Annotated in this window: 54 protein-coding genes and 4 pseudogenes (1 of these 58 running past the window's edge); 27 read left to right on the top strand and 31 right to left on the bottom strand. The window is 73.3% G+C overall.

Translation table 11 applies throughout. The annotated features are described in order from the left end of the window. Positions 1-59: the final stretch of a potassium channel family protein gene (locus GA0070610_RS19605; RefSeq protein WP_089001385.1), read on the top strand. The gene continues 631 nt to the left of window position 1, outside the view; only the last 59 of its 690 coding nucleotides appear in the window; its start codon lies off the left edge, out of view; its stop codon occupies positions 57-59. Between the two features lie 9 nt (positions 60-68). Here the strand turns inward: GA0070610_RS19605 and GA0070610_RS19610 are convergent, their stop codons facing one another. The 4 genes from GA0070610_RS19610 to dut all read right to left on the bottom strand — a co-directional run bounded on the left by GA0070610_RS19610 (position 69) and on the right by dut (position 2563). Beyond that, the gene (locus tag GA0070610_RS19610; protein WP_089001386.1) at positions 69-752 is read right to left on the bottom strand and encodes a DUF3159 domain-containing protein; all 684 of its coding nucleotides are present in this window, start codon (positions 750-752) and stop codon (positions 69-71) included. A 31-nt stretch (positions 753-783) separates the two neighbouring features. After that, positions 784-1164 (bottom strand): OB-fold nucleic acid binding domain-containing protein, encoded by a 381-nt coding sequence (locus tag GA0070610_RS19615; protein WP_089001387.1) that lies wholly within the window; start codon positions 1162-1164, stop codon positions 784-786. 126 nt (positions 1165-1290) lie between these two features. Then, the gene (locus GA0070610_RS19620; RefSeq protein WP_089001388.1) at positions 1291-1959 is read right to left on the bottom strand and encodes a DUF3710 domain-containing protein; all 669 of its coding nucleotides are present in this window, start codon (positions 1957-1959) and stop codon (positions 1291-1293) included. A gap of 25 nt (positions 1960-1984) precedes the next feature. Further along, the gene (dut, locus tag GA0070610_RS19625) at positions 1985-2563 is read right to left on the bottom strand and encodes a dUTP diphosphatase (RefSeq protein WP_231925745.1); all 579 of its coding nucleotides are present in this window, start codon (positions 2561-2563) and stop codon (positions 1985-1987) included. Between the two features lie 91 nt (positions 2564-2654). On the opposite strand from dut, the gene GA0070610_RS19630 reads away from it, so the two are divergent. Continuing rightward, entirely contained in the window at positions 2655-3155 is a 501-nt protein-coding gene (locus GA0070610_RS19630) for a DUF3093 domain-containing protein (RefSeq protein ID WP_089003619.1), read from the top strand. 80 nt (positions 3156-3235) lie between these two features. On the opposite strand, the gene GA0070610_RS19635 is transcribed toward GA0070610_RS19630, so the two are convergent. Together GA0070610_RS19635 and GA0070610_RS19640 are read right to left on the bottom strand one after the other, a co-directional pair. Continuing rightward, positions 3236-4195: a hypothetical protein gene (locus tag GA0070610_RS19635; RefSeq protein WP_231925746.1), complete on the bottom strand. Its 960-nt coding sequence runs from the start codon at positions 4193-4195 to the stop codon at positions 3236-3238. 138 nt (positions 4196-4333) lie between these two features. Further along, on the bottom strand, positions 4334-4630 hold the full coding sequence (locus GA0070610_RS19640; RefSeq protein WP_007075406.1) for a DUF4193 domain-containing protein: 297 nt from the start codon (positions 4628-4630) through the stop codon (positions 4334-4336). A 434-nt stretch (positions 4631-5064) separates the two neighbouring features. Here GA0070610_RS19640 and GA0070610_RS19645 point away from each other — a divergent pair, with 434 nt between their 5' ends. After that, positions 5065-5580: a LytR C-terminal domain-containing protein gene (locus tag GA0070610_RS19645; RefSeq protein WP_172896695.1), complete on the top strand. Its 516-nt coding sequence runs from the start codon at positions 5065-5067 to the stop codon at positions 5578-5580. A 44-nt stretch (positions 5581-5624) separates the two neighbouring features. Here the strand turns inward: GA0070610_RS19645 and GA0070610_RS19650 are convergent, their stop codons facing one another. Continuing rightward, positions 5625-6440: an inositol monophosphatase family protein gene (locus tag GA0070610_RS19650; RefSeq protein WP_089001390.1), complete on the bottom strand. Its 816-nt coding sequence runs from the start codon at positions 6438-6440 to the stop codon at positions 5625-5627. Positions 6441-6728: 288 nt separating this feature from the next. Between GA0070610_RS19650 and GA0070610_RS19655 the strand changes: the two genes are divergently transcribed. Beyond that, positions 6729-8336, top strand: a complete 1608-nt coding sequence (locus GA0070610_RS19655; RefSeq protein WP_089001391.1) for an RNA polymerase sigma factor — start codon at positions 6729-6731, stop codon at positions 8334-8336. Positions 8337-8580: 244 nt separating this feature from the next. Next, the gene (locus GA0070610_RS19660; protein WP_074474066.1) at positions 8581-8814 is read left to right on the top strand and encodes a DUF7455 domain-containing protein; all 234 of its coding nucleotides are present in this window, start codon (positions 8581-8583) and stop codon (positions 8812-8814) included. A 264-nt stretch (positions 8815-9078) separates the two neighbouring features. Here GA0070610_RS19660 and GA0070610_RS19665 read toward each other — a convergent pair whose 3' ends face one another. The 3 genes from GA0070610_RS19665 to GA0070610_RS19675 all read right to left on the bottom strand — a co-directional run bounded on the left by GA0070610_RS19665 (position 9079) and on the right by GA0070610_RS19675 (position 11887). After that, positions 9079-10809 carry a DEAD/DEAH box helicase gene (locus GA0070610_RS19665; RefSeq protein ID WP_089001392.1) on the bottom strand — a complete coding sequence of 577 codons (1731 nt, stop codon included), beginning with the start codon at positions 10807-10809 and terminating at the stop codon, positions 9079-9081. 168 nt (positions 10810-10977) lie between these two features. Further along, positions 10978-11628: a trimeric intracellular cation channel family protein gene (locus GA0070610_RS19670; protein ID WP_089001393.1), complete on the bottom strand. Its 651-nt coding sequence runs from the start codon at positions 11626-11628 to the stop codon at positions 10978-10980. Between the two features lie 40 nt (positions 11629-11668). Beyond that, complete coding sequence (locus GA0070610_RS19675; RefSeq protein WP_089001394.1) at positions 11669-11887, bottom strand: DUF3039 domain-containing protein; 219 nt, start codon at positions 11885-11887, stop codon at positions 11669-11671. Positions 11888-11974: 87 nt separating this feature from the next. On the opposite strand from GA0070610_RS19675, the gene GA0070610_RS19680 reads away from it, so the two are divergent. Together GA0070610_RS19680 and GA0070610_RS19685 are read left to right on the top strand one after the other, a co-directional pair. Next, positions 11975-12904: a pseudouridine-5'-phosphate glycosidase gene (locus GA0070610_RS19680; RefSeq protein WP_089001395.1), complete on the top strand. Its 930-nt coding sequence runs from the start codon at positions 11975-11977 to the stop codon at positions 12902-12904. Next, positions 12901-13797: a carbohydrate kinase family protein gene (locus tag GA0070610_RS19685; protein WP_089001396.1), complete on the top strand. Its 897-nt coding sequence runs from the start codon at positions 12901-12903 to the stop codon at positions 13795-13797. The genes GA0070610_RS19680 and GA0070610_RS19685 overlap by 4 nt, the downstream gene beginning before the upstream one ends. Before the next feature lie 57 nt (positions 13798-13854). On the opposite strand, the gene GA0070610_RS19690 is transcribed toward GA0070610_RS19685, so the two are convergent. Then, positions 13855-14214: a DUF3099 domain-containing protein gene (locus GA0070610_RS19690; protein ID WP_172896557.1), complete on the bottom strand. Its 360-nt coding sequence runs from the start codon at positions 14212-14214 to the stop codon at positions 13855-13857. A gap of 103 nt (positions 14215-14317) precedes the next feature. Between GA0070610_RS19690 and GA0070610_RS19695 the strand changes: the two genes are divergently transcribed. Together GA0070610_RS19695 and GA0070610_RS19700 are read left to right on the top strand one after the other, a co-directional pair. Next, positions 14318-14602, top strand: coding sequence for a hypothetical protein (locus GA0070610_RS19695; RefSeq protein WP_231925747.1), 285 nt, complete (start codon positions 14318-14320; stop codon positions 14600-14602). A 13-nt stretch (positions 14603-14615) separates the two neighbouring features. Next, positions 14616-14927, top strand: coding sequence for a hypothetical protein (locus tag GA0070610_RS19700; RefSeq protein ID WP_089003622.1), 312 nt, complete (start codon positions 14616-14618; stop codon positions 14925-14927). Between the two features lie 10 nt (positions 14928-14937). On the opposite strand, the gene GA0070610_RS19705 is transcribed toward GA0070610_RS19700, so the two are convergent. After that, the gene (locus GA0070610_RS19705) at positions 14938-16176 is read right to left on the bottom strand and encodes a low temperature requirement protein A (RefSeq protein WP_089001398.1); all 1239 of its coding nucleotides are present in this window, start codon (positions 16174-16176) and stop codon (positions 14938-14940) included. 56 nt (positions 16177-16232) lie between these two features. Next, positions 16233-16814 carry an HhH-GPD-type base excision DNA repair protein gene (locus GA0070610_RS19710; RefSeq protein WP_172896558.1) on the bottom strand — a complete coding sequence of 194 codons (582 nt, stop codon included), beginning with the start codon at positions 16812-16814 and terminating at the stop codon, positions 16233-16235. 138 nt (positions 16815-16952) lie between these two features. Between GA0070610_RS19710 and GA0070610_RS19715 the strand changes: the two genes are divergently transcribed. Together GA0070610_RS19715 and dtd are read left to right on the top strand one after the other, a co-directional pair. Then, positions 16953-18437: a DUF7782 domain-containing protein gene (locus GA0070610_RS19715; RefSeq protein WP_172896559.1), complete on the top strand. Its 1485-nt coding sequence runs from the start codon at positions 16953-16955 to the stop codon at positions 18435-18437. After that, positions 18437-18859 (top strand): D-aminoacyl-tRNA deacylase, encoded by a 423-nt coding sequence (dtd, locus tag GA0070610_RS19720; protein WP_089001400.1) that lies wholly within the window; start codon positions 18437-18439, stop codon positions 18857-18859. Before GA0070610_RS19715 ends, dtd begins: the two co-directional genes overlap by 1 nt. A gap of 99 nt (positions 18860-18958) precedes the next feature. Here dtd and GA0070610_RS19725 read toward each other — a convergent pair whose 3' ends face one another. Next, positions 18959-19747 carry a sporulation protein gene (locus GA0070610_RS19725; RefSeq protein ID WP_089001401.1) on the bottom strand — a complete coding sequence of 263 codons (789 nt, stop codon included), beginning with the start codon at positions 19745-19747 and terminating at the stop codon, positions 18959-18961. Positions 19748-19995: 248 nt separating this feature from the next. Here GA0070610_RS19725 and sigB point away from each other — a divergent pair, with 248 nt between their 5' ends. From sigB to GA0070610_RS19745, 4 genes and pseudogenes are all read left to right on the top strand, one after another. After that, a complete protein-coding gene (gene sigB / locus GA0070610_RS19730) occupies positions 19996-21012 on the top strand; it encodes an RNA polymerase sigma factor SigB (RefSeq protein ID WP_392567260.1) in 1017 nt (338 codons plus the stop codon). 110 nt (positions 21013-21122) lie between these two features. After that, positions 21123-21533: an ArsR/SmtB family transcription factor gene (locus GA0070610_RS19735; protein ID WP_197697907.1), complete on the top strand. Its 411-nt coding sequence runs from the start codon at positions 21123-21125 to the stop codon at positions 21531-21533. Between the two features lie 119 nt (positions 21534-21652). After that, a pseudogene (locus tag GA0070610_RS19740) lies at positions 21653-22035 on the top strand (SRPBCC domain-containing protein). Further along, entirely contained in the window at positions 22032-22439 is a 408-nt protein-coding gene (locus GA0070610_RS19745) for a VOC family protein (protein ID WP_089001403.1), read from the top strand. The pseudogene GA0070610_RS19740 and the gene GA0070610_RS19745 overlap by 4 nt, the downstream one beginning before the upstream one ends. Before the next feature lie 49 nt (positions 22440-22488). On the opposite strand, the gene GA0070610_RS19750 is transcribed toward GA0070610_RS19745, so the two are convergent. The 3 genes from GA0070610_RS19750 to GA0070610_RS19760 form a co-directional block, all read right to left on the bottom strand. Continuing rightward, positions 22489-25044, bottom strand: coding sequence for a bifunctional acetate--CoA ligase family protein/GNAT family N-acetyltransferase (locus GA0070610_RS19750; RefSeq protein WP_089001404.1), 2556 nt, complete (start codon positions 25042-25044; stop codon positions 22489-22491). A gap of 25 nt (positions 25045-25069) precedes the next feature. Continuing rightward, on the bottom strand, positions 25070-26251 hold the full coding sequence (locus tag GA0070610_RS19755; RefSeq protein ID WP_089001405.1) for an acetoin utilization protein AcuC: 1182 nt from the start codon (positions 26249-26251) through the stop codon (positions 25070-25072). A 118-nt stretch (positions 26252-26369) separates the two neighbouring features. Further along, positions 26370-27227, bottom strand: a complete 858-nt coding sequence (locus GA0070610_RS19760; protein WP_089001406.1) for a sulfurtransferase — start codon at positions 27225-27227, stop codon at positions 26370-26372. 97 nt (positions 27228-27324) lie between these two features. Between GA0070610_RS19760 and GA0070610_RS19765 the strand changes: the two genes are divergently transcribed. After that, positions 27325-28011, top strand: coding sequence for a metal-dependent transcriptional regulator (locus GA0070610_RS19765; RefSeq protein WP_089001407.1), 687 nt, complete (start codon positions 27325-27327; stop codon positions 28009-28011). 94 nt (positions 28012-28105) lie between these two features. On the opposite strand, the gene GA0070610_RS19770 is transcribed toward GA0070610_RS19765, so the two are convergent. Beyond that, positions 28106-28654, bottom strand: a complete 549-nt coding sequence (locus tag GA0070610_RS19770; RefSeq protein WP_089001408.1) for a hypothetical protein — start codon at positions 28652-28654, stop codon at positions 28106-28108. An 86-nt stretch (positions 28655-28740) separates the two neighbouring features. Next, entirely contained in the window at positions 28741-28983 is a 243-nt protein-coding gene (locus GA0070610_RS19775) for a DUF5522 domain-containing protein (protein ID WP_089001409.1), read from the bottom strand. A gap of 272 nt (positions 28984-29255) precedes the next feature. On the opposite strand from GA0070610_RS19775, the gene GA0070610_RS19780 reads away from it, so the two are divergent. Both GA0070610_RS19780 and GA0070610_RS19790 read left to right on the top strand, forming a co-directional pair. Continuing rightward, positions 29256-30527 (top strand): MFS transporter, encoded by a 1272-nt coding sequence (locus GA0070610_RS19780; RefSeq protein ID WP_089001410.1) that lies wholly within the window; start codon positions 29256-29258, stop codon positions 30525-30527. Between the two features lie 381 nt (positions 30528-30908). Further along, complete coding sequence (locus tag GA0070610_RS19790; RefSeq protein ID WP_089001412.1) at positions 30909-31226, top strand: TraR/DksA family transcriptional regulator; 318 nt, start codon at positions 30909-30911, stop codon at positions 31224-31226. A 186-nt stretch (positions 31227-31412) separates the two neighbouring features. Here GA0070610_RS19790 and GA0070610_RS31790 read toward each other — a convergent pair. The 4 genes and pseudogenes from GA0070610_RS31790 to nrdR all read right to left on the bottom strand — a co-directional run. Continuing rightward, positions 31413-33839, bottom strand: a pseudogene (locus tag GA0070610_RS31790) (vitamin B12-dependent ribonucleotide reductase); the annotation flags it as partial. 177 nt (positions 33840-34016) lie between these two features. Continuing rightward, positions 34017-34901, bottom strand: a pseudogene (locus GA0070610_RS31795) (LAGLIDADG family homing endonuclease); the annotation flags it as partial. Next, a pseudogene (locus GA0070610_RS31800) lies at positions 34902-35369 on the bottom strand (vitamin B12-dependent ribonucleotide reductase); the annotation flags it as partial. It lies immediately after the preceding pseudogene. A 70-nt stretch (positions 35370-35439) separates the two neighbouring features. Continuing rightward, on the bottom strand, positions 35440-35940 hold the full coding sequence (nrdR, locus tag GA0070610_RS19800; RefSeq protein ID WP_089001414.1) for a transcriptional regulator NrdR: 501 nt from the start codon (positions 35938-35940) through the stop codon (positions 35440-35442). Positions 35941-36540: 600 nt separating this feature from the next. On the opposite strand from nrdR, the gene lexA reads away from it, so the two are divergent. After that, entirely contained in the window at positions 36541-37323 is a 783-nt protein-coding gene (lexA, locus tag GA0070610_RS19805; protein WP_089001415.1) for a transcriptional repressor LexA, read from the top strand. Positions 37324-37429: 106 nt separating this feature from the next. Here lexA and GA0070610_RS19810 read toward each other — a convergent pair whose 3' ends face one another. Further along, a complete protein-coding gene (locus GA0070610_RS19810) occupies positions 37430-39178 on the bottom strand; it encodes a hypothetical protein (protein WP_089001416.1) in 1749 nt (582 codons plus the stop codon). A gap of 50 nt (positions 39179-39228) precedes the next feature. Beyond that, positions 39229-40680 (bottom strand): GTPase HflX, encoded by a 1452-nt coding sequence (gene hflX / locus GA0070610_RS19815; RefSeq protein WP_089001417.1) that lies wholly within the window; start codon positions 40678-40680, stop codon positions 39229-39231. A gap of 175 nt (positions 40681-40855) precedes the next feature. Between hflX and GA0070610_RS19820 the strand changes: the two genes are divergently transcribed. Then, complete coding sequence (locus GA0070610_RS19820) at positions 40856-42322, top strand: NAD-dependent malic enzyme (RefSeq protein ID WP_089001418.1); 1467 nt, start codon at positions 40856-40858, stop codon at positions 42320-42322. Positions 42323-42354: 32 nt separating this feature from the next. Here the strand turns inward: GA0070610_RS19820 and dapF are convergent, their stop codons facing one another. Genes dapF through GA0070610_RS19835 form a run of 3 tightly spaced genes read right to left on the bottom strand, consistent with a single transcriptional unit; the run spans position 42355 to position 44853 of the window. Continuing rightward, positions 42355-43203 carry a diaminopimelate epimerase gene (gene dapF / locus GA0070610_RS19825; RefSeq protein WP_089001419.1) on the bottom strand — a complete coding sequence of 283 codons (849 nt, stop codon included), beginning with the start codon at positions 43201-43203 and terminating at the stop codon, positions 42355-42357. Between the two features lie 7 nt (positions 43204-43210). After that, positions 43211-44137 (bottom strand): tRNA (adenosine(37)-N6)-dimethylallyltransferase MiaA, encoded by a 927-nt coding sequence (gene miaA / locus GA0070610_RS19830; RefSeq protein WP_157747189.1) that lies wholly within the window; start codon positions 44135-44137, stop codon positions 43211-43213. Further along, the gene (locus GA0070610_RS19835; RefSeq protein ID WP_089001421.1) at positions 44134-44853 is read right to left on the bottom strand and encodes a class III extradiol ring-cleavage dioxygenase family protein; all 720 of its coding nucleotides are present in this window, start codon (positions 44851-44853) and stop codon (positions 44134-44136) included. The genes miaA and GA0070610_RS19835 overlap by 4 nt, the downstream gene beginning before the upstream one ends. Positions 44854-45117: 264 nt before the next feature. On the opposite strand from GA0070610_RS19835, the gene GA0070610_RS19840 reads away from it, so the two are divergent. Together GA0070610_RS19840 and GA0070610_RS19845 are read left to right on the top strand one after the other, a co-directional pair. Then, entirely contained in the window at positions 45118-46326 is a 1209-nt protein-coding gene (locus GA0070610_RS19840; protein ID WP_089001422.1) for a DUF349 domain-containing protein, read from the top strand. A 418-nt stretch (positions 46327-46744) separates the two neighbouring features. Then, positions 46745-48370: a cellulase family glycosylhydrolase gene (locus tag GA0070610_RS19845; RefSeq protein WP_089001423.1), complete on the top strand. Its 1626-nt coding sequence runs from the start codon at positions 46745-46747 to the stop codon at positions 48368-48370. A 79-nt stretch (positions 48371-48449) separates the two neighbouring features. Here GA0070610_RS19845 and miaB read toward each other — a convergent pair whose 3' ends face one another. After that, positions 48450-49955: a tRNA (N6-isopentenyl adenosine(37)-C2)-methylthiotransferase MiaB gene (miaB, locus tag GA0070610_RS19850; protein ID WP_089001424.1), complete on the bottom strand. Its 1506-nt coding sequence runs from the start codon at positions 49953-49955 to the stop codon at positions 48450-48452. Positions 49956-50007: 52 nt separating this feature from the next. Here miaB and GA0070610_RS19855 point away from each other — a divergent pair, with 52 nt between their 5' ends. Beyond that, on the top strand, positions 50008-50238 hold the full coding sequence (locus tag GA0070610_RS19855) for a DUF2277 family protein (protein ID WP_089001425.1): 231 nt from the start codon (positions 50008-50010) through the stop codon (positions 50236-50238). 47 nt (positions 50239-50285) lie between these two features. On the opposite strand, the gene GA0070610_RS19860 is transcribed toward GA0070610_RS19855, so the two are convergent. Then, complete coding sequence (locus tag GA0070610_RS19860; RefSeq protein ID WP_089001426.1) at positions 50286-50765, bottom strand: hypothetical protein; 480 nt, start codon at positions 50763-50765, stop codon at positions 50286-50288. 280 nt (positions 50766-51045) lie between these two features. Then, positions 51046-52041 carry a selenide, water dikinase SelD gene (selD, locus tag GA0070610_RS19865; RefSeq protein ID WP_392567261.1) on the bottom strand — a complete coding sequence of 332 codons (996 nt, stop codon included), beginning with the start codon at positions 52039-52041 and terminating at the stop codon, positions 51046-51048. A gap of 184 nt (positions 52042-52225) precedes the next feature. Here selD and GA0070610_RS19870 point away from each other — a divergent pair, with 184 nt between their 5' ends. From GA0070610_RS19870 to GA0070610_RS19885, 4 genes are read left to right on the top strand one after another with little or no spacing between them, the layout of a single operon-like run. Further along, positions 52226-52981: an amino acid ABC transporter ATP-binding protein gene (locus GA0070610_RS19870; protein ID WP_089001428.1), complete on the top strand. Its 756-nt coding sequence runs from the start codon at positions 52226-52228 to the stop codon at positions 52979-52981. A gap of 57 nt (positions 52982-53038) precedes the next feature. Continuing rightward, positions 53039-53917: a glutamate ABC transporter substrate-binding protein gene (locus GA0070610_RS19875; RefSeq protein ID WP_089001429.1), complete on the top strand. Its 879-nt coding sequence runs from the start codon at positions 53039-53041 to the stop codon at positions 53915-53917. A 41-nt stretch (positions 53918-53958) separates the two neighbouring features. Next, positions 53959-54666, top strand: a complete 708-nt coding sequence (locus GA0070610_RS19880; RefSeq protein ID WP_089001430.1) for an amino acid ABC transporter permease — start codon at positions 53959-53961, stop codon at positions 54664-54666. Then, positions 54663-55628, top strand: coding sequence for an amino acid ABC transporter permease (locus GA0070610_RS19885; protein WP_089001431.1), 966 nt, complete (start codon positions 54663-54665; stop codon positions 55626-55628). Before GA0070610_RS19880 ends, GA0070610_RS19885 begins: the two co-directional genes overlap by 4 nt. Positions 55629-55680: the final 52 nt, after the last annotated feature.

Genomic DNA, 55680 nt, shown 5'->3' on the forward strand with positions numbered 1-55680 from the left:
CCGTCCGCACGGTGATGCTCGGGGCGGACAGCGTCGAGCGCACCCGTGGGCAGCGCTGAGGCGGCGGCTCAGCCGCCGGGCAGCGCCTCCGGCTCCGACTCCCGGGTCACCCGCCGGACCGTCCAGACCGTGATCAGCAGCAGCAGCACGTACGGCGGGTAGCCCAGCACCAGCCGCGCCACGCCGAGGGCCGTGTCCTGGTGGGCGAGGTAGAGCCCGGCCTGCACGCCCACCTTCGCCAGCCACACCACGCCCCAGAGCACGGTGAGCCCCGTGAAGGTCCGGACGAGGCGCGGGTCGTCGCGCCACTCCGAGCGGCCCTTGGCCACCAGCACCGACCAGATCCACCCCACGAGCGGCTGACGGACCGCCGCCGAGACGAGCAGGGCCAGCCCGTAGCCGATGCCGTAGAGGATGCCGGGGAGGTAGAAGTCCCGCTCGTCGCCGGTACGCCAGGCGATCGCGGCGCCGACGGCGATGCCGAAGAGCCCGTTGACCGCGTGCCGCACCGGCCGGCGCTGCGCCAGCCGCAGACCGGCGATCACGAGCGCCACCGCCACCGACGCGATCACGGCGGGCCGCAGCTCGCCGATGATGTTGGCCAGCACGAAGACGACCACCGGGATGCTGGACTCGACCAGCCCCCGCCAGCCGCCGAGCTGGTCGGCCATCTGCTCGGCGAGGGTGGGCAGCGGCTCCTCGCCCTGCGGGTCGCTCTCCGGCTGTGCCGCCCGGTGCTGTCCCGTCGTCATCGCACGCCTTCCGTCCGCCGCGGCCACCGGGTCACTTCGGCGGTTCCAGCTCGTAGTACGGGTTGTAGATCACCTTACGGTCGTCGCGCACGGCCACCCGCCCGCGCGCGGTCAGGTGCCGGCCGGGCTCGATCCCGGCGATGTGCCGCCGGCCCAGCCAGACCAGGGTGACCACGTCGCTGCCGTCGTAGAGGTCCGCCTCCAGCGTGGGCAGGTTGGTCCGCGGGGTGTAGACCACCGTGCGCAGCCGGCCGGCCACGGAGACCACCTGGCCCCGCGTGCACTGCCCGGCCGGGACACCGCCGTGCTCGGCGCTCTCCCGGCGCAGCTCCTGCGCCTCGATCTCCGCCTCGCTCGCGGTGAGCCGTCGCAGCATCCGGCGCAGCGAACCCCGGCCCTCGTCGGTCGACATGACCTCCGCGTCACCCTCTCCACGCTGGCCGACACGTCGCCGGCACCCGGGCGGGCTCCGGCGACGCCGGAACCGTCCCGCCAGCGTACGCCGACGGGGCCGGTCCCGGCGCGTCGTGCCGGACGGTCAGGCCTCGCGGGGCGCGGGCGCGGGGTTGCCGTCGGCCGCCGCCTGCTCACCCGCCTGGTCGGTGACGTCGCGGGGCAGCCGCAGCGGCAGCGGCTCGCGCACCGGCTTGGCCTCCTGGCCCCGGTCGACCACGAGGCCGTCGAGGCACTCCGCGAGCGGGCCGGCGGCGCCCGGATCGGTGGCCGCGTCGCCCTGGTAGACGCCGCGGACCATCCAGCGCGGCCCGTCGATGCCGACGAACCGCAGGTCGGTCAGCCCGTCCGGGGTACGCACCCGGGCGCGCAGCTCGGTGCCGTACTCGCCCTGGACCTCCTGGGCGGCGGCGCCGTCGTTGAACAGTGACTGGCGGATCTCCTCACGCACCTCGTCCCAGATGCCCTCGGAGCGCGGCGCGGCGAAGACGCCGAGCTGGAGCGCGTTCGAGCCGTGCACGAGCACGACCTGCTGGATCACGCCCTCCGGGTCGGCCTGCACCCGCACCTCGACGTCACGCACCGCCGGGATGTGCAGGCTGCCCAGGTCGAGCCGCTGCACCCCCTCGGGCGCCTCCGAGAGGTCGTACGGGCCGCGGGCCGGGGCCGACTCCTCGTGGGAGTCGAGGACCTCGGTCGTCCGCTCGTCGCGGGCGTGCCGTGCGGCACTGTCCCGCTTCCGGGAGAAGATCACTGCGCCAACCCTCCGCTGTTCGTGCTCACCCTGCCACCTCTTCCGTCCGGCCGCCTGCCCGGTCCCGCTCTTCCCGTCGCGCGTCCGGCACGTCCGGCGCCCGCCGTGCGTCCGGGGTCGTGCCCTGCCCGCCACCCGTGGGGGACGACGCCAGGCCGGCGTGGCCGCCCGTGGAGCCGTGCCCGCCGCTGCCGCGCCGGGACTCCGGCAGCTCGGTCGCCGGCCGGAAGTCCGCCCGCGCCACCCGCTGCACGACGAGCTGCGCGATGCGGTCGCCACGGGAGATCTTCGCCGGTGTCTCCCGATCATGGTTGATCAGGTTGACCAGGATCTCACCCCGGTAGCCGGCGTCGACCGTACCGGGCGCGTTGAGCACCGTCACGCCGAGTCTGGTCGCGAGCCCCGAACGGGGGTGGACGAGGCCCACGTACCCCTCCGGCAACGCGATCGCCACGCCGGTCGGGACCAGGGCCCGGCCGCCGGGTGGCAGCTCGACGTCCGCCGCCGCCACCAGGTCTGCCCCGGCGTCACCGGGATGGGCGTACGCCGGCAGCGGCAGCTCGGGGTCGAGCTGCCGTACGGGCACGGGTACGACGTCGGTCACGGTTCCCCTCTTCCGTCCGTCCTGTTGGGGTGTCCCTGCCATCCTGCCGGTTCCGTCGGGCTTCGTGCGCCGTACCCTGGCAGGAGTGAGCCTGTCACCATCCTCGCCCTCCCCGGCGCCGGCCGCCGCGAGCCCCCCGCAGTACGCCGAGCGGCTCACTCTGCCCTGGTGGCTGTGGCTGGGCGGGCTGGGCGCGGCGGCGCTGCTCGCCCTGGAGGTCTGGATGGGCGCGCCCGGCGTGCGCGCCTGGCTGCCGTTCGTGGTGCTGCTGCCGGCGACCGTCGCCGGCCTGGTCTGGCTCGGCCGGATCAGGATCGCCGTACGCGACGGCGAACTGCGGGTGGACGACGCCCGGCTGCCGGTCCGGTTCGTCGCCGACGTCGTCCCGTTGGACGCCGCCGGCCGGCGTGAGGTGCTCGGGGTCGGCGCCGACCCGCTGGCGTTCGTGGTGCAGCGGCCGTGGGTCCCCGGCGCCGTCCAGGTGGTCCTCGACGACCCGGCCGACCCCACCCCGTTCTGGGTGGTCAGCACCCGCCGCCCGGTCGAGCTGGCCGAGGCGCTCCTCGCCGCCCGCGACGCCGCCCGGCCCTGAACCCGCCGCGACGCCTCGGTGGTGCCGGGGCCGCCCGTGCCTGAGTCGTCCCGGCCGCTGTCGGACCTGCTCCCGGCCGGTCAGTCGGCGCCGGGGAGGGCCGGCGGGCCGCCCGGCAGGGCCTTGGACCGGCGACGCAGGTCGCTGCGGAGCTGGTCCGCCATCGTCCGGGTGGCCCGGCGGTTGAGGTAGCTGGCCACCGCCGCCCCGGTGAGGAAGGGGCCGAGGGTGGTCAGGTTGCGGCCGAAGCGCTTGAGCAGGGTGTCGCGCAGTTCCTTGCGCGCGGCGGTACCCAGCACGGCGCCCACCCCGACGCCGGGCATCATCGGGTTGATCCCCCGCTGCCCGGCCCAGGACTGCACCAGCGCGACCGCCCGCTGGGTGCCGCCGGTCGGCACCGGCGCCCCGTAGACCTCGTGCAGTTCGCCGATCAGCTTCAGCTCCACGGCCACCACGGCGACCGTCTCGGCCGCCAGCAGGACCGGAGCGGAGAGCAGGGTCGGGGCGACCGCCCACTCGACCGCCGCCACTCCTCCGCCGGCGGCGCCGATCCCGGCGGTCGTCCGCGCGGCGTTGCGCACCAGCCGCTCGGCCAGCTCCTCGCCGTCCAGGCCGTCGAAGTGCCGACGCAGGGTGGCCAGGTCGCGTACGGGCACGTGGGGGGCGATCTCGGCGACCGTGTCGACCATCCAGCGCACCGCGCTCTTCGGCTTGAACAGATCGGTCAGCCCACGCGCGCGCGCCTGTCCGACGAGTCGGCCGAGCAGTTGCCGCCGGCGGGCCGGCTCGACGTCGTCGGCGGTCAGCGCCGCGACGGTGGCGCCCAGCTCGTCCGCGCCGGACGCGGACGCGACGTCGGCGTGGTCACCGCCTGCGGGCGCGGTATCGGCGTGGTCACCGCCTGCGGGCACGGTGTCGGCGTGGTCACCGCGTGCGGGCACGGTGTCGGCGTGGTCGCCCCGCGCACCGGGGTCGCCCACGACGCCGGCGCGGGGCGGGTCGGTGCCCCGCACGCCGCCGGACTCGCTCCGCTCGCTCATGCCCGACCTCCCGAATGGACCGACGTCGACCTGACGGTCACCCGTCAACGAGTCAAGCAGGTCCCCGGGAGTACCGCACGGCGACTCGATCAGCGGCGGCCCCGGCGAGGGAGCCGCCGCTGGTGCGGACGCACGATGTCAGACGCACTCGCGGCAGATGAGCTCGCCGTTGCGTTCCACCGCCAACTGGCTGCGGTGGTGCACGAGGAAGCAGCGGGCGCACCGGAACTCGTCCTGCTGCATCGGCAGCACCTTGACCGTCAGTTCCTCGTCCGCCAGGTCGGCGCCGGGCAGCTCGAAGCTCTCGGCCACCTCGGCCTCGTCGACGTCCACGGCGCCCGACTGTGAGTCGACGCGTCGGGCCTTGAGCTCTTCCAGGCTGTCCTCGCCGAGGTCGACCTCGTCGCGACGCGGGGCGTCGTAGTCGGTGGCCATCGGTTTCACTCTCCCATATCGATGTTGTCGCTTCCGGTTGTAACGCCGGACGACGCTGTTTCGGTTCCGCTGGCCGGCCACCACTTGTGTCGGTCACCCGACCCGAAGACAGCACGGACGGAGGCATCCCCAAGGAACACCCGGCGAGCGCGGAACATACCCCCCCTTTGGGCGAGGCATGTATACCGCCCTCGTGGCTGAGATGTACGCCCCCGCACGCGAAGTTGTTCCCAATGTGACTCAGGCGACACGAAGATAGGGGTAGTACTACCCGGTTCCCGGATGGCGCGCCGGCATGTCCGGCTGTTTCCACGCGACGGCCGGACAACCGTTAACCTCAGCGGCGTACTCGACGGCCGGCGGGGCGGCCCGTCCACCCGGCGGCCGCCACCACCCACCACTGTCCGGGGAGCACCCTGATGAGCTTTGCGCGAGTGCGAGCACTCGTTGTCGTCGGCCTGCTGGCGGTGCTGGCCCTCGTCTTCGTGGTCGTCGCGCTGGTCCGCGACACCCAGAGCAGCGCCGGCCTCGCCGGCGGCTGCCCCGAGGGCTGGCCGCTGGCCGACGTGACCCTGCGGGAACCCAAGGACGTCAAGATCAACGTGCTGAACGGCACGGACCGGATCGGCCTGGCCACGTCCATCGCCGACGACTTCCGCAACCGGAAGTTCCAGGTGAAGAAGTTCGGCGACGAGAAGAAGCAGATCGACGACATCGCGGTCCTGCGCTACGGCCCCAAGGGGGTGGGCTCGGCGCACCTGCTGCGGGCCTACTTCCTCGACAACGCCGAGTACGACTACGACGCCAAGCGCACCGACGACGTCGTCGACGTGGTGCTCGGCAGCGGCTTCCAGCAGCTCGCCACCACCACCGAGGTCAACCAGTCCCTGGGCGACCTCGGCGCGCCGGTCGCGCCGGCCGGCTCCTGCCCGATGCCGCAGGACGACTGACCGCGCCGCGCCCCCGGTTCCCGCCGGGGGCGCGGCACCGGCCGTCAGGGACCGCCCGAGGCGTCCAGGTCGGCGAGGCGGTCGTGCAGCGGCTTGAACAGCGCCGACGGCGCGGCGATCACCAGGTCCGGGCCGGCCGGCAGTCCGCCCAGCCCGGCGACCAGCAGCCCGGCCTCGGTCGCGACCAGGGCGCCGGCGGCCTGGTCCCAGGCGGCGAGCCCCTTCTCGTAGTAGGCGTCCACCCGCCCCTCCGCCGCGAGGCAGAGGTCCAGCGCGGCGGCGCCGAAGCGGCGGATGTCGCGAATGTGCGGGATCAGCTCGGCGACCACCCGGGCCTGGTGGGCCCGGCGCCCGGGGTCGTAGCCGAACCCCGTGGCGACCAGCGCCTGGCCGAGGTCGGTCTCCGTGGAGCAGCGCAGCCGCTCGCCGGCACGCCAGGCGCCCCCGCCGACGGTGGCCGTCCACTCCTCGCCGGTGCTGACGTTGCGCACCACCCCGGCGACCACCTGGCCGTCGACCTCGGCGGCGAGCGACACCGCGCAGTGCGGGATCCCGTAGAGGTAGTTGACGGTGCCGTCGATGGGGTCCACGATCCAGCGGACCCCGCCCGGGCCGACCGGGCCGGTCTCGCCCGCCCCGTACTCCTCGCCGAGGACGGCGTCGCCCGGCCGCAGCCGGCGCAGCGCGTCGATCACCTGCCGCTCGACCGCCCGGTCGGCGGCGGTCACCACGTCCGTGACCGTGCTCTTGGTGGCGGCCACCGAGACGCCCTCGACCCGCATCCGGTGCGCGGTCGCGGCCGCGTCGCGGGCCACGTCGACCGCAATCTCCAGCAGTTCCGACGGCGTCGAGCGATCCATCGTTCGTCCCCTTCCCACACGGCCGGGGTGTTCCGGGCCACGCGCGGTACCATCCTTACAAAGTCCACATCTGCGTCGAATCGGCGGCCCCCGCCGCCGGTCCGCCGTGCGGCGACGGATGATCGCCGCAGACGGCGTTACAATTCACCCCTGCCCACGCTGCGACGGACCGCCAACGACCGGCCGGCCCGGGACACGGGGGTCCCTCAACCACATCGCCCGGCAAGGTGCCCCGCTCTGCGTCGGACGACCCGGCCGTGCTCGCTCTTCGCCTCCGGAAGGTCATTCGTGACAGAACCCCGCCAGACCGGCGCCGACGTTCGCTCGCTCACCGACACTCTGATCGCCCACGCGCAGAGCGCCGGTGGTCAGCTCACGTCGGCTCAGCTCGCGCGCACCGTCGAGTCCGCCGAGGTGACTCCGGCCCAGGCCAAGAAGATCCTGCGGGCGCTCTCCGAGGCGGGAGTGACCGTGGTGGTGGACGGCTCGGCGAGCACCCGCCGCCGCGTCGCCGCCGCTCGATCGGCCACCCCGGCGTCCCGGGCCACCACCGCCAAGACCACCAAGAAGGCCGTCGCGCCCGCCCCGAAGCAGGCGCCCGCCGCCGCCGAGGCCCCGGCGCCCGCCCCACGCAAGGCCGCCCCCCGCAAGGCCGCCGGCACCACCGCCGAGGTGGCCGCCAAGGCCGCCGCGCCGGCGAAGGCGACCAAGTCGACCCGGGCCACCAAGGCGACGGTCGCGGCTGCCGGCGCCAAGCCGACCAAGGCCGGCGGCAAGGCCAAGGGCGAGGGCGAAGGCGACATCGACCCGGAGGAGCTGGCCGCCGAGATCGAGGACGTGGTCGTCGAGGAGCCCGCGGAGCTGACCCGGGCCGCCGAGACCGACGCCGCCAACTCGGCCAGCGACAACGACTTCGAGTGGGACGACGAGGAGTCGGAGGCGCTCAAGCAGGCCCGCCGCGACGCGGAGCTGACCGCCTCCGCCGACTCCGTCCGGGCGTACCTCAAGCAGATCGGCAAGGTCCCGCTACTCAACGCCGAGCAGGAGGTGGAGCTGGCCAAGCGGATCGAGGCCGGGCTCTACGCCGCCGAGCGGCTGCGCGCGTCCGAGGAGGGCGAGGAGAAGCTCACCCGCGAGATGCAGCGGGACCTGGGCTGGATCTCGCGCGACGGCGAGCGCGCCAAGAACCACCTGCTGGAGGCCAACCTCCGGCTGGTCGTCTCGCTGGCCAAGCGCTACACCGGCCGCGGCATGGCCTTCCTCGACCTGATCCAGGAGGGCAACCTCGGCCTGATCCGCGCGGTCGAGAAGTTCGACTACACCAAGGGCTACAAGTTCTCCACGTACGCCACCTGGTGGATCCGGCAGGCGATCACCCGCGCGATGGCCGACCAGGCCCGCACCATCCGCATCCCGGTGCACATGGTCGAGGTCATCAACAAGCTCGGCCGCATCCAGCGCGAGCTGCTCCAGGACCTGGGCCGCGAGCCCACCCCGGAGGAGCTCGCCAAGGAGATGGACATCACACCGGAGAAGGTGCTGGAGATCCAGCAGTACGCCCGGGAGCCCATCTCGCTGGACCAGACCATCGGTGACGAGGGCGACAGCCAGCTCGGCGACTTCATCGAGGACTCGGAGGCCGTGGTCGCGGTCGACGCGGTCTCGTTCTCGCTCCTGCAGGACCAGCTCCAGCAGGTGCTCCAGACGTTGTCCGAGCGTGAGGCGGGCGTGGTACGCCTGCGCTTCGGCCTGACCGACGGCCAGCCGCGCACGCTGGACGAGATCGGCCAGGTCTACGGGGTGACCCGGGAGCGCATCCGGCAGATCGAGTCCAAGACGATGTCCAAGCTGCGCCACCCGTCGCGTTCGCAGGTGCTGCGCGACTACCTGGACTGATCGCGATCGTCAACCGAACGTGTCGTTTTGATCACCTGGCGTGCAACGTCGGAAGGTGACCGTCCGGTTGCACGATTGTGATCGTTGACGTGGCACCCTTGGTGCACGGCACACTGTCCGTGCCATGTGTGACCTCGGTCCCCCGCGGGCACACAGGGAAGGCAGCGCCGGGACAGGGTGTTGCACGATAGGTGAGCAACGACCGAAGAGATTGTTCATCGGTGACGACCAGAGGAGGAAGGCGATGACCCCGACCCTCACGCCGCCGCCCGAGACGGTGGCTCCCCCAGCCGCCGATGAACGGTGCGACCGCTGCAATGCTGCCGGCAAGCTCCGGATCACTCTGGCGGGTGGGAGCGAGTTGGTGTTCTGTGGGCACCACGCGAACAAGTACGCGGAGGATCTCGTGAAGATCACCGTACGATTCGCGACGGACCCGGAGTTCAGCTGGCGTGGCGCCGATCTGATGGCGAACTGAGAGATTCCGCGGATCCACGACATAGCCGGCCGGAGGCCCCCGCAAGGGGCCTCCGGCCGGCTTTTCGCGTCCTTCGGGCCGATGGCGTCCCTACGAGCTGGCAGCGTCCCTAGGACCGGGCGGCGTCCCGTCGACCGGCGGCCTCCCCGGGGCCGAACGCGTTCCTGGCCGTTGGCCCCCTCAGGCCGGACGGCGGCCCTCCGACCGGAGGCGGCGCTCTCACGGAAGGCGTCCGACGTGCCGGCGGCGGTGATCCGGCCGCCGTCAGAGGGTCTGGACGGTGGCGATGCGTTCCTCGAGCTGCTCGATGGTGGCCTGGGCGCTCGGCGGGCCGCCGCAGAGGCGGCGCAGCTCCGCGTGGATCTTCCCGTGCGGCTGCCCCGTGCGGTGGTGCCGGGCGGCCACGAGGGCGTTCAGCTGGCGGCGTAGGGCGACCCGACGCTGGGCGGCACTCATCGGTACCGGCGGCGCCGTGGGGGCCTCAGCGGCCGCCTCAGCGGGCCGGGTGGCCCGGCGCCGCTGGGCGGCGAGCTGCTCCTGCTGGCGCTTGGTGAGCAGCAGGGCCACCTGGTCGGCGGTGAGCAGCCCGGGCAGGCCGAGGTATTCCTCCTCCTCGGGGGTGCCGGCCTGGGCGGCGGTGCCGAACGAGGCGCCGTCGAAGATCACCTGGTCCAGCTCGGCCGTCGCGGAGAGCGCGGCGAACCGCTTCTCCAGCTCGCCGCTGGCCTGGTCGTCGCGCTGGGCGCGCTCCAGCAGGTCGTCGTCGAAGCCCTCACGGTCCTTGGGCTTGCCGAGGACGTGGTCCCGCTCGGCCTCCATCTCGCTGGCCAGCCCGAGCAGGTGCGGCACGCTGGGCAGGAAGACCGAGGCGGTCTCGCCGGGGCGGCGGGCGCGGACGAACCGGCCGATCGCCTGCGCGAAGTAGAGCGGGGTGCTGGCGCTGGTCGCGTAGACGCCGACGGCCAGCCGGGGGATGTCCACGCCCTCGGAGACCATCCGGACCGCCACCAGCCAGCGCTGCTCGGACGCCGCGAACGTCGCGATCCGCGCCGAGGCGCCCACGTCGTCGGAGAGCACCACCGCCGCGCGCTCGCCCGTGACCTGCTCGATGAGCTTCGCGTACGAGCGGGCGGTCTGCTGGTCGCTGGCGATGATCAGCCCGCCGGCGTCGGGCATCCCCGCGTTGCGCAGGACGGTCAGCCGGGCGTCGGCGGCCCGCAGCACCTGCGGCATCCAGTCGCCCGCCGGGTCCAGGGCCGTACGCCACGCCTGCGCCACGAGGTCCTGGGTCATCGGCTCGCCGAGGCGCGCCGCCAGCTCGTCCCCGGCGTTGGTGCGCCACCGGGTCTCCCCCGAGTACGCCAGGAAGAGCACGGGCCGTACGACGCCGTCGCGCAGCGCGTCGGCGTAGCCGTAGACCGAGTCGGCGCGCGAGCGCAGCAGGCCGTCGCCGCCCCGCTCGTAGCTGACGAACGGGATCGGGTTGTCGTCGGAGCGGAACGGCGTCCCGGTCAGCATCAACCGGCGCTCGGCGCCCTCGAAGGCCGCCTTCACCCCGTCGCCCCAGGAGCGGCTGTCCCCCGCGTGGTGGATCTCGTCGAGGACGACCAGGGTGCGCCGGGTGAGGGTGCGCCGCTTGTGCACCTGGGGTGCCATGCCGACCTGCGCGTACGTGACGACGGCGCCGTGGAAGTCGGCGGAGGAGTGCAGGTCGGCGTTGCGGAACGCGGCGTCGAGCTGGATGCCGACCCGGGCCGCCGCCTGTGCCCACTGGGTCTTCAGGTGCTCGGTCGGCGCCACCACGGTCACCGCCTCGACGGTGCCGTCGGCGAGCAGCTCGGCGGCGATCCGCAGGGCGAAGGTGGTCTTTCCGGCGCCCGGGGTGGCGACCGCCGTGAAGTCGGGGTCCCGCCGGCGCAGGTACTCCACGAGTGCCTTGCGCTGCCACGCACGCAGTGCCGGAAACGTCTCGATCGCCGGCATCCGGGCCGCCACGGGAAGCTCCTCTCCGACCGCCTGACGGCGGACCCCGGGCGAGGGCCACGGGTACCGCCGCCCATGAAAACGCCTCCGCGCAGGTGGTGCCGCGAAGGCCGACTCAGCATAACCAGCGCGGCCCGCCCGACCCAGCCGACACCACGCTGGTCACATCCGTCACCGGAGTCAGGGGCGGTTGCCGGGGGTCCCCGTACGCGGGGGACGCAGGGTGGCCACCGGCGCCGACCAGCGCCGTCGCAGCGCCACCAGGCGCAGCAGGAAGACCACGACCGCCGCCGCGGTCAGCCAGACGGCGTTGGCGTGCCCGAGCGCGTCCAGCAGGGCCACGAGGATCGAGCCGACGAGCGCGGCGACGGCGTAGATCTCCCGCCGCAGCACCACCGGGATCTCGGCGGTGAGCAGGTCGCGGCCGAGGCCGCCGCCGATCGCGGTGAGCATGCCGATCACGCAGGCCCCCACCGCCGGCACCTGGGCGTCGAGGGCCTTGACCGTGCCGGTGACGGTGAACAGCGCCAGCCCGGCCGCGTCGAGCACCAGCACGGTGGTGCGCAGCCGGGCGAACTGGGGATGCAGCCAGAAGACGGCGGCGGCGGTGACGGCGGCCGTCGCGGCGTACCGCCAGTCGCCGAAGGCCAGCGGCGGCGCCTCGTCGATCGCCAGGTCACGGAAGATCCCGCCGCCGAGCGCGGCCACGAAGCCGACGAAGACGACGCCGAAGAGGTCGAGCCGTTTGGCCACCGCCGCGGAGGCCCCGGAGGCGGCAAAGACCGCCACCCCGGTGAGGTCGGCGAGGAGCAGGGCGGTGGAGGTGGTCACCGGCGAAGGTTACGTGCGCGACCCGGAGGGTCGCCCACGTTCACTCGCCCCAGGAGTCGTAGATCTCCTTGCACTTCGGGCAGACCGGCGAGCCGGGCTTGGCGGCCTTGGTGACCGGGAAGGTCTCCCCGCACAGCGCGACGACGAACGTGCCCATGACGGCACTCTCGGCGATCTTCTCCTTGCGCACGTAGTGGAACATCTCGGGACCGGTGTCGGCGTCCTTCAGCTCCGGACGCTCGAGAACCTCTGTGCTCACTTCTGCACCTCCGACCGTCAAGTCTGGCAGGTCACCCCCGCTCCGGTCCACTACAGGTCGCCCGGACGAGGGCCGTACGGTGGTGACGTGACCGACTTTCACATCCGCTACGGCAGCGAGGTTGCCGACGCCCTGCGCGACGGGCGTCCCGTCGTCGCCCTGGAGAGCACCATCGTCTCGCACGGGCTGCCCCGGCCGGACAACCTGCGGGTGGCCCGCGAGATCGAGCAGGCCGTCCGGGACGCGGGCGCGGTACCGGCGACCATCGGCATGGTCGGCGGGCGGCTCGTGGTGGGCCTCGACGACGCGGAGCTGACCCGGCTCGCCACCGTCGACGGGGTCGCCAAGCTCTCCGTACGCGATCTCGCCCTCGCCGCCGCGACCGGCGCGGACGGCGCCACGACCGTGGCCGCGACCAGCGCGGTGGCCGCCGCCGCCGGGATCGCCGTGTTCGCCACCGGCGGCCTCGGCGGGGTGCACCGGGAGGCGGCGCAGACCTTCGACGAGTCGGCCGACCTGGTCACCCTGGCCCGTACGCCGATCGCGGTGGTCTGCGCCGGGGTCAAGTCGATCCTCGACGTGGGCGCCACCCTGGAGCGGCTGGAGACCCTCGGCGTGGGCGTCGTCGGCTTCGGGACGCGGCGCTTCCCCGGCTTCTTCATCACCGACGGCGGCTTCGACCTGGACTGGTCGCTGGAGTCGGCCGAGCAGGTGGCGGACGTGCTGGTGGCCCGGGAACAGCAGCGCGTGCACCACGGCGGCCTGATCGTGGCCAACCCGCTGCCGACCGACGAGCAGCTCGACCCGCAGCTGCACGACCGGACCCTCGCCGACGGGCTGGCCCTGCTGGAGCGCGACGGGGTGACCGGCAAGGCCGTGACGCCCTACCTGCTCGCGCACTTCCACTCGGCGACCGAGGGGGCGAGCCTGGCGGTCAACGTCCGGATCATCCTGCGCAACGCCGACCTCGCCGCCCGGATCGCCGTCGCCGCGGCCGCCCGGCGCGCCGGGGCATGAGCGCAGGCCGCGTCCTCGTCGTCGGTGACCTGATCACCGACGTGGTGGCGGTGCTGGCCGGGCCCCTGGCCACCGGGTCGGACACCCCTGCGGCGATCCGGTTCAGCGGCGGCGGGCAGGCCGCCAACACGGCGGCCTGGCTCGCCGCCCAGGGCGTACCGGTCACGCTGGTCGGTGCCGTCGGCGACGACGACGCCGGCCGGGACCGGGTGGCCGAGCTGGAGCGCGCCGGGGTCGACTGCGCGACGACCGTGTGCCCCGACCGCGCCACCGGGACGGTCATCGTGCTGGCCACGGCCGGGGAGCGGTCGATGGTCACCGAGCGGGGCGCGAACCTGCGGTTGGCCCCGCGCGACGTCGACGCGGCGCTGGCCGCGGTGCCGGACGCGCGGCACCTGCACCTGTCCGGGTACACCCTGCTGGACGACGAGTCCCGACCGGCGGGACTGCGGGCGCTGGCCGCCGCCCGCGAGCGTGGTCTCAGCACCAGCGTCGACGCGGCCTCCGCCGCCCCGCTGCGGCGGGTCGGCGCGGCGGCCTTCCTGTCCTGGGTACGCGGGGTCGACCTGCTCCTGGTCAACGCCGACGAGGCGACGGTGCTGGCCGGCGGGCTGGACCCGGCGGCGCAGGGGCGGGTCCTGTCGGCCACCGCCCGGCGGATCGTCGTGAAGCAGGGCGCCGCCGGGGCGGTCTGGGTGGACCGGGCAGCCTCGGTCGCCGTCGCGCCGGCCCGCCGGGTGGCGGTGGTCGACGTCACCGGCGCCGGGGACGCGTTCGCGGCCGGGCTGCTGGCCGCCTGGCTCGACGGCGCCAAGCCGACGGTGGCGCTGGGCCGCGCCGGCGACCTCGGCGCCCTCGCGGTCTCGCAGATCGGCGCCCGCCCCGCTCCGTGACCTGCTGGCCTGCCGGGCAGGTGCGGGCGCCGGGCCTCCCCCGGCGGGGCGGGTGGGTCAGGGCTCGGCGTCGATGATCTTGTGGGGGCGCTCCTGGGCGGTGAGGCTCATCGGCGGGGTCTCGTCGCGGTGCCGCGGCTGGAACCGGTTGGCCAGCCGGTGCTGCTCCTTGGGCGGGCGGTCGTTGGCCAGCAGGACCGCCAGCCACGGGATGAGCACCATGCCCAGGGCCACCATCGGCAGCCAGAGCCAGAGCAGTGGGGCCTGCACGCCGACCAGGACGGCACCGACGATCACGCAGGCCACCCGGATGCCCATCATCAGCACGTAGCGCTTCTGACGGCTGGTGAGCTGGTCGTCCTGGCTGCGCGAGGCGTCGGTGATCAGGATCGGCTGGTACGCCTGACGCTTCACCATGGACCTCCTCGAGGGGGTTACGCCCCATCCTGACACCTCCGGCGCGTGATCAGCGAGAATCGCTCGACCCGGCCTCGTGTTACCTGCGTGGTACGCTCGCGCCGTGGGCAGCAGGTTCAGCTTCACCGACGAGGCGTTGGCCAACCTGAGGGTCTACGACGTCACGCCCGGGGAAGTCTGGGAGGCGCTGCACAGCACCCGCCGGGTGATCCGGCACCTCGGCGACGACGTGATGGTCGTCTACGCCGCCGCCCGCCGGGGGCGCCGACTGGCCGTGCTGCTCGCCGAGGCCGACGGCACCGACAACGACTGGGACATCCTCTCCGCCCGCGAGCTGAGCGACGTCGAGGCGAAGCGCTACGACGAGGCCGTGCGGAGATCTCGATGAGGAGGCGGTGACGATGAACCGTAACGACGCGACCAAGCAGTTCCACAGCGGCGGTGGCCGGCTCGCGGAGCTGATCGACGGGAGCCCACAGGTGGAGCTGCCCGCCCCCGACACCGACACCCCCATGGTCAGCCGCTCGGTGCGCCTGCCGCTGGAGACGTACGAGCGGGTCCGCGCCGCCGCCGACGCGCGCGGCATCGGGGTCACCACGCTCATGCGGCAGTGGATCGAGGCCGGCCTGGCCGACCTGGACGACTCCGCCACGGTCTCCCTCGCCGACGTCCGGCGGGCCCTGGCCGCCCTCTCCCGACCGACCGCCGCCTGACCCCACCGGATCACGGCGCGGGAAACTCACCCCCGCCGGTCCCGCCGTGTCCGAGCGGCGACGCGGCCATCTCGGACGGGCGGCCCCTGCTGCGCCGCGCGTCGGCGAACGCCACCGCCGCCAGCACCACGGCGGCCCCCGCCAGCGCCATCGTGGGTGGCCCCAGGGTGAACGCCGGTGACAGCAGGAGCAGCACCAGCAGGCCGCCCACCCGCGACCACGACACCCGGCCGAAGATCTCGTACTCGAAGCGGGACCGGGCCGCCAGGAAGATGGCCGGGCCGCCGACGATGAAGACCAACCAGGTGGGGTCGGTCCGTCCGTGCGGATACGCGATCACCAGTTCGTAGCCGACGGCGGTGCTCAGCACGCCGGTCACGATGATCAGGTGGGTGCTGCTGGCGGAGGCGCCGAGCCGCCCGGGCGACCGGGCCACCCGCAGCGCCTCGCCGAGCAGGTGACCCGCCCGGTGGAAGTAGATCCGCCAGAGCAGGGCCGTGGTGACGAAGGCGACCGTGAAGGCGCCGGCCCGGTCGGCGGTGAACTCCGCGCCGCTGTACGTCAGCCCGATCACCAGGATGGTCTCCCCCAGCGAGATGAGGAAGATCTGCTGGTACCGGTCGGCCAGGTGCTCACCGGCGATGAGCCAGCCGGCCGTGCGCGCCGGACCCAACCGGGGCAACGGCCAGCCGAGCAGCAGCCCGGTGTAGTCGACGGCGACGGCGAGCACCCAGACCGGCAGGCGCAGGTGCTCCGGCCCGAACGCCCCGACCAGCCACGGCACGGCACCCAGGACCGCCCAGGCAAGCAGTCGCAGCGGCACCGCGCGGCGGGGGTGACCGCGCAGCGCCGTACCGATGATCAGCGGCCGGACGACCATCACCGCCAGGTAGGCCAGCACGAACGCCAGGGCCCGGTCCTCGAACGCCCGGGGCAGCGCCACGGCCATCACCATCGCGCCGAACATCGACCCGACCACCACGAACTGGATCACCGGTCGCTCCGGCTCGTACCGGCTGGTGACCCAGGTGGTGATCGACCAGAGCAGCCACAGGGCGAGGAAGAGCACGCCCGTACGCGCGATCTCGGCGAGCAGCGTCCCGACGGAGCCACCGGTGCCGTCGATCAGGCGCATCGAGACCCGGGTCAACGCGAAGACGAAGACCAGGTCGAAGAAGAGTTCGAGGAAGGTGGCCCGGGGCGAACTCTCCTCCGGCCGCAGCAGCCGCCCGGCGCGTTCGTCCGTCATCGGCTGCCCGTCGTCACCATCCTGGCTACAACGACCGGCCCTACCTGACGGTTGCGTCAGCCCCCGACGGTCTTCGCCTTCGCCGCCGCCTTCATCTGCTGCTTGTACTCGCGCACCCGACGCAGCGAGTCGGCGTCGGTCACGTCGGCCACCGACCGGTGGGCGTCCGCGTCGCCGTATCCGCCGGCCGCCTCCCGCCAGCCCGCCGGCGTGACCCCGAACCGCTTGCCGAGCAGCGCGAGGAAGATCTGCGCCTTCTGCGCGCCGAAGCCGGGCAGGTCGGCGATGCGGCGCAGCAGCTCCCGGCCGTCGGCGGCGTCGGACCAGAGCCGGGCGGCGTCGCCGTCGTACCGGTCGACGAGGACCCGGCACACCTCCTGCACCCGGGCCGCCATGGCCTTCGGGAACCGGTGCAGCGCCGGCGGCTGGGCGAAGAGGGCGACCAGCGCCTCCGGGTCGTACCCGGCCAGCTCCCGGGCGTCCAGCTCGCGCCCGAGGCGCTGCGCCAGCAAGTACGGCGAGGAGAACGCCTTCTCCATCGGCACCTGCTGGTCGAGGACCATGCCGAGCAGCAGCGCCAGCGGGCTGCGCTCCAGCAGCCGGTTGGCCTCCGGGTCGATGGGCAGTGCGAGCGTCATGGCGTCAATGCTGTCACCACGCCGACCGGCCGGTGCCCGGACACGCGCGTTCGCGTACCGCCCACGGGTCGCGGGAGGTGGACCGGAGGATCGCCGGGTGGCCGCGTGCCCGCGCCGCGCACCAGGCAGGATGGCGACGTGGACGGACACGACATGTTGCTCTCCCCCGCCGGCGTCGAGGCGCTGCGGACCGCGCTGACCCGGGCGGCATTCACCTCGAACGGCATCGCCAGCCGGCTCGGCGCGCAGGCCACCGGCGGGGTCGCCCGCAACGACTTCCGGGCGGCGCTGCGCGCCACCGAGGACCGCGACCCGCTCGGCACCCTGATCCGCGTGTTCATCTGCGAGCAGACCGAGCCGGAGGCCGCCGTGGCCGCCGCGCTGGCGCCGCTGTCGCTGGACGAGGCGCTCGCCGGGGGCCTGGTCGAGCGGCACGGCGACGGCCTGCGCATGGGCGTGGACCTGGAGCCGTACGGGGACGACTGGTGGGTCCTCGCCGACGTGCCCGCCAGCGCCCGGCCCGGTCGCCCGCTGCACGCCGAGCACGTCCTCGGCATCGGCGGGGCGACGCAGACGCTGATCGGCGCGACCGTACGCCGGCCCGTCGAGACCGCGCTGGACCTGGGCACCGGGTCCGGCGTGCAGGCCCTGCACCTGGCCACCCACGCGGGGCGGGTCACCGCCACGGACCTCTCGGCGCGGGCGCTGCGCTTCGCCGCCACCACGGCCGCGCTCAACGGCCAGGACTGGGAGCTGCTCCGCGGCGACCTGGTGGCCCCCGTCGCCGGGCGGCGCTTCGACCTGGTGGTGAGCAACCCGCCGTTCGTGGTGGGCCCCGGCACCACGACGCACGTCTACCGCGACTCGGGGCGGGTCGGCGACGCGATCGGCGCCGAGCTGGCCGCCGCCGCGCCCGGCCTGCTGACCGAGGGCGGCACCATGCAGTACCTGGCCAACTGGGTGCACGTCGCCGGGGAGGACTGGGCCGAGCGGGTGACCGGCTGGTTCGCCGGCACGGGGCTGGACGCCTGGGTCATCCAGCGTGAGGTGGCCGACCCGATGGCGTACGTCAACCTGTGGCTCACCGACGTGGGCGAGGCGGCCGACCCGCGCCGGATGGCGGACTGGCTGGACTGGTTCGACGCGCACAAGGTGGAGGCGGTCGGCTTCGGCATCGTCTCGCTGCGCCGCTCCGGCCACGACGACCCGGTCCTGCGGGTGGAGGACCTGCGCCAGCGGGTGCAGGCGCCGCTCGGCGACCGGGTCGGCGCGTGGTTCGACCGCCAGGACTGGCTGCGCGACCGCGACATTGACGGGCTGCTCGCCGCCCGGTTCCGGGCCGCCGACGGGCTCCAGCTGCGGCAGGAGGCCACGATGGGCGACGAGGGCTGGGCGGTGGACCGGCAGGTGCTGGCCATGCCGCACGGCCTGCGCTGGACCGAGGAGATCGACCCACTGGTCCTGGCCCTGGTCGGCGGGGCCGACGGGCGGCTGCCGCTGCGCGACCAGCTCGCCCTGCTCGCCGCCGCGCACGACGTGGCCCCCGGGGAGCTGGCCGAGGCGGCCGGGCCGATCGTCGCGCACCTCGTCGAGCGCGGCTTCATCGAGCCGGTGGCCGACTGATGCGGGCCGTGGTGCAGACCGTCGGCCGCGCCGGCGTGACGGTCGACGGCGAGGTGGTCGGCGCGATCGACGACGGGCTGCTGGTGCTGCTCGGGGTGACCCACACCGACACCGTCGAGACCGCCCGCACGATGGCCCGCAAGGTGCACGAGCTGCGGATCCTCGACGAGGAGCGGTCCGCGGCGGACACCGGCGCGCCGATCCTGGTGGTCAGCCAGTTCACCCTCTACGGCGACGCCCGCAAGGGCCGCCGTCCGAGCTGGACGGCGGCCGCCCCGGCGGAGGTCGCGGAGCCCCTGGTGACGGCGGTCGTGGAGGCGCTGCGCGCCCGGGGCGCGAAGGTGCAGACCGGCCGCTTCCGCGCCCACATGCTGGTCGAGAGCGTCAACGTCGGCCCCCGTACGGTGCTGCTCGACCTCTGAGCGCCCGCACTCCCGCCCCTCCTCGCCGGTCACGGGGACGACGGCCGCGAGGGCCCCGTCCCGTCGCCCTCGTGCGCGGCGGAGAGGTCGGGGCAGGGGTCAGGAGAAGAGACCGCGGCGCTGGAGCGACTGGCGGATCCAGCCGTCGAGCTGGGCGGCCCAGTCGGTGCGCTCGGCGGCGGCGTGGTCGATGGTGAAGCGGCCGAACGCGTCGCGTCCCTCGGTGAACAGCCCGCCGCGCTTGTCGAGCTCCAGCACCACCTGGATCTGCTGCGGGTCGGTGACGAAGGTGACCTCCAGCTGGTTGATCGCCCCGGCGTACTGCGGCGCCGGGTAGAACTCGATCTCCTGGTAGAAGGGCAGGCTCTGCCGTACGCCGTAGATGTGGCCCCGCTCCACGTCGGCGCGGGCGAACCGGAAGCCCAGCCGCAGGAACGCCTCCAGGATCTTCTGCTGCGACGGCAGCGGGTGCACCGCCACCGCGTCCAGGTCGCCCTTGTCGACCGCGCGGGCCACCTCCAGCTCCGTACGCAGCCCCATCGTCATGCCGTGCAGGTGCTGCCCGTACAGCTCGGTGAGCGGCGTCTCCCACGGCACGGGGAAGCGGAACGGGATGTCGTGGCGCTGCCCCGCGTCGAGCCGGAACGCGCCGGTCACGGCCTGCCGGTGGAACTCCTGCGTGGTCTCGTAGTCGTTGTCGCCGCTCTCCACCTCGACCCGGGTGACCAGGCCCAGGGCGACGTACTCCACGTCGACGGGGTGGTCGCCGCCGGCCACGTGGACGACGCCCTCCAACTGCCCGCCGGGGCGGCAGTTCGGGTTCGCCAGCACGGTTTCCACCGACGGGCCACCCACACCCATCGCCTGCATGAGCCGCTTGAAGACCACACCAACCTCCTTGACCAGTTCGCTGCGCCGTGTCGCCGGCGACGCCGGCCGACCGCTGGCACGGTAACCGCCTGCGGCAACATCCGCTCGGCGACGAGCCGCGTACGCTGAGCAGGCCATCGACGCGTTCATTGTCGGGTCCCCGATCGCCTCACTCCCGTTTCACGCCCCGCCCGCCAAGCTGTGTGTCACACCGGCACCACTGGGCCGGAACCAACGGCACAGACGTGGACACGGGGAGAACTGAGATGGCCCAACAGATGACGGAGCACCGGACGCGCCCGGCCGGCACCACCGAGGCCGCGAGCGCCACCGACACCCTGACCGACCTCGACGCCACCGACGAGCGCGGCGTCTCCACGGATCTGGTCCGGGCATACCTGAACGGGATCGGTCGCACGAAGCTGCTGACCGCCGCCCAGGAGGTCGACCTCGCCAAGCGGATCGAGGCCGGTCTGTTCGCCGAGGAGAAACTGGCGACCTGCACCCCCGTCTCGACGGAGCTGCGGGCCGACCTGGAGCTGATCGTCGCGCAGGGTCGGGCCGCGAAGGACCACCTGCTGGAGGCCAACCTGCGCCTGGTGGTCAGCATCGCCAAGCGCTACACCGGCCGCGGCATGGCCTTCCTCGACCTGATCCAGGAGGGCAACCTCGGCCTGATCCGCGCGGTCGAGAAGTTCGACTACGCCAAGGGCTACAAGTTCTCCACGTACGCCACCTGGTGGATCCGGCAGGCGATCACCCGCGCGATGGCCGACCAGGCCCGCACGATCCGCATCCCGGTGCACATGGTCGAGCAGGTCAACCGCATGGTCCGGGCCCGTCGCGAGCTCTCCGTCTCGCTGGGCCGCGAGCCCACCGTCGCCGAGGTCGCCCGGGCCATGGACATCCCGGAGTTCCAGGTGATCGAGCTGATCTCGTACGACCGGGAGCCGGTGAGCCTCGACCAGGCGGTCGGTGAGGACGGCGAGAGCGCGCTCGGCGACTTCGTGGCCGCCGTCGACCCGAGCGCCGAGCCGGGCGACGCCGCCGCGCAGGGTGAGCTGCGCAACGAGGTGAGCATCGTGCTGTCCACCCTCTCCCAGCGGGAGCAGGCCGTGATCCGGCTCCGCTTCGGCCTCGACGACGGCCGGCAGCGCACCCTCGACGAGGTGGGTCGGGAGTTCGGCCTGTCGCGGGAGCGGATCCGGCAGATCGAGAAGGTGACCCTGCTGAAGCTGCGCGACCCGGAGCGGGCGCAGCGCCTGGAGGCGTACGCCTGCTGACGTTCCCTGCGCCACGCGAGGCCCCGGCGGTTCGCCGGGGCCTCGCGTTCGTCCGGCGCGGGGACGGTGCTTGCCCCGGCGGCGCCGCCGGGATATAAAACCATCTGGTTATTGAACCGGGAGGTTATCGAATCGTGCGCGCCGACCTGCTGGACGCGACCTTCGCGGCCCTGGCCGACCCGACCAGGCGGGCCATCCTGGCCCGCCTGGCGGCCGGCGAGGCCACCGTGACCGAGCTGGCGGCGCCCTTCGCGATGAGCCAGCCGGCAGTCTCCAAGCACCTCAGGGTGCTGGAGCGCGCCGGGCTGGTCAGCCGGGGCCGCGACGGCCAGCGTCGCCCGTGCCGCCTGGAGGCCGGCCCGTTGCGGGAGGCCACCGCCTGGCTGGCCGGCTACCGGGGCTACTGGGCGGAGAGCTACCAGCGCCTCGACGCCCTGCTCGACGACCTCCAGCCCACCGACCGGAGGGCCGGCGACCCCGCCGGCACCGGGCGCGACGACACCCCGGACGCCACCCGGTGACCGGCGACGGCGACCCACTGGTGGTCCACGCGCCGGGCGACCGGGAGATCGTGTTGAGCCGGCTGTTCGACGCGCCCGCGCCCCTGGTCTTCGCCGCCTTCACCCGCCCGGAGCTGCTCGTGCGCTGGTACGGCGCGCGCGGCTGGCGGCTGGTCGAGTGCGAGGTGGACCTGCGCGTGGGCGGACGGTGGCGCTTCGTCTCGCAGGGCCCGGGCGGGGAGCGGATGGGCCAGAGCGGGTGTACCGGCGGATCGACCCGCCCCGGCGACTGGTCCTCACCGAACTCTTCGACGACCAGTCCTATCCGGGCGAGACCCTGATCACCCACGAGTTCGCCGAACTCGTCGGGCGCACCACCGTCACCAGCACGCTGCGCTACGCCACCCCCTCGGGCCGCGACAGGGTGCTGCGCTACCCGATGGCCCGGGGCGTCGGCGAGAGCTTCACCCGCCTCGCCGACCTGCTGGGCCGGCCAACGACGACAGGAGGAGCGACAGCATGAACTGGACCCTGGAAGTGGTGATCGTGCCGGTCTCCGACGTGGACCGCGCCAAGGCGTTCTACGCCGACCGGCTCGGCTTCGCCGTCGACCACGACACGGTGATCGACGACGACGCGCGGATCGTGCAGCTGACCCCGCCGGGCTCCGGCTGCTCCATCGTGATCGGCAAGGGGGTGGTGCCGGAGATGCCCCCCGGCTCGCTCAAGGGCCTCCAGCTCGTCGTGCCTGACCTGCGAAAAGCGCGGGCCGAGCTGGTCGAGCGCGGCGTCGAGGTCAGTGAGATCCAGGTCGTCGGCGAGAACCCCCGCCCGGTGCCCGACCCGCTGGACAACGTCGGCTTCATCCACTTCGCCGACCCCGACGACAACGCCTGGGCGGTGCAGCAGATCTCCGAGCGGGCCTGAGCGCCGCACCGCCGGAGGGCGCCCTGCGCACGCGGCGCAGGGGCCCTCCTCACAGGCGACGGGGGCCGGTGTCGGGGCGGGCCACGGCGGAGCCGACCCGGACGGTGGCGTGCAGCACCGAGAAGCCGTCGGGGCGGGCGAGCACCGGATTGAGCGTCAGCGCGCGCACCCGGGGTTGCTCGTCGGCGAGGCGGCCGACCCGCAGCAACAGCTCCGCCAGCGCCGCCCGGTCCACCGGCGCCGCGCCCCGGTGCCCGCGCAGCAGCGGCGCCGCCCGGGGCTCGTCGACCAGCTCGGCGGCGTCCAGGTCGGTCAGCGGCACCGACCGCCAGGCCCGGTCGCCGAGCAGCTCGGTGGCGACGCCGCCCAGCCCGAAGCCGACCACCGGGCCGAACGCCGGGTCCTCCACCAGCTCGACCACGCAGGCCACGCCGGGCGGGACCATCGGCTGCACCAGGACGTCCGCGCCGAACAGCGCCGACATCTCCGCGTACGCGCGGTGGACCGTGGCCGCGTCGGGCAGGTCGAGCCGGACCGCGCCGAGGTCGAGGCGGTGCCGCAGGCCGGGGGCGGCGGCCTTGAGGGCCACCGGGAAACCCAGCCGCCCCGCCGCCTCGGCGGCCTCCCCGGCCGAGCGCGCCGGCACCGACTCGACCACGTCGATCCCGTACGCCGCGAGCAGCCTTGCCGGATCGAGGGCCTCCGGGCGCAGGGCGGCGTGCGCCGCCGAACGGTCCACCCGGGTCAGCTCCGGCGGCACCCCGGCGGACCGGCGCAGCCAGTCGGCGTACGCGCCGACCCGGGCGAGGGCACGCACGGCCTCCTCCACGCTCGGGTACGCGGGCACCCCGGCGGGCGCCCGGCCGGCCAGGAACGTCGCCACGGCCGGCTTGCCGGCGGCGAACGCGCTCGGCAGCGCGGCCGTGAAGTCGGCTTCGGTGTCGGTGAGCTGGCCGGGCAGCGGCGGGGCGAACACCACCACCAGGGCGTCCACCTCGTCGTCGGCGCCCGCCTCGGCGAGCGCGGCGGCGAACTCGGCGGCGCCGGCGCGCGGGCCGACGTCGCGCGGGTAGCCGGTGGCGACGGTGAGCCCCTGCGCGGCGCAGGCGGTGGCGGCCAACCCCGTCAGCGCCGAGGAGTTGCCGACCACGCCGACGCGCGGCCCGGCGGGCAGCGGCTGATGGGCCAGCAGCACCCCGACGTCGAGCAGCTCGGCGACGGTGTCCACCCGGATCACGCCCGAGTGGGCGAACAGCGCGGCGACCGCCACCTCGTCCGGGCCTGCCGAGTCGCCCACCCCCGGCGGCCGGGCCGGCGACGCCAGCGCCACGACGGGCTTGTCCCGGCCGATGCGGCGGGCCAGCCGGGCGAACTTGCGCGGGTTGCCGAAGGTCTCCAGGTACAACATGATCACGTCGGTGCCGGGGTCGTCCTGCCAGTACTGGAGCAGGTCGTTGCCCGAGACGTCGGCCCGGTTGCCGGCCGAGACGAAACTCGACAGCCCCAGCCCGCGCCGGTCCGCCTCGGCCAGCAGCGCCACCCCGAACGCGCCGGACTGGCTGAAGATGCCCACCCGACCGGGCACCGGCAGCCGGGGGGCGAGCGTGGCGTTGAGGCGTACGGCCGGGTCGGTGTTGGCCACCCCCAGGCAGTTCGGGCCGACCACGCGCATGCCCGCCGCGTGCGCCGCGCGGACCAGCGCGCGCTGCGCGGCCGCGCCCTCCCCGCCGGCCTCGGCGAAGCCCGCCGAGATGACCACCAGGCCGTGCGCGCCCGCGGCGGCCGCGTCGGCGACCACCTTCGTCGCCGCCTCCGGCGGAACCGCCACCACCGCCAGGTCGACCGGCACGCCGGCATCGGCCGCCGAGGGGTACGCGGGCAGCCCGGCGACCGACGCCGCGCTCGGATGCACCGGAACCACCGCGCCGGTGTAGCCGCCGTCGCGCAGGTGCCCGAGCACCGCGGCGCCGACGCCCTGCCCCGTGGCGCTGGCGCCGTAGACGGCGACGCCACGAGGGGCGAGCAGGCGGGCGACGGAGCGGGCCTCGGTGCGGTGCTCCCGGCCGCGCTGCACCTCCAGCGTCGCGTCGGTGGGGGCGATCGGGAAGGTCAGATGGACCACGCCGTCGGCGAACTGCCGCTGGACCTGGTAGCCGAAGTCGGAGAAGACCCGCAGCATCGCGCCGTTGGCCGGCAGCACCTCGGCCACGAAGTTGGCGATGTCGTTGCGGCGGGCCGCGTCGGCCAGGTGCTCCAGCAGCACCGAGCCGATGCCCCGGCCCTGGTAGGCGTCCTCCACCACGAACGCCACCTCGGCCTCGGGCGCCTCCGGGCCGAGCCGCTCGTAGCGGCCCACGGCGACGATCCGGTCGCCGACCAGCACCACGAACGCCTCCCGGTCGCGGTGGTCGACGTTGACGAAGCGTTGCAGGTCCCGCTCCGGGATGCGCGGGTACGGCGAGAAGTAGCGCAGGTAGCGGGTGCGCTCCGAGAAGCGGGAGTGCATCGCCACGACGCCCGGCCCGTCCGACGGGCGGATCGGGCGCAGCTGCACGGTGGTGCCGTCGCTGAGCAGCACGTCCGCCGGTTGTTCCACCGTGGTCACCTGTGCGGTCCCTTCCGGCACCGGTTCAGTCGCGTGGGTCGTGCGGGTCGAGCCCGAACAGCGGGAAGGCGGTCTTGCGGGCCGCCGCGATCGCCCGGTCCACCGCGCTCGGCTCCCCCGTCGGCTGCCACGGCTCGTACGCCGGGTCGACGTCGTCGGTCATCCGCAACGGGATCTGCCGGCCCGGCCGGCGCGCGGCGGCCAACTCCCGCCACGCCGGCGGGGTCAGCGTCGCCGGATCGACCGGGTCACCGGCGGCCACCGCGAGCAGGTGCGTCCAGGCCCGGGGCACCACCTCCACCAGCGCGTACCCGCCACCGCCGGTGGCCACCCAGCGACCCTCGCACAACTCGTCGGCGAGCGCCCGCAGGGCCAGGTAGGTGGCGCGCTGCCCGTCCACGGAGAGGTTCAGGTCGGCGAGCGGGTCGAGGCGGTGCCCGTCCGCGCCGCACTGGGTCACCAGCACCTGCGGCCGGAACGCGCGCAGCACCGACGGCACCACCGCGTGGAAGGCGCGCTGCCAGCCGGCGTCGTCCACGCCCGGCGGCAGCGGGAGGTTGACGGCGCTGCCCTGGGCGCCAGGCCCGCCCGTCTCGTCGGGGAAGCCGGTGCCCGGGAAGAGCGCCAGCGGTGTCTCGTGCACGCTGACCGTGAGCACCCGCGGGTCGTTCCAGAAGACCTGCTGCACCCCGTCGCCGTGGTGCACGTCCACGTCCACGTACGCGACCCGCTCGGCGCCCAGGTCGAGCAGGCGGGCGATCGCCACCGCCGGGTCGTTGTAGACGCAGAACCCGGCGGCGCGGGCCGGCATGGCGTGGTGCAGGCCGCCGGCCACGTTGACCGCCCGCCGGGCCTCGCCCCGCCAGACCGCCTCGGCCGCCGCCACCGTGGCGCCGGCCACGAGCGCGCTGGACTCGTGCATCCCCTCGAAGACCGGGTTGTCGGAGGTGCCCAGGCCGAAACCGGCGAAGAGCGGGTCGCGGGGGGCGACCTTCACCGCGGCGAGGTAGCGCGGGTCGTGCACCCGGCTCAGCAGCGCGTCGTCGGCCGGCTCCGGCTTGACCAGCCGCACCCCGGGACGGGCGAGGACGCCCAACTCCCGGGCCAGGGCGAAGGTCAACTCCACCCGTACCGGGTCGAGGGGATGATCACCCATGTCGTAGGCGAGCAGGGACTCGTCCCACACCACCACCGTGTCGTCGGACATGGCCCCATCGTCGCACGCGCAGCCGGGCGGGCCCGCACACGCGCTGCCCAGCCCCCGGGTGTCGCCCGACGCAGTTCCCCGCTCAGTCGCCGGGTGCCGTCGGTGCCCCGCTCCCCGCTCAGCCGGTCGGGCCCGGCCCCGTCGCCACCGGGCGGTCCGGGTCGGCGACCCAGTTGCTCCACGACCCGACGTAGAGGGCGGCGTCCGGGCGGCCGGCCAGGTGCAGCGCGAACACGGCCTGCGCCGCCGTCACCCCCGACCCGCAGTACGCCCCCACCGGCCGGTCCTCGCCCACCCCGGCGGCGGCGAACCGCTCGCGCAGCGCCTCGACGGCCGGGAACCGGCCCTCGGCGACGTACTCGCCGGCGGGCAGGTTCACCGCGCCGGGCACGTGCCCGGCGACCGGGTCGATCGGCTCGGTCTCGCCCCGGTAGCGGGGCGCGGCGCGCACGTCGAGCAGGACACCGTCGTCGGCCGCGGCCAGCCGGGCGGCCTCCGCCGCGTCGAGCACCGGCAGCGCGCCGGGACGCACCTCGACGTCGCCCGGCTGCGGGGTCGGCACCGTCGTGCTGACGGGCAGCCCGGCGGCCTGCCACGCCGGGAAGCCGCCGTGCAGCAGCCGTACCGGCCGGTGGCCCGCCCAGCGCAGGGTCCACCAGGCACGGGCGGCGGCCATGCCGTCGCCGCCGTCGTACACCACCACAGGGTGACCGGCGCGGACGCCGGCGGCCCGCAGCGCCGCCTGGAGGGCTGCGGGGTCGGGCAGCGGGTGGCGGCCGGCGGCGCCGGGCGGGCCGCAGAGCGCGGTGTCCAGGTCGACGAAGACCGCGCCGGGCAGGTGACCGGCGGCGTAGTCCTCCCGACCCGGCGGGCCGACGAGCCGCCAGCGGACGTCGAGCAGCGTGGGCGGGTCTGCCTGGCCGAGTTCGACCGCGAGCCGACCGGCCTCGACAATGAGATCATCGGAGGCGGGCATGGCGTCCAGTCAACACCATCCCGGCGCGGACCTGGCGGTTCGCCGTGGGTCGTTCGGTGAACGCCGAGGTAGCATCGTTGGCCGGAGGTCCGCTGACGTGAAGCATGATCTGGTCGACACGACCGAGATGTACCTCAAGACCATCCTCGAGCTGGAGGAGGAGGGGGTTCCGCCGCTGCGTGCCCGCATCGCCGAGCGGCTGGGGCAGAGCGGGCCGACCGTCAGCCAGACCGTCGCCCGGATGGAGCGCGACGGCCTGCTGACCGTCGAGGGCGACCGCCACCTGGCGCTGACCCCGCACGGCCGCAGCAACGCGGTCTCCGTGATGCGCAAGCACCGCCTCGCCGAGCTGCTGCTGGTCAACGTGATCGGGATGCCCTACGAGGAGGCCCACGAGGAGGCCTGCCGGTGGGAGCACGTGATGAGCGACGCCGTCGAGAAGCGGGTCTACGACCTGCTCAACCGGCCGACCCGCTCCCCCTACGGCAACCCGATCCCGGGGCTGGACCAGCTGGGCACGCCGGAGCAGACGACCGCCGCCCCGATCGAGGGCGAGCGCAACCTGGCGTTCCCGGGGCTGTCGGGGCCCGTCGTGGTGCGACGCATCTGCGAGAGCGTGCAGACCGACGCGGACGTGCTCCGGCAGCTGCACGCCGCCGGCGTCGACCCGGGCGCGACCGTCACGGTGGCGCAGGAACGCGACGGGGTGTCGATCGACCGCTCCGGTGACCGCATCAGGTTGCCGCGCGAGATCGCCTCCCGCGTCTTCGTCGCCGCGCACTGATCCGTCCCGGGCACGTCGCGTCCTCGGCCGGCTCGGGCCGGACGGAGAGCGCACCCGCACCGGTCGACGCGCGGGCGGCGGCCCCGGGCCGGAGTCAGAGCGCCCGGATGTCGAGTTGCCCGGCCAGCGTGACGAGCGCCTCCGTGAGCCGCTCGGCGTCGGCCTTGGCCGTGTCGCGCCCGGTGGCATAGCGCAGGGTGACGAGGCGGGCCTCGGCGGCCAGCCAACCCACCTCCGCGACCGGCCCGGCGCCGCCCTTGGCCGAGACGGTCCGCCGGTACGCCCGCTGGCCGAGCCCGGGCACCTTGGCCGCCTTCTCCGGCACCACGTCGGCGGTGAAGGTCGCCGCGTCGATCGACGTCCGCGTGACGGTCAGCGTCAGCTCCGGCAGGGCGTCCTGACCCGCGCGCACCACGCAGGTGTGGCTGTCGCCGGTCGCGCTCGCCGCTGCGACGTCGAAGCGGACGCCAACGTGCTGCTCGATCACGCCGAAGTCCAACAGCCGGCACGCCCCGCCGGAGGAGGCGGCGGCCACGTCGACCGCGACCGGTGCGGGAGGCGGTAGGGCCACCGGCTCCGCCTCCGCGCCGCAGCCGGCCACCAACAGCACCGCCACCCCGGCGCCCAGCATCCGCCCGCGCACGCTCACTCCTCCGCTGTCCACTCCGACGCGCCCGCCGGAAACCGTACGATGTGGCCCGGCCGGGCGGTAGCCCTCAACCGGACTCCTCAGTCGTCGACGTACGGGCAGTGTCGGCAGCCGCGCCCGCAGCAGGTGCCGCGCCGGGCCAGGAAACCCGCGCTGAGCACGAAGAGACCGGTGGCCGGGTCGAGGTAGCCCGCCTCGCCGGCGGTCAGGGCGGCGGCGTGCGCGGCGAGGATCCGCTCCCGGTCCGGATGCTGCGGCGGCAGGCGGGACGGGTGCGGCTCGGTCAGCGGCCGGTCCGCCAGCGGTCGTCGCTCTCCGGTCACCGGCGCAGTCTAGAGACGTGCTCGGCGGCGCCTGCCCCGGGCGGGGCGCCGGGCCACCGCCGGATCCCGCAGGTCGCGGCACTGCGGATGGCCGACCAGGGCACGCGCGCGCCGCCCGTACGGGGATCGGATAACCAGTGGCGTCGATCCGGGCGGGGCCGGCAGGCTGACCGGATGGACCAGGGACGGGCCGGGCGCCCGCGAGCCGCGCCGAATCCCGCGAGGTCGGCAACCTCCCCACACCGGTCACCGGCCCACACCGGCAGCCCGGCGTGACGCAGCAGGCGGCCAGACCCGCCGCAGGTGCCGCCCCGAAACGACCCTCGCTGCTGCGCAGCCGCAACTTCGGGCTGCTCCTGGCCGGGCAGACGGTCAGCGAACTGGGCACCCGGGTCTCCAACGTGGCGGTGCCGCTGCTCGCCGTCGGCACACTCGACGCCAGCGTCTTCCAGGTGGCGCTGCTGACGGCGCTCGCCTGGCTGCCGTACCTCATCTTCTCCCTGCCCGCGGGCGTCCTCGCCGACCGCGTCGACCAGCGGAGGCTGATGATCGCCTGCGACCTGGGCCGGGCCGGGCTGCTGCTGTCGGTGCCGGTGGTCGCCCTGGTCGGCCAGCTCACCCTCGGCTTCCTGTACGCGGTGGTCGGGCTCTCCGGCGTGCTCACCGTCCTGTTCACGGTGGCCCACAAGAGCATGCTGCCGAGACTGGTGCCGCCGGAGCGCCTCGTGGACGCCAACGCGAAGCTCACCGTCGGCCAGGACTCCGCCGAACTCGTCGGCCCGGCGATCGGCGGCGTGCTGGTCGGGCTGGTCGGCGCCGCGAGGACGCTCGTCGTCACCGCCGTCGCCTTCGCCGTGAGCGGGTTGACCCTGCTGCTGATCCGGGAGGCGCCGACCGGGCCCGCGCCCCGCCGCGAGCGGGTGCCGCTGCGGGTGGAGATGACCGAAGGGCTGGGATTCATCCGCCACCAGCCGATCCTGCGCAGCATCCTCGCCTGCACCACCACCTCGAACTTCTTCGTCACGGCGTCCGGCTCGATCGAGGTGGTCTTCCTGCTCAAGGAGCTGCACGCCACGCCGGCGCTGGTCGGGCTGGTCTTCTCGGTGAGCGCCGTGGGCGGCCTGGTCGTCGGCGCGTTCGCCGACCGGTTGACCGCGTGGCTCGGCTCGGCCCGGGTGATCTGGGTGGCGATGGTCACCCCGGGCCCGCTCTACCTGCTGATGCCCCTGGCGCAGCCCGGTTGGGGCGTACTGCTCTACGGCGTCGGCCTGGCCGCGTTCTCCGCCAACGCGGTGCTCTACAACGTGGCCGCCATGACGTACCGGCAGCGGATCACGCCGCCGGCCCTGCTGGGCCGGGTGAACGCGGCGTTCCTCTGGGTCTGCTTCGGGGTGATCCCGCTCGGCGCGCTCACCGGCGGCACCCTCGCCAGCCAGTTCGGGTTGCGACCGGCGCTGTGGATCTGTGTGTTCGGCACGTGGAGCGCCGCGCTCTTCGTCGTCTTCTCGCCGCTGCGGCGGATGCGGGACATGCCGGCGGCGTGACCGCTCGATGTCACAGGTCACACGCTCCGGCCGGAGGGTGAGCCGGGGCACCGGCCGGCCCGCGTGCGCACGGAAGCACGTTGGCTTTCCGATCCGCCCGGCCTATGGTGGCTGCATGTGTTCGACCGGTCAGCGCAGCAGCACCGCCGTCATGGTGACGGCGGCGTCCGCTGCTGCCTGCCGGTGTGCCCTGCGGGTGACCGTGGCGACCCGGGTGGTGCGATCCGCGGTCGCACCGTCGTGCGCCGGCTCGGTCGCCTCCCGACTGCCGAGCCCCGCCGGACGTAGCCCTCCGTGGACCGGTCGCAACTCTCGCGAACGGCCACCAGGGCGAAGCTATCCAGCTTCGGCCCTTTTTCTTTTTCCCGAAGGAGCTACGCCATGACCACGCCCACCCAGTCCAGCGAGCAGAAGTGGCTCGACGACCTGCGTACGACACTGACCAACGACTTCGAGGCGCAGACCGTCCGGCTGACGCAGCTCACCGCCGACACCGGCGACCCGGGCGAGGCGCACACCCAGAGCGCGCTGATCGCCGCCACCCGGCAGAGCATCGAGCAGATCAGCGGGGCGCTGCGTCGCCTCGCCGAGGGCCGCTACGGCATCTGCGAGCGATGCTCCGCCGCGATCCCCCGGGAGCGCCTGGAGGTGCTGCCGCACGCCCGCTTCTGCGTGCCCTGCCAGCAGAAGCAGCACTGACGTACGCGGGGCTGCCGTGCCGGAAGACGGCACGGCAGCCCTGTCGGTTCAGGCGAACACCGACAGGGCTACGGCACACCCCCGGGCTCGTTCGTGGCGTCGTACGGGTGCGCAGGTGTCAGGTGTCCACAGACGAGCGGGGCGGGCCGGCAGGTGCTCGCCGGTCCGCCCCGCTCTCTTCGTACGTCAGCTGCAGCCGCTGGTGGAGCCGCAGCCCTCGCAGACGTAGCAGCTACCGGCCGGGCGCATCTTCGTACCGCAGGTGAAGCAGAGCGGCGCGTCGGCGGCCTTGCCGATCACGGCCTCCAGCAGCTCGGTGCTGGAGCCCACGGGCGGCGCCGGCTTGGCGGCGGCGACGTCGGCGGTCTCCTGCGCCGGCTGGGCGATCGGGCCGGTCTTCGGCTCGGCCGGCGCTTCGACCGGGGCGGAGGCGGCCATCGCGGTGAGGTCCGCACCGCTCGCCTCCGCCTCCGCCTCGGCCCGGAGCTGGGCGGCCCGCTCGCTGGCGGTGAAGATGCCCAGTTCCGCGCGGCGCTCGTACGGCAGGAAGTCCAGCGCCAGGCGACGGAAGATGTAGTCCATCACCGAGGCGGCCATCCGCACGTCCGGGTCGTCGGTCATGCCGGCCGGCTCGAAGCGCATGTTGGTGAACTTGCTGACGTACGTCTCCAGCGGGACGCCGTACTGGAGACCGATGGAGATGGCCACCGAGAAGGCGTCCATCACACCGGCCAGGGTCGAGCCCTGCTTCGACATCTTGAGGAAGACCTCGCCCAGGCCGTCGTCCGGGTAGGACGAGGCGGTGAGGTAGCCCTCGGCGCCGCCGACGGAGAAGCTGACCGTCTGGGACGGGCGCTTCTTCGGCAGCCGCTTGCGCACCGGGCGGTACTCGACGACCTTCTCGACGACCTTCTCCACCTCGGCCGGGGCCTCGGTGGTCGCGGCGGCCTTGTTGGGCTTGGCGACCGACAGCGGCTGGCCGACCTTGCAGTTGTCGCGGTAGATCGCCAGCGCCTTGAGGCCGAGCTTCCAGCCCTCGAAGTAGATCTTCTCGACGTCCTCGACGGTTGCCTGCTCCGGCATGTTGACCGTCTTGGAGATGGCGCCGGAGATGAACGGCTGGACGGCCGCCATCATCCGTACGTGGCCCATGGGGGCGATCGAGCGCTCCCCCATCGCGCAGTCGAAGACCGGGTAGTGCTCCGGCTTCAGGCCGGGGGCGTCGACCACGTGGCCGTGGTCGGCGATGTGCTCCACGATCGCCTCGACCTGCTCCTCGGGGTAGCCGAGGCTGCGCAGGGCGCGCGGCACGGTCTGGTTGACGATCTGCATCGAGCCGCCGCCGACCAGCTTCTTGAACTTGACCAGCGCCAGGTCCGGCTCGACGCCGGTGGTGTCGCAGTCCATCATCAGGCCGATGGTGCCGGTCGGCGCGAGCACGCTGGCCTGCGAGTTGCGCCAGCCGAACTTGTCACCGATCTTGTTGCCCTGGGTCCACTGCTTCGTCGCCTCGCGGACGATCGCGGTGGCCACGGTGCCCGACGGCTTGATCTCGTCGTTGGCGGCGGCGTGCTTGCGCATGACCCGCTTGTGCGGCTCGGCGTTGCGGGCGTAGCCGTCGTACGCGCCGACGACGCCGGCCAGCTCGGCGGAGCGGCGGTACGCGGTGCCGGTCATCAGCGAGGTGATCGCCGCGGCGACCGAGCGGCCCTGCTCCGAGTCGTACGGCAGGCCGGAGGCCATCAGCAGGGCGCCCAGGTTGGCGTAGCCGATGCCGAGCTGCCGGTAGGCGCGGGTGGTCTCGCCGATCTTCTCGGTCGGGAAGTCGGCGAAGCAGATCGAGATGTCCATCGCGGTGATGACGAACTCGACGGAGCGGACGAACTTCTCCACCTCGAAGCCGCCGTCGGCGCGGAGGAACTTCATCAGGTTGAGCGAGGCCAGGTTGCACGAGGAGTTGTCCAGGTGCAGGTACTCCGAGCACGGGTTCGACGCGGTGATCCGCCCGGTCTCCGGGCAGGTGTGCCAGTCGTTGATCGTGTCGTCGTACTGCAGGCCGGGGTCGGCACACTCCCACGCGGCGTGGGAGATGGTGCGGAACAGGTTCTTGGCGTCGATGGTCTCGATCACCGAGCCGTCGAGCCGGCCGCGCAGGTCGAAGCCGCCGCCGTTCTCCACGGCGGTCATGAACTCGTCGGAGACCCGGACGGAGTTGTTGGCGTTCTGGTACTGCACGCTGACGATGTCGGCGCCGCCGAGGTCCATGTCGAACCCGGCGTCGCGCAGCGCGCGGATCTTGTCCTCCTCGCGCGCCTTGGTGACCACGAACTCCTGGATGTCCGGGTGGTCCACGTCGAGGATGACCATCTTCGCCGCGCGCCGGGTGGCGCCGCCGGACTTGATGGTGCCGGCGGAGGCATCGGCGCCGCGCATGAAGCTGACCGGGCCGGAGGCGTTGCCGCCGGAGGAGAGCAGCTCGCGGGAGGAGCGGATCCGGGACAGGTTGACGCCGGAGCCGGAGCCACCCTTGAAGATCAGCCCTTCCTCCTTGTACCAGTCGAGGATGGAGTCCATCGAGTCGTCGACGGCCAGGATGAAGCAGTTGTGCACCCGGAGATTGCCGGCCAGGAACTCGCCGCTCTCCGTCTGGATGTCGTAGACCTCCATCGTGCCGAGCGGCTCGACGTGGTCGATCTCCAGCCGCTTGACGTCGCCGGCCGAGCGGCCGGGCTTGGCGAAGCTCGCCTCGAGCTTGACCATCTTCTCCGCGCCCACGAACCCGATGTGCGTGGCGAAGAGGTCGCGGTCGCCGTCGTTCTGGATCCGGACCGACCAGCAGTCCTTGCGGTCCGGGCGCGGGTCCGCCTTGCGCCCCACGCGGGAGAAGATCCCGAACCGCAGCAGCAGGCTCTGCACGCCACGGATCAGCTTCTCCGAGATCATGTCCGCCGCGACGAGCGTCGAGTGCTCGCGCGCCGAGACGTAGCCCTCGGCCTGGAAGATGCTGCGCAGGTACGCCGCGACGACCGGCAGCGGCGCGGTGAAGAGCCGCTGCGGCACCTCCATGTCGACGCCGCGCGTCAGCAGGTCCCACTTCTCCACAAACGGACGCAGGTGCTCGCCGTAGAGTCGGGTACGCCGGCAGTCCAACTCGTCGCTCTGCGTCGTCACCGCGCGCTCGTGCCGGTGCGCGGTGCCGAAGACCTCGTCGAGCGCGACGGTGACCCAGTCCGACTCGTCGTCGTTGACCGTCATCGCCTCGATCGTCAGGGACCGGTTCGTGCCCTGGTCGTATTGGCCCACGAACCCGTCGGACTGCAACCAGCCGGCGAGGGCGGCCTCGCGGATGTCCCGCAGGTCGATCTCGCTCTCGCCGAAGGCGTACGTGCGGTGCCACTCGAGCTGGTCGCCAACCTGGAGGGTGCCGGCCTCGACCCAGCTGCCCGTGCCCTGGCCCGTGCTCTTCCACACCACGTGGTCCGGCGTGACGTCGAGCTGGTAGCCGGCCTTGGTGTGCAGCCGGATGACCTCACGCACCCCGTTGGCCTTGACGGCGACGATGCTGGTCAGGCCGCCGTTGCCGTCGTACACCTTGGTGCCGACGGCGTTCTCCTCGACCAGCTTGCCGATCGGCACCAGGCCGGCGGGCGTGCTGACCAGCGAGTCGTACGGCAGGCAGGCGCTGACCTGCTGCGGCGAGGGCGTGCCGACGTTGAACCAGACCGGCGAGTTGAAGCTGAACACCTGGTGCAGCAGCATCCAGGTCAGCTCGTGGGCGAAGACCTCGGCGTCGGCCGGGCCGGCGAAGTAGCCGTACTCCTCACCCGCGGTGCGGTAGGTGGTGACCACCCGGTCGATGAGCTGCCGCAGCGACCACTCCCGCTCGGGGGTGCCGACGGCGCCCCGGAAGTACTTGGTGGTCACGATGTTCGCCGCGTTGACGCTCCACGACTCGGGGAACTCGACGCCACGCTGCTCGAAGTTGACCGAGCCGTCCCGCCAGTTCGTCATGACGATGTCGCGACGCTCCCAGGCGACCTCGTCGTAGGGGTGCACCCCCTCGGTGGTCCAGACCCGCTCGATCTTGAGTCCCGCGCCGGCCTTGTTCCGTGCCCTGCTGGTTGTCACACCGTCCCCCGACATCTCATCCGCCCCCTCGTCCGCACGGCCACCCGCCGCCCGATCCGACTTGTCGTCATCTGCAAAGAAAAAATCAACTGGTACGGCCGGCGGCCTCGGCCGCCTCGGCCCCGGCGCCCTCCCGGGCGCGCGCGGCGGCCCGCAGCGTCTCGATCTCCCGCTCGAAGTCGGCGAGCGAGTCGAACGACCGGTAGACGCTGGCGAACCGCATGTAGGCCACCTCGTCCAGGTCCCGCAGCGGGCCCAGGATGGCCAGCCCCACCTCGTGGCTGGGGATCTCGGCGGCCCCCTTGGCCCGGACGGTCTCCTCGACCTTCTGCGCGAGCAGCGCGATCGAGTCGTCGTCCACGGGCCGGCCCTGGCACGCCTTGCGCACCCCGCCGACGATCTTCGTACGGCTGAACGGCTCGGTGACCCCGCTGCGCTTGACGACCGCGAGGACCGCCTCCTCCACCGTGGTGAACCGCTTGCCGCACTCCGGGCAGGACCGCCGCCGGCGGATCAACTGGCCGTCGTCGGCCTCCCGCGAGTCGACGACCCGGGAGTCTGCGTGCCGGCAGTACGGACACCGCATCGCACCCGACCTCCTTCGTCGATCGCGGGCCCGCCGACCGCTTCCCGGGCACGCGTGAGCGCGACGGAGCCATCTGTCGATGGTCTTCGCCGTGTCGACGGTGCCGGAGTGCGGTGGGTAGTCGAACCCAACCTGTAGGCGACTTACGCCCGTGTGACTACTACATCTAGGGGTCGACCGTAGGCCGCTGCGGATCGGAGGTCAAGTTGGCCGGCGTGTCCGGCGCGTCACCCGGACTGCGTGGCCGACCAGCACGCCGCCCGCCCCAGGACCAACCGTGCGGCGCTCCCGGGAGTTACCGGTCCGACCGTCGCGAAACGGCCGACGATCGGACGAAAGTCGAACACCCGTTCGATCCGACGTACCATTTATCAGAACACGAGTACGAGCGGACCGGTTTTTCACACCGACACGCCGAGCAAGGTCGTACAGATGTTTGAAAATGACCGATCTCACCTATACGGTCTTGAACAACCGGGCGCGGAATCCTCCGTCCACCGGTCACCTCGCACCACCGCACGCACCAGCATCACCGCACACCAGCACCCCGCACGCACCACGAGCCGCCAAGGCACCCAGCGCCGACCAGGGAGGACGGACGTGACCGAGGATCGGGCCAGCCGGCCGAAGAGCCCGCAGCAGATCACCGAGGCGGGACCGCCGGCCACCCGACGCCGGGGCGCCGCGCGCAGCCGGACCGGGCAGCCCGCCGTGCGCGCGGTCACCCCGGTGGTCAGTGCCTTCCCCGACCCCGCGACGGTGGATCTCACCGCCCGGCAGCGCCGGATCCTGGAGTTCATCCGCAGCTGGGTCGAGCGGCACGGCTACCCGCCGAGCGTGCGCGAGATCGGCGAGGCCGTCGGCTTGGTCTCGCCGTCCAGCGTCGCCTACCAGCTCAAGGAGCTGGAGAAGAAGGGCTTCCTGCGCCGCGACCCCAACCGGCCGCGCGCCGTGGACGTCCGGGCGCCCGCCGAGGTCGACGACGAGCTGGCCCGCTCGCAGCGTCCCACCCCGGCCTACGTGCCGATGCTGGGCCGGATCGCGGCTGGTGGCCCGATCCTGGCCGAGCAGGCCGTGGAGGACATCTTCCCCCTCCCCCGCGAGCTGGTGGGTGAGGGGGAGGTCTTCATGCTCCAGGTCAAGGGCGACTCGATGCTGGACGCGGCGATCTGCGACGGCGACTGGGTCGTGGTCCGGCAGCAGCCGACCGCCGAGGCCGGCGACATCGTCGCCGCCATGCTCGACGGCGAGGCGACCGTGAAGACCTACCGCCGCCGCGACGGGCACGTCTGGCTCATGCCGCAGAACCCGGCCTTCGACCCGATCCCCGGCGACGACGCCACGATCATGGGCCGGGTCGTCGCGGTGCTGCGCCGCATCTGATCCGCCACCGCGTCGGGTGACCGCCGTCGGCGGTCACCCGACGGTCCCTGACCGCCGACGGTCCCTGACCGCCGACGGTCCCTCAGGACCGTCGGTCCAGCGGAGTTCAGTAGCGATCGCCCCGGTAGCCCCGGCCGCCTCCGGGCACGTGCCCGTAGCCGCGACCGTCCTCGGGGCCGTCGTCGCGCCGGCGGAGCGGCCGCTCACGGGGATCCGGCTCGCCGCCCCGACGCGGCGGCTCCGCCCGGCCACCGCCGTAGACACCAGCGCCCGGCTGGCCCCCGCCACCGTAGACACCGCCACCTGGGCGACCGCCCCCCTGGCGTCCGCCGCCGCTACCGCCACCCTGCCGGTCACCGCCGCCCTGTCGGTCACCCACGCCACCGCCCTGGCGTCCGCCGCCCTGGCGGCGACCACCGGGTGGCGGCCCGCCCAGGCCGGGCGGCGGCCCGTCGACGGGCGGACGACCGCCGCCGTAGACACCGCCGCCGGCAGCCGGACGGGCTCCGCCGTAGACGCCGCCACCAGCCGGACGGGCACCGCCGTGCCCCCCGCCGCCGGCCGGCGGACGGCCGCCGCGCCCACCGGCAGGGCCGCCGTAGACCGCCCCCGCCGGCGCACCGCCGTAGACGCCGCGCCCCCGGTCGCCCGGCGCGACGAAGTCGTCGTCCGCCAGAGCACGCCGGTCGTCGCCGAGGGCGTCGTCGCGGTCCGGACCGTCGTCGCCGCGGACGGGCGCCGGCCTGCGCCGGGCCCGGAGGATGCCGAAGACACCGGCCGCCACCATCAGCGCGCCGATCACCCCCACTGCCGCGATCAGGTACGTGATGTCGCTCAGGCTCAGGCCGTCGACCCACGACTGGCCGGCCTTCTTCGGCGTCTCACCCCCGCCGGCCACCGGCTTCGCGCCCTCCGTGGAGGGGCTGTAGCCGAGGATGTCGATCGGGGCGTCCTCGTCGAGCTGACCGCCGTCGGAGACGGTGAGGAAGGTCTTGCCGTCGGGGCTGTAGGTGATCGCCTCACCGAACGGGTCGGCGAGCGCCGTCACCCGGGGCTTGCCGCCGGTGAGGGCGGCCAGCACGTTGCCGTCGGTGACGTCGTACTCGAAGGCGTCGGCGTAGGTGCGCACCACGACCCGGGAGCCGTCCGGTGAGCGGGCCGCACCCGTGATCGCCACGCGGCCGGGGGCGCCGAGCCGGTTGTCCGTGTCGGTCTCCGGCAGGCTGATCTCGCCGACCTTCTTCATCGGTACGGCCGGGGTGTCCCCGCTCTTCATCTTCTCGGCGGGGGTGAAGATCTGGGCCTTGCCGGACATCACCTTGGTGATGATCAACGGGTTGCCGTCGTCGCCGATCAGCAGCGCCTCGGCGTCGTGCGGCTTGCCCTCCGGGTAGGAGAGGCGGTGCAGCACCGGCCGCTTCGACCCGTTGACCGGCATGCTCCACAGCGCCACCCGCTCGCGACGCTGTCGGCTGGTGACGTTGTCACCGGTGTCGGCGATCCAGACCGTCGTGCCGTCCGGGGAGAGCGCCAGGTCCTCGGTGTCGAACGGCCCCTCACCCGAGTAGCGGACCGGCTCCTTCGAGATCCCGCACTTGGCGTCGAGGAAGAAGACCCGCTTGCGGCTCTCCACCTCGGTGCCGTCGTTGATCACGATGTAGCCGCTCTTGGTGGCCACCAGGCCCGACAGCTCCCGCAGCCGCTCGTCGGTGACCGTGCACCGCTTCTTGCCGGGAGCGGCCGCGAGCGGGGACGCGGCCGAGGCCGGTGCCGCAGCCAGGGCGACTCCGGTACACGCCACGGTCGCCCCCAGCAAGCCGAGGACGACCGTGACCGAAGAAACAGCGCGGCGCATTCAGTCAGTGTCGCACGCCGGGAGTTTCCGGCGCGTGACGCCGGGAGCCGTCACCGCGCGCCCGCGACCGCCGGATCCTCCTCCGCCCGGAACGGCGCCAACTCGGCAGCGAGCGCCTCGCCGACCCGGACGTGCACCAGGGTGCCCTCCGGCAGGTGGGAGGTGCTCAGCACCTCGCCCTGACGGTGCACCCGGGCCACCAGGTCGCCCCGGTCGTACGGCAGCACCGCGCGGACCTCCACGGCCGGGCGGGGCAGCCGCGCCTCGACGGCCTCGCGCAGCCCGTCGATCCCGCGACCCGAGTGCGCGGAGACGAAGACCGCCTCCGGCCAGAGCCGCTTGAGCCGCAGCAGCGTCTCCTCGTCGGCCGCGTCGGTCTTGTTGACCACCAGCAGCTCGGGCAGCCGGTCGGCGCCCACCTCGGCGAGCACCTCGTGGACCGCCCGGACCTGCTCCTCCGGGTCCGGGTGGGTGCCGTCGACGACGTGCACCACCAGGTCGGCCTCGGCGACCTCCTCCAGGGTCGAGCGGAACGCCTCGACGATCTGGTGGGGCAGGTGCCGGACGAACCCGACCGTGTCGGAGAGGGTGTAGAGCCGTCCGTCGGCCGTGGTGGCCTTGCGGGTGGTCGGGTCGAGGGTGGCGAAGAGCGCGTTCTCCACCAGCACGCCCGCCCCGGTCAGCCGGTTGAGCAGGCTCGACTTGCCGGCGTTGGTGTAGCCGGCGATGGCCACGGCCGGCACGGCGTTGCGGGAACGCCGGGCGCGCTTGGTCTGGCGTACCGTCTTCATGCCCTTGATCTCCCGGCGCAGCCGGGCGATGCGGTGGCGGATCCGGCGCCGGTCGGTCTCCAGCTTCGTCTCACCGGGGCCGCGCAGACCCACGCCGCCGCCGGCGCCTCCGCCGCGACCGCTACCACCGGTCTGCCGCGAGAGGGTCTCACCCCAACCGCGCAGGCGCGGCAGCAGGTATTCGAGCTGGGCGAGCTCGACCTGCGCCTTGCCCTCCTTGCTCTTGGCATGCTGGGCGAAGATGTCGAGGATCAGCGCGGTGCGGTCGACCACCTTGACCTTGGTGCGCTGCTCCAGGTTGCGCAGCTGCGACGGCGACAGCTCACCGTCGCAGATCACCGTGTCGGCGCCGGTGGAGAGCACCACCGAGCCGAGGTCGTCGACCTTGCCCCGGCCGACGTAGGTGGCGGGGTCCGGGCGGTTGCGCCGCTGGATCAGCCCTTCGAGCACCTGCGAGCCGGCGGTCTCCGCCAGCGCGGCCAGCTCGGTGAGGGAGTTCTCGGCGTCGCTCTGCGAGCCCTCGGTCCAGACGCCGACGAGGACCACGCGCTCCAGGCGCAGCTGGCGGTATTCGACCTCGGTGATGTCCGCGAGCTCGGTGGAGAGGCCGGGGACCCGCCGCAGCGCCTGCCGCTCCGACAGCTCGAACTCACCGGTGGTGGTGTCGAGCTCGTCGTCCTCGTAGGGAAGTAGGGTCTCCTGGTTGTGCAAGCCGGTCTCCTGTCCGTTCTGTCACGTACCGAGCAATCCTGACATGTGCCAACGCGGAACGCACCCGCTATATGCCCGCTCGAACGGGCCACAAAAGTGGGGGCGGATGCCGGAGGGGCCCGCCGGGGCGAGTAGAAATGCGGGGCGAGCCGTTCAGCGTCGACGGAGGGATCCCGTGGCCATCACCCGACTTCCAAGTGCCGGATTCTCGATCACGATTCGGATCGCCGTGCCGGCGGACGCGTCCTCGATCGGCCGGCTGACCACCTCCGTGGGTGAGGCCGGGGCGATCGTCACCGCGCTCGACGTGGTGGACTCCGACCCGACCCACGTGCTCGTCGACCTGACCTGCGACACCGCCGACGCCAGCCACGCCGACCAGGTGGTCGACGCGTTGACCGCGCTGGACGGCGTGGACGTGCGCAAGGTGTCCGACCGGACCTTCCTGCTGCACCTCGGCGGCAAGATCGAGGTCAGCTCGAAGGTCGCGCTGCGCAACCGTGACGAGCTGTCCCGGGCGTACACCCCGGGGGTGGCGCGGGTCTGCATGGCGATCGCGGAGAACCCGGCCGACGCCCGCCGGCTGACCATAAAGCGCAACACCGTCGCCGTGGTCAGCGACGGCTCCGCCGTGCTGGGCCTGGGCAACCTCGGGCCGGCGGCGTCGCTGCCCGTGATGGAGGGCAAGGCGGCGCTGTTCAAGCGCTTCGGTGGGGTGGACGCCTGGCCGGTCGTGCTCGACACCCAGGACACCGACGAGATCGTGCAGATCGTCAAGGCCATCGCCCCGGCGTACGGCGGGATCAACCTGGAGGACATCGCGGCGCCGCGCTGCTTCGAGATCGAGGCGCGGCTGCGCGAGGCGCTGGACATCCCGGTGTTCCACGACGACCAGCACGGCACCGCGATCTGCGTGCTGGCCGCGCTGACCAACGCGCTGCGCGTCGTGGGCAAGCAGCTCGCGGACGTCCGGGTCGTGGTCTCGGGCGCGGGCGCGGCCGGCACCGCGATCATGAAGCTGCTGCTGCGCCAGGGCGTCGGCGACATCATCGCGTACGACCGCCAGGGCGCCCTGCACCGCGGCCAGAGCGGGCTCAACCCGGCGTGGCAGTGGCTGGCCGAGAACACCAACAAGGAGAACTACTCCGGCGACCTGGCCGGGGCGGTACGCGGCGCGGACGTCTTCATCGGGGTCAGCGCGCCGAACCTGCTCACCGGCGACGACATCGCCACGATGGCCAAGGACTCGATCGTCTTCGCGCTGGCCAACCCGGACCCGGAGGTCGACCCGCGGGAGGCGCGCAAGTACGCCGCCGTGGTCGCCACCGGCCGCTCCGACCAGCCGAACCAGATCAACAACGTGCTCGCCTTCCCGGGCGTCTTCCGCGGCATGCTGGACGCGCACGCCGAGGAGTTCACCGAGGAGATGGCGATCGCGGCGGCCCGGGCCATCGCGGACGTGGTCGGCGAAGACAAGATCAACCCGACGGTGATCGTGCCCAGCGTCTTCGACTCCCGGGTCTCCCCGGCGGTCGCCGCTGCGGTCCGCGCCGCCGCCCAGAACCCGGCCCCGGCCCCCGCCGCCGACCCGGGCCCCGCCGACCTCCCCGAGATCGCCGCCGAAGCCAGCGCCACCCCCTGACGGACGACCGGGTCAGAGCCGGGCGGGGTGGGTCAGGGGGTCGTCAGGGTGGTGGGGTCCAGGGTGCCGGTGGCCACCAGGGTGGCCGGGCCGGCCAGCCAGCAGGAGTCCTCCGTCACCGTGACCGAGAGGCGTCCGCCCGGGACGTCCACCGCCAGTACGCCGGTGTCCCGCCCGGCGTCGCGCAGGGCCACCGCGGCCACCGCGCAGGCGCCCGTACCGCAGGAGAGGGTCTCGGCGGAGCCGCGCTCGTACACGCGCATGAGCACGTGACCGTCGGTGTCGTCGACGGGCTCGCCGGGCGCCGTGAACTCTACGTTCACCCCGGCGGGGAAGACCGTCGCGTCGACCTCGGGGGCCCGGGTGAGGTCGAGCGCGGTCAGTTCCAGCCCGGCCGGCAGCGCGCAGACCAGGTGCGGGTTGCCCACGTCCACCGCCGTACCGGGCAGCGTCAGCCCGCCGAGGGTGGCCGTCGCCGTGTCGTACAGCCGGGGGCGGGCCATCTCGACGGCGATGGCGTCGGCCGTGACCAGCGCGCGCACGACGCCGGCCCGGGTGGCCACGGGCAGCGCCCCCTCCGCCGGCTCGGCCAGCCCGGAGGCGACCAGGTAGCGGACGAAGACCCGGGCGCCGTTGCCGCACATCTCCGCGAACGACCCGTCGGCGTTCCAGTAGTCCATGAACCACTCGGCCTCGCCCGCCGTCGCGGCGCCCTCCGGGTGCGCGGCCGCCCGGACCACCCGCAGCACGCCGTCACCGCCCAGCCCGCGCCGGCGGTCGCAGAGGGCCGCGACAAGCCCGGGTGTCAGGTCGAGCCGGTTGTCCGGATCGGGAAGGATGACGAAGTCGTTGCCGGTGCCGTGGCCCTTGGTGAACTGCACGCCCCCATCATTGCGCAGGAGCGGGCAGCAGGCGCAGGGCGGCGGGGACCAGGTCCGGCGCGGCGGAGTCCAGCCAGTGGATCCGCGGGTCGCGGCGGAACCAGGAGCGCTGCCGTCGCACGAAGCGCCGGGTGGCCCGCACGGTCTCGTCGTGCGCCTCGGCCTCCGTCAGCTCCCCGGTGAGGAGACGCAGCACCTGCTGGTAGCCGAGCGCACGGCTGGCCGTACGCCCCGCCGGCAGGCCCCGCCCGACGAGGTCCCGGGTCTCGGCGACCAGCCCGTCGGCCCACATCCGGTCCACCCGCAGGGCGATCCGCTCGTCCAGCAGCGCGGTGTCCAGGTCCACCCCGAGCTGCACGGACGGGTAGTACGGGGTCGGTTCGGGCAGCGCGGCCGTGAACGGCGCCCCGGTCAGCTCGATGACCTCCAGGGCCCGCACGATCCGCCGCCCGTTGCCGGGCAGGATCCCCGTCGCGGCGGCCGGGTCGGCCTCGCGCAGCCGGGCGTACAGGGGCGCGGGGCCGGCCTCGGCGAGTTCCCGTTCCAGCCGCTCGCGCACCGCCGGGTCGGTGGCGGGGAACTCGAAGCGCTCCAGCACCGCACGCACGTAGAGCCCGGAGCCGCCGACCAGCAGCGGCACCCGGCCCCGGGCCAGGACGTCGTCGACGGCGGCGCGGGCCAGCCGCTGGTACTCCGCGACGCTCGCCGGCTCGGTGACGTCCCAGATGTCCAGCAGGTGGTGCGGCACCCCCTCGCGCTCGGCCGGGGTGAGTTTGGCGGTGCCGATGTCCATGCCCCGGTAGAGCTGCATCGAGTCGGCGTTGACGACCTCGCCGTCGAGGGCGTGCGCGAGCGCGATGCTCAGCGCCGACTTGCCGGCCGCCGTCGGCCCGACCACGGCGACGACCGTCCCGGCGGGCGGGCGGGCGGTCACGCCGGCGCCCAGGAGGAGACGAGGTAGGCGACGCCGTAGGGCGCCGAGTAGTGGCGCAGCTCGCCGCGCCAGTCGCCGCCGGTCGCGCGGACCGCGCCGGCCAGCACCTGCCAGGGCGCGCGCCCGGCGACCTTCAGCTGCGCCGACAGGGCCGGGTCAAGGTCGAGCAGGGCCTCGGCGTCCGCGTCGGCCAGGGCGCGGGCGACCCCGTCGTCGTACGCCTCGGCACGCGGGTCGTCGTAGCCGGGCGACTTCGGGCCCCGGCAGGCCGACCCGTCCCCCGTCACCAGCAGCGCGGTGCGCGGCTCCGTCGCCGCGCCGAGCGCCGCACCAAGCTCGGCGCACTGCGCCGGAGAGGCGTCGGCCGCGACGGACCGGGCCAGCCGGGGCGTCTCGGTGCGGGAGCGCCCGAGCAGCCACGCGCCGATGGTCAGGCTCAGCGGCAGCCGCTCGCCGCCGGCGCAGTTCACCTTCCACAGCCGCACCTGCCGGTCGAGGCCGTACGACCGCAGCGAGCCGTGGTCGGCCGCGTTGAAGCGGGTGGTCTCCGGCCCGCCGCCGACGAGGACGACCACCTCGGGCTCGGCGGCGAGCAGCCCGGCGACCGCGGCGTCGCAGGCGGCACGGAGCTCGTCCAGCTCGGGCGCGGCGGCGCCGGCCAGCTCGGGGACGATCAGCGGCGGATGGGGGCAGACGGCGGCGGCGACCAGGGGCACCAGGCAACGGTATCGGCACGACGGCGCCCACCACCCCGCACCCGCCCCGGGAACGCCCGGCACGTCGCAAACGCCGCATGGCGGATTGCGACACTCCCCCCAGGGAGCCCGTCCGCGGGCGGTAGGACACCGTATGGTCACGGTCGGCGATAGGCGCTCGACGGGAACGGGGTCGCACCTGTGACAATGCCGGGGGAAACTTTGCTGCGCCGTGGCGGCGATCGCGGGACTGCTCCCCGACGCCGGGAGAACGAGGATGGGCACATGAGCGACTGGACTGCCTTCGGACGGGTGGACGCGGACGGCACCGTGTACGTCAAGACCGCCGACGGCGAGCGGGTGGTCGGATCCTGGCAGGCGGGAGCGCCCGAGGAGGGGCTGGCCCACTTCGCCCGCCGCTTCGACGACCTGGTGACCGAGGTCAACCTGACGGAGGCCCGGCTCAACTCGGGTGCCGCGGACGCCGGCCATTCACTGACCACCATCCGGCGGATCCGCGCGTCGCTGGCCGAGGCGCACGTCGTCGGCGACATCGACGCGCTGGCGGCCCGGCTGGACCGGCTCGCCACGGTCGCCGAGGAGAAGGCCGGCGAGGCCAAGGCCGCCCGGGAGGCCGCCCGTGGCGAGGCGCTCGCGCGCAAGCAGGCCCTCGTGGAGGAGGCGGAGAAGCTCGCCGCCGAGTCGACCGGCTGGAAGACCGCCGGGGACCGGCTCAAGGAGATCCTCGACGAGTGGAAGACCATCCGCGGGGTCGACAAGAAGACCGACGGCGAGCTGTGGAAGCGCTTCGCCGCCGCGCGGGACGGCTTCACCCGCCGCCGGGGCGCCCACTTCGCCTCCCTCGATGCGCAGCGCAAGCAGGCGCAGACGGTCAAGGAGGAGCTGGTCGCCGAGGCCGAGAAGCTCAAGGACTCCACCGACTGGGCGGCCACCGCCAACCAGCTCAAGGAACTGATGAACCAGTGGAAGGCCGCTCCGCGGGCCTCCAAGGAGGCGGAGCAGAAGCTCTGGGAACGGTTCCGGGGCGCGCAGGACGAGTTCTTCACCCGGCGCAGCGAGGTCTTCTCCGCCCGCGACAACGAGCAGCGCGGCAACCTGGAGCGCAAGCAGGCGCTGCTCGCCGAGGCCGAGGCGCTGGACGTCGACGGCGACCCGAAGGGCGCGCAGGCCAAGCTGCGCGAGATCCAGGCCCAGTGGCACGAGGCCGGTCGGGTGCCCCGCGAGGCGGCGGCCGGGCTGGAGCGCCGGCTGCGCGCGGTCGACGAGAAGGTCCGCGAGGTGATGGACTCCGCGTGGCGCCGCACCACCAAGGAGGACAACCCCCTGCTCGCCCAGATGCGGGCGCAGGTCGCCGAGGCCGAGGATCGGCTGGCCCGGGCCCAGGCGGCCGGGGACGCCCGGCGGGTCAGGGAGGCCGAGCAGGCGCTGGCCTCGAAGCGGCAGTTCCTCCAGCTCGCCGAGCAGGCCGGCTGAGCCGCACGTCGGCTGGCGATAGCCGGCATCGCGCCCCGGTCGCCCGGCGAGCGCCGCGCACCGAGTTGCCACGGAAGCCCCGGTCCAGCACGGACCGGGGCTTCCGCCTGTCCGGCCCACCGCCCGGGCAGGAGGGTGCGGCCACGGTGATCGCCCGTCCGCCCGGGGACGGGGCGGTTGACGCATCGAGGCAGGCTGATCAGAATGAGCGGCGGAGCCAGGTCCGGCACCGGCGCGAGGGCGCCGACGGCGCACGTCAGGTCGTCGGGGGACGCCGGTGGTCCCGCGAGCGGCCGCATCCCACGTGCCACGTCCCGTCGCGCGCTGTCCGCGTACCGCTGAGGGCAGCCCGACGGGCGTCGCCCGGTTCCCGCCCGCGCCGCCCAGGCGGCGGCGGGCAGTTCGAAGTGGAGCTCGCATGCACCGACGCAGCGCCCTCGGCGGCGCGATCACCGCGCTCGCCACCGCCGCGGCCGGCGTCCTCGTCGCCGCCGCCGTCAGCACCGCCCCGGCCGTCGCCGCCCCCGCCGGCACCGGCACCGGCTACCTGCACACCAACGGCAACAGGATCGTCGACAGCACCGGCGCGACGGTACGCATCACCGGCATCAACTGGTTCGGCATGGAGACCGACAACAAGACCTTCCACGGGCTGTGGTCCACCAACCCGTGGCGGGGCCAGATCGACAAGATGGCCAGCCTCGGCTACAACACGCTGCGCGTGCCGTACTCGAACGACGCGTTGAAGCCGGGCGCCACGGCCAGCGGCATCAACGACTTCGTCAACCCGGACCTGGTCGGGCTATCCCCGTTGCAGATCCTCGACAAGGTCATCGGGTACGCCGGCGGCAAGGGGATGCGGGTCATCCTGGACCGGCACCGGCCGACGTCGGCCGGCCAGTCCCCGCTGTGGTACACCCCGACGGTCTCCGAGGCGACCTGGATCGACGACTGGAAGATGCTCGCCCAGCGGTACGCGGGCAACACCACCGTGATCGGGGCGGACCTGCACAACGAGCCGCACGCCGAGGGGACGAACCCGGCGGCCACCGGCGCGTGCTGGGGCTGCGGCGATCCGGCCCGGGACTGGCGGCTGGCCGCCGAGCGGGCCGGCAACGCGATCCTGTCGGTGCAGCCGAACTGGCTGATCTTCGTGGAGGGGGTGAGCTGCCCCAGCGGCGGCCTCTCCAACGTCTGGGACAACGACCCGAGCAACGACGAGGACTGCGGCTGGTGGGGCGGCAACCTGACGAAGGCCAAGGACTTCCCGGTCCGGCTCGACGTGCCGAACCGGCTGGTCTACTCGCCGCACGAGTACGCCACCTCGGTCTTCGAGCAGAACTGGTTCAAGTCCCCCGACTTCCCGGACAACCTGCCGGGCATCTGGGACAAGTACTGGGGTTACCTGCACAAGCAGAACATCGCGCCGATCATGATGGGCGAGTTCGGCAGCACCCTGGCCGATCCCCGGGACCGGGTGTGGCTGGAGAAGCTGATGGCCTACACCGACACCGGCCTCGACGGGATGTCGTTCACGTACTGGTCGTGGAACCCGAACTCGGGTGACACCGGCGGCATCGCGCTCGACGACTGGACCAGCATCAACACCACCAAGCAGGCGATCCTCCAGCCGTACCTGATCCCGCCGGTCGGCGGCGGGGGCGACCCGACGCCGACCCCGACGGCGACGCCGACCCCGACGCCGACGCCGACGCCGACCTCGACGCCGTCGCCGACCGGGGGCTGCACGGCCGCGTACCGGCAGGTCAACGCGTGGCAGGGCGGCTTCCAGGGCGAGCTGACGGTGACGAACACCGGCACCGCGACGGTCGACCCGTGGCAGGTCACCTGGAGTTGGCCGGCCGGGGTGAGCCTGGCCAGCGGCTGGAACGCCACGGTGACCCAGTCCGGCACCACGGTGACGGCGGCGGCCCCGACCTGGGCGGGGGCGCTGGCACCGGGCGCCTCGGTGACCGTCGGCTTCACCGCCGACGGCTCGGCCGCCGCGCCCGGCACGGTCAAGCTCAACGGCGCCGCCTGCTGATTCCACCTCCGGTCGCCCCGACGGCGGCCGCTGACGCTCCGGCCGGGGCCCGCGCGGGCGGGTCCCGGCCGGTCGCGGGTCAGTGCGCGGCGCAGCCCGTCGTCGGCGCGGGCGCCGCGGCCGGCGCGCCGATCGTCGGCAGCCCGAGCAGCACCCCCGGCGTACGCGGGGCGCGTCCCGCCTCGGCCGCGTCGCCGGCCCGGGTGCGCCGGTGCGACAGCAACTCGCCGTCGGCGTTGAGGTGGTGCGGGGCGGCGTAGGTGACGGTGGTGTGCACGACGTCGCCGGGACGGATCAGCCCCGCGTCGCCGGGCTGGCCGGTCGCGAAGTGGACCAGGCGGCCGTCGCGGGCGCGGCCGGACATCCGGCCCGTGCGCTCGTCCTTGCGCCCCTCGCCGACGGCGACCAGCACCTCGACGGTCTCCCCCACCAACTTCTTGTTCTCCGCCCAGGTGATCTCCTCGACGCAGGCGATCAGCCGCTCGTAGCGCTCCTGCACGACCTGCTTGGGCAGCTGGCCGTCCATGGTGGCGGCCGGCGTGCCGGGGCGCTTGGAGTACTGGAAGGTGAACGCCGACGAGAACCGGGCCTCGCGGACCACGTCGAGGGTGCGCTCGAAGTCGGCCTCGGTCTCGCCGGGGAAGCCGACGATGATGTCGGTGGTGATCGCCGCGTCCGGCATCGCCGCCCGCACCTTGGAGATGATGCCCAGGTAGCGCTCGGCCCGGTAGGAGCGGCGCATGGCCCGCAGCACGTCGTCGCTGCCGGACTGCAACGGCATGTGCAGCGAGTGGCAGACGTTGGGCGTCTCGGCCATCGCGGCGATCACGTCGTCGGTGAAGTCCTTCGGGTGCGGGCTGGTGAAGCGCACCCGCTCCAGCCCCTCGACGTCGCCGCAGGCGCGCAGCAGCTTGCCGAAGGCCAGCCGGTCGCCGAACTCGACGCCGTAGGAGTTGACGTTCTGCCCGAGCAGGGTCACCTCCAGCACGCCCTCGTCGACGAGCGCGCGAACCTCGGAGAGGATGTCGCCGGGGCGGCGGTCCTTCTCCTTGCCCCGCAGGGAGGGCACGATGCAGAACGTGCAGGTGTTGTTGCAGCCGACGGAGATCGACACCCAGCCCGCGTACGTGGACTCACGCCGGGTGGGCAGCGTCGAGGGGAAGACGTCGAGGGACTCGAGGATCTCCACCTCGGCCGCCGCGTTGTGCCGGGCCCGCTCCAGCAGCACCGGCAGCGACCCGATGTTGTGCGTGCCGAACACCACGTCGACCCAGGGCGCCTTGCGGACGATCTCGCCCCGGTCCTTCTGGGCGAGACAGCCGCCCACCGCGATCTGCATCTGCGGGTGCCGGGCCTTGACGGGGCGCAGGTGACCGAGGTTGCCGTAGAGCCGGTTGTCGGCGTTCTCCCGGACGGCGCAGGTGTTGAACACCACCACGTCCGGGTTGTCGTCGGCCTCGGTGGCGCGCACGTAGCCCGCGCCCTCCAGCAGGCCGGAAATGCGCTCGGAGTCGTGCACGTTCATCTGGCAGCCGTAGGTGCGCACCTGATAGGTGCGCGGGCTGCTCGCCGCTGCGGTAGTCATGACCCCGACAGCGTATCCGCCGCCCGCCGACCAACCCGAACGAGGAGGAGCCGTGTGCCGGAGCATCAAGACCCTGCGTGAGCCGTACACCGAGGAGGTGACCCCGGCCGACGTGGACGCCGCGGCGTTGCAGTACGTCCGCAAGATCTCGGGTTTCCGCAAGCCCGCCGCCCACAACGCCGCCGCCTTCGACGCGGCGGTCGCCGCGGTCGCGTCGGCCACCGCGACCCTGCTCGCCCAGTTGGAGGTACGCGGCGGCCGCTCCGCCGGCCCGGCGAGCTGACCCGCCGCCGGGCCCCGGGCCTTGCTGGCACCACGGCAACCGGCGGGTCAGGCGGCGGCGAGCGCCGGGAGCACCGAATCCGGCGCCCAGCGCGAGCGGTGGCACTGCGACCAGCCGCGACAGCGGGGATCCGCCTCGGTGCACAGGCGCTGGTTGGTGAGCAGTTCCCCGTCGTCGGTCTCCCGGACGTCGAAGTGCACCGGCCGGATCGTGCCGTCGGGCGCGACGAGCAGGTGCCGCCCGGCGTCGAGCGTGTCGTCGCGCAGCAGGCAGTTGCGGTCCAGCAGCCGCGCCAGCGCGGCCACGCTGCCGTGCTCGGAGAGCCGTTCGGGCACCCCGTAGCAGTCCACGATCGTGGCGAACTCGCCCGGCGCCTGCCAGACGTCGCAGATCACCGCGTACGTCGGCAGGCGGGCGGGGTCCGCCGCCGCCAGGGGCATCACCACCCGGCCGAGCGCCTCGGCCAGTGCCGGGTAGACCTCCACCGGCCGCACCTGCTCGATTCTCCAGTTCCACAGCTCGGTCATGCCGCCTCCTCGCTGTGCTCGTCCCACCGGCCTCCGGATCGGGCCTTACTGACGATGGTGGGGGGCATATGACCTCAGCCGGGGGCAAGTTACCGGTCTGTGACCATTCCGGGCAAAATTTCCTCGAGCGCCATTGCTCGGAGTAGCGGGAAGGTGACAGTTTATCGGGTACGGTGGCCCGCTCCGCACGCCACACGCCGGCCGGAAGGATCGCCGCGGTCGTGCCGCGGCCGTCCTCGACAGGCGCCCGGCCGGCGGCCCCGCAGCGCCAGGGACGCCCTCAGCGCACGACCACCCGGTGCCCCCCGGGCGGCAGCAGCTCACCGACCACGGTGGCGCCTGGCAGCTCGCCGGCGACCAGCAGGCCGCCCGAGGTCTGCGCGTCGGCCAGCAGCAGCCGGTCCTCCTCGGTCACCCGGCCGAAGTCGGTCCACGGCGTGACCCACTCCAGGTTGCGCCGGCTGCCGCCGCTGACGTGCCCGTCACGCACCGCCTCCCGGGCGCCGGCCAGGTAGGGCACCCGGGCCGCGTCGATCGCCACCGTCAGCCGGCTCGCCCGGGCCAGCTTGGACGCGTGCCCGAGCAGGCCGAAGCCCGTCACGTCGGTGCCGCAGCGCACGCCGGCCGCCACCGCCGCGCGCGCCGCGTCCCGGTTGAGCGTCGTCATCGCCGCGACCGCCTCGGGGAAGCTCTCACCGGTGGCCTTGTGCCGGGTGTTGAGCACCCCGACGCCGAGCGGCTTGGTCAGCGACAGCGGCAGGCCCGCCCGGCCCGCGTCCAGGGTGATCAGCTCCTCCGGCCGGACCACCCCGGTGACCGCCAGGCCGTACTTGGGGCCCTCGTCGTCGACGCTGTGCCCGCCGGCGAGGTGGCAACCGGCGTCGCGGGCCACGTCCTGCCCGCCGCGCAGCACCTCCCGGGCCAGCTCCAGCGGCAGCACGTCGCGCGGCCAGCAGAGCAGGTTCAGCGCGACGAGAGGGGTGCCGCCCATGGCGTACACGTCGGAGAGGGCGTTGGTCGCGGCGATGCGCCCCCAGTCGTACGCGTCGTCGACGACCGGGGTGAAGAAGTCGGCGGTGGTCACCAGGCCCGTGCGCTCGTCGAGCCGGACCACCGCGGCGTCGTCGCCGTGGTCGAGCCCGACGAGCAGCTCGGCGGTGCCGGTGGCCGGGCCGAGCCCGGCGACCATGGCCTCCAGCTCACCCGGGGGGATCTTGCACGCGCAGCCGCCGCCCCGGGCGTACCGGGTCAGCCGTACCGGTTCCGTCATCCCCACATGATCTCCGGGCCGCCCTTCCCCCGCCATCGCGGGCGGGCCGCGTCGCGGTCAAAATCGGACTCTTGACCCCCATCCGAACTGGTGTTATCGCTCCGTGACCAACTGAGTTGCGTACCGCCACATCCCCCCGCCTACAGTTGCCCAACCGGGGGTCACCCGACCCCGCGCGACGACAGGGACGGTGAACGACGTGACGACGGGCGAACCGCTCATCGTGCTGGACTCGGTCAACAAGTGGTTCGGGCCGCTGCACGTGCTGGACGACGTCTCGCTGTCGGTCGGGCGCGGCGAGGTGGTCGTCGTGATCGGCCCGTCGGGCTCCGGCAAGTCGACGCTGTGCCGCACGATCAACCGCCTCGAACCGATCAACTCCGGCACGATCACCTTCGACGGGCAGCCGCTGCCGGCCGAGGGCAAGGCGCTGGCGAAGCTGCGCAGCGAGGTCGGCATGGTGTTCCAGTCGTTCAACCTCTTCGCGCACAAGACGATCCTCGAGAACGTCACCCTCGGGCCGGTCAAGGTCCGCAAGGAGAAGCCGGCGGCGGCTCGCGAGCGCGGCCTGGCCCTGCTCGACCGGGTGGGCATCGCCAACCAGGCCGACAAGTTCCCGGCCCAGCTCTCCGGTGGCCAGCAGCAGCGGGTGGCGATCGCCCGGGCGCTGGCCATGCAGCCCAAGGCGATGCTCTTCGACGAGCCGACCAGCGCGCTGGACCCGGAGATGGTCGGCGAGGTGCTGGACGTGATGACGTCCCTGGCCAGCGAGGGCATGACCATGGTCGTGGTGACCCACGAGATGGGCTTCGCCCGGCACGCGGCGAACCGCGTCATCTTCATGGCCGACGGCCAGCTGGTCGAGGACGCGCCGCCGGCCGAGTTCTTCGCCAACCCGCGCAGCGAGCGGGCCAAGGACTTCCTCTCCAAGATCCTCACGCACTAGGCGTCCGTACCTGGAGCGCGCCGTCCCCCGGCGGTTCCGTCCACAAAGGAGATCAACATGCGTATCACGCGCGTAGCGGCGCTCGCGGCGGCCGCCACCCTGGCGCTCGGCATGACCGCCTGCGGTGGCGACGACGCCGACGAGGGCACCGGCGCCGGCAGCAAGTCCTTCGCCGCCGGCAGCACGATGGAGCGCCTGAACAAGGCCCAGGCCATCAAGATCGGCACGAAGTTCGACCAGCCCGGCTTCGGCCAGAAGGGCCTCTCCGGCAAGCCGGAGGGCTTCGACGTCGAGGTCGCGAAGATCATCGTCAAGGAGCTGGGCATCCCCGAGGACAAGATCGAGTGGGTCGAGGCCCCCTCGAAGGTCCGCGAGGACGTGATCGTGAACGGCACCGTCGACCTGGTCGCCGCCACCTACACGATCAACGACAAGCGCAAGGAGCGCATCGCGTTCGCCGGGCCCTACTACGAGGCCGGCCAGAACATCATGGTGAAGAAGGACGACACCACCATCACCGGGCCGGACTCGTTCAAGGACGGCGCCAAGAAGGTCTGCTCGGTCACCGGCTCCACGCCGGCCGAGGAGATCAAGAAGTACGTCAAGGACGTCGCCACCCAGCTGGTGCTCTTCGACACCTACGACAAGTGCCGCGACGCCCTCAAGGGCGGCCAGGTCGACGCCGTCACCACGGACAACGTGATCCTGCTCGGCTACATCGCCAAGGACGAGGCGTCGTTCAAGCTGGCCGGCGAGAACTTCACCAAGGAGCCGTACGGCCTCGGGGTGAAGAAGGAGGACACCGACTTCCGCAACTTCGTCAACGACACGCTGGAGAAGGCGTTCGCCGACGGCAGCTGGAAGAAGGCCTGGGACGACACCGCCGGTAAGTTCGGTGCCGAGCTGGGTTCCGCGCCGACCGTCAACCGCTACTGATCTGATCCGTTGATCTGGAGGGTGGGGAGGAAGACCGGCCCGTGAGTGTGCTCATCGACAAGTTCGACGTCTTCGCGGGTGGTTTCTGGCTCACCCTCCAGATCTGCGTACTCGCCGCGGTCGGCGCCCTGATCCTGGGCGCCGTCCTGGCGGTGCTGCGGATCTCCCCGGTGCCGCCGCTGCGGGCGGTCGGCACCGGCTACGTCAACATCTTCCGCAACATGCCGCTGACCGTGGTGATGTTCTTCGCCGCGTTCGGCCTGCCGGCGCTCGGCTCCAACGCCGACTTCCTGCGCATCCCGGTACTCGACTCGTTGTTCAGCCGGCTCGGCACGGATCTGCCGTACTTCCGCTTCGCGCTGGTCGCGCTGGTGCTCTACACCGCCGCGTTCGTCTGCGAGGCGCTGCGCTCCGGCGTGAACGCCGTGCCCGCCGGCCAGGCGGAGGCCGCCCGCTCGCTGGGCCTGACCTTCGGGCAGAACCTGCGCTACGTGGTGCTGCCGCAGTCCTGGAAGGCCTCGGTGGTGCCGCTCGGCTCGGTGATCATCGCAATGATCAAGAACTCGGCGCTGGTCGGCTTCTTCGGCGTCGTCGGCGACCTCTCGCAGACCGCCGACCAGCTGACCTCGGCCGAGGGCTACGCCTTCGTCCCCGTCGCCATCGGCATCTCGATCGGATATCTGATCATGACCGTCCCCCTCGGCGCGCTCCTCGACCGGATCGAGAAGCGGCAGGCGGTGGCCCGATGAGCCAGCAGAGCGTCCTCTACGACGTCCCCGGTCCCCGGCAGCGCCGGCTCACGCTGATCGGCAGCGTGGTGGCGACGGTGCTGCTGCTCGTCGCCGCGTACTTCCTGATCTACCGCCCGCTGGACGACAAGGGCCAGTTCTCGATGGAGCTGTGGGGGCCGCTGATCGACCCCTCCAACGAGAACTTCTCGCTGGTGTGGGACCGCATCGGCCTCGGCTTCAAGAACACCCTGACCGCCGCCGCGCTGGCGATCGTCTCCTCACTGGTGGTCGGCACCCTGCTCGCGGTGCTGCGGATCCAGCTCAAGAGCCTGACCCGGCGCCGCTTCACCGGGCTCGCCACGCCGCTGGCCTACCTGCTGCGCGGGCTGAGCGCGCTGCTGTCGGCGGTCACCCGGGTCTGCGTCGAGGTGTTCCGGGGCCTGCCCGTGGTCATCACGATCTTCTTCGTGGCCCGCGGCTTCCCCGAGTTCGGCGTCTCGTTCGACACGCTGTGGTACCTGGTCATCGGCCTGACCATCTACAACTCGGTGGTGATCGCCGAGATCCTCCGCTCCGGCATGGAGGGCCTGCCCGGCGGGCAGGCCGAGGCGGCGGCCGCGATCGGGCTCTCCCCGGCGCAGACCACCCGGATGATCCTGCTGCCGCAGGCGTTCCGGATCATGCTGCCGGCGCTGATCAGCCAGCTCGTCGTGGTACTCAAGGACACCTCGCTCGGCTTCATCATCAGCTACGAGGAGACCCTGAACATCGGCAAGCAGATCATCGGCGTACTGGACAACCCGATCCAGGTCTACGTCGTGATCGCGGTCATGTTCATCGTGGTGAACTACGCGCTGTCGAAGCTGGCCCAGTACGTGCAGCGCCGGCTCTCACGCGGTCGCAAGACCGCCGGCACCCCGGCGCAGAACCCGCCCCCGGCCGCGCTCAGCGCGCAGGCGGAGGGCACCGGCGGCGCCTGATCCACGCCCGACGACGAAGGGCCGGCCCGATGATCGGGCCGGCCCTTCGTGT

The sequence above is a fragment of the Micromonospora echinofusca genome (genome assembly GCF_900091445.1).
GTDB lineage: Bacteria > Actinomycetota > Actinomycetes > Mycobacteriales > Micromonosporaceae > Micromonospora > Micromonospora echinofusca.

Bases quoted from the DNA above. Each gene is read 5' to 3' on its own strand.
- GA0070610_RS19610 (WP_089001386.1), bottom strand. From the start codon at position 752: ATGACGACGGGACAGCACCGGGCGGCACAGCCGGAGAGCGACCCGCAG.
- GA0070610_RS19615 (WP_089001387.1), bottom strand. From the start codon at position 1,164: ATGTCGACCGACGAGGGCCGGGGTTCGCTGCGCCGGATGCTGCGACGG.
- GA0070610_RS19635 (WP_231925746.1), bottom strand. From the start codon at position 4,195: ATGAGCGAGCGGAGCGAGTCCGGCGGCGTGCGGGGCACCGACCCGCCC.
- GA0070610_RS19640 (WP_007075406.1), bottom strand. From the start codon at position 4,630: ATGGCCACCGACTACGACGCCCCGCGTCGCGACGAGGTCGACCTCGGC.
- GA0070610_RS19650 (WP_089001390.1), bottom strand. From the start codon at position 6,440: ATGGATCGCTCGACGCCGTCGGAACTGCTGGAGATTGCGGTCGACGTG.
- GA0070610_RS19660 (WP_074474066.1), top strand. From the start codon at position 8,581: ATGACCCCGACCCTCACGCCGCCGCCCGAGACGGTGGCTCCCCCAGCC.
- GA0070610_RS19685 (WP_089001396.1), top strand. From the start codon at position 12,901: ATGAGCGCAGGCCGCGTCCTCGTCGTCGGTGACCTGATCACCGACGTG.
- GA0070610_RS19690 (WP_172896557.1), bottom strand. From the start codon at position 14,214: ATGGTGAAGCGTCAGGCGTACCAGCCGATCCTGATCACCGACGCCTCG.
- GA0070610_RS19700 (WP_089003622.1), top strand. From the start codon at position 14,616: ATGAACCGTAACGACGCGACCAAGCAGTTCCACAGCGGCGGTGGCCGG.
- GA0070610_RS19705 (WP_089001398.1), bottom strand. From the start codon at position 16,176: ATGACGGACGAACGCGCCGGGCGGCTGCTGCGGCCGGAGGAGAGTTCG.
- GA0070610_RS19710 (WP_172896558.1), bottom strand. From the start codon at position 16,814: ATGACGCTCGCACTGCCCATCGACCCGGAGGCCAACCGGCTGCTGGAG.
- dtd (WP_089001400.1), top strand. From the start codon at position 18,437: ATGCGGGCCGTGGTGCAGACCGTCGGCCGCGCCGGCGTGACGGTCGAC.
- sigB (WP_392567260.1), top strand. From the start codon at position 19,996: ATGGCCCAACAGATGACGGAGCACCGGACGCGCCCGGCCGGCACCACC.
- GA0070610_RS19745 (WP_089001403.1), top strand. From the start codon at position 22,032: ATGAACTGGACCCTGGAAGTGGTGATCGTGCCGGTCTCCGACGTGGAC.
- GA0070610_RS19755 (WP_089001405.1), bottom strand. From the start codon at position 26,251: ATGTCCGACGACACGGTGGTGGTGTGGGACGAGTCCCTGCTCGCCTAC.
- GA0070610_RS19760 (WP_089001406.1), bottom strand. From the start codon at position 27,227: ATGCCCGCCTCCGATGATCTCATTGTCGAGGCCGGTCGGCTCGCGGTC.
- GA0070610_RS19790 (WP_089001412.1), top strand. From the start codon at position 30,909: ATGACCACGCCCACCCAGTCCAGCGAGCAGAAGTGGCTCGACGACCTG.
- nrdR (WP_089001414.1), bottom strand. From the start codon at position 35,940: ATGCGGTGTCCGTACTGCCGGCACGCAGACTCCCGGGTCGTCGACTCG.
- GA0070610_RS19810 (WP_089001416.1), bottom strand. From the start codon at position 39,178: ATGCGCCGCGCTGTTTCTTCGGTCACGGTCGTCCTCGGCTTGCTGGGG.
- GA0070610_RS19840 (WP_089001422.1), top strand. From the start codon at position 45,118: ATGAGCGACTGGACTGCCTTCGGACGGGTGGACGCGGACGGCACCGTG.
- GA0070610_RS19845 (WP_089001423.1), top strand. From the start codon at position 46,745: ATGCACCGACGCAGCGCCCTCGGCGGCGCGATCACCGCGCTCGCCACC.
- miaB (WP_089001424.1), bottom strand. From the start codon at position 49,955: ATGACTACCGCAGCGGCGAGCAGCCCGCGCACCTATCAGGTGCGCACC.
- GA0070610_RS19860 (WP_089001426.1), bottom strand. From the start codon at position 50,765: ATGACCGAGCTGTGGAACTGGAGAATCGAGCAGGTGCGGCCGGTGGAG.
- GA0070610_RS19875 (WP_089001429.1), top strand. From the start codon at position 53,039: ATGCGTATCACGCGCGTAGCGGCGCTCGCGGCGGCCGCCACCCTGGCG.
- GA0070610_RS19885 (WP_089001431.1), top strand. From the start codon at position 54,663: ATGAGCCAGCAGAGCGTCCTCTACGACGTCCCCGGTCCCCGGCAGCGC.